Source organism: Bacillus sp. SH5-2 (assembly GCF_008368905.1).
Lineage (GTDB): Bacteria > Bacillota > Bacilli > Bacillales > Bacillaceae_G > Bacillus_A > Bacillus_A luti.
Window position 1 is genome coordinate 1 of the sequence record NZ_QOSD01000033.1, and the last position, 48,382, is coordinate 48,382.

Below are 48,382 nucleotides of genomic sequence, written 5' to 3' on the forward strand. Positions count from 1 at the left end.
TCATTTGACTCGTGTTTTTTTATGTTGTTAAACAATATGTAAAAGAAGTAAAGGTAATACAAACACGTTGCCCAAGAGTAAATCATATTATATAAGAGATTGATGTATATTTTTCTGTAAATTGTTAAGGAATAGTAGTACAAAATATGTTCATTAAAATAGGGGAGGAAAGGATATGAAATTACAAAGCGAAATTTGCATCGTTTGTGAAACAAAAAGAAAAGAAGGTATATATGTTTATAATAATTTGATATGTCATGAATGCGAAAAGGATATGGTGAATACCGAGACCAATGATCCGAAATATATACATTATTTAAAACAACTTCGAAAATTAGAAGTATCATATTTTTAAATAGGCGTATGCCTATTATTTTTTTTGTTCTGTATAATAGATAAAGAATGAATAATAAGGAAGAGGTATATATGAATCAAAATCGTATGCCTTTATATGAGGCTTTAATAGAGTTTAAAGAGAGAGGGCCACTATCTCTTCATGTTCCAGGTCATAAGAATGGTTTAAACTTCCCTCAGGAAGCTATTGGGGAGTTTAAAGATATACTAGCCATTGATGTAACCGAGTTAACAGGATTAGACGATTTACATAGTCCGTTTGAATGTATAGATGAAGCACAACAATTGTTAACTGATGTATATGGTGCAAAAAAAAGTTATTTTTTAATTAATGGTTCAACAGTGGGAAATTTAGCAATGATTTTGTCTTGCTGCGGTGAGAATGACATTGTCCTTGTACAAAGAAACTGTCATAAATCAATCATTAATGGGTTGAAACTAGCGGGTGCGAATCCGATTTTTCTAGACCCATGGATTGATGAGGCGTATAACGTTCCGGTGGGAATTCATGATGAAGTTATTATGGAAGCAATTGAAAGATACCCTAATGCTAAAGCTCTCATTTTAACGCATCCTAATTATTATGGTATGGGAATAGATTTAGAGGCAAGTATTGCTTATGCACATGCACATAAAGTCCCTGTTTTAGTAGACGAAGCTCACGGGGCACACTTTTGCTTAGGAGAACCATTTCCAAAGTCAGCATTAGAATATGGTGCAGATATTGTAGTTCATTCTGCACATAAAACATTACCTGCGATGACAATGGGATCCTATTTACATATAAATAGTCATTTAGTCAATAAAGAAAAAGTTTCTACTTATTTGAGTATGCTACAATCTAGTAGTCCGTCATATCCAATTATGGCTTCTCTTGATATAGCACGCTTTACGCTAGCGAGTATAAAAGAAAAAGGTCACGATGAAATTGTTGAGTTTCTACGGGGATTTAAAAAAGGATTATACTCTATTCCACAAATAGCTGTTTTACAATATCCATTGCAAGATGATTTAAAGGTTACTGTACAAACTCGTTGTCAGTTATCGGGATATGAATTACAGTCTTTGTTTGAAAAGGCCGGAATATATACAGAAATGGCAGATCCATATAATGTCCTATTTATTTTACCTCTGCAAGTAAGTAATGAGTACATGAAGGCTATAGAGATAATTCGAGTAGCATTGGAACATTATGAGGTGAAAGACAAGATTGGATCTATTCGTTATACTTATAAAAGAGAATTGACTCCTTTACCGTATACATATAAGCAACTAGAAGGATATAAAACAAAAGTAGTACCGATAGAAGAAGCGGTTGGGATGATAGCGGCGGAAATGGTAATTCCATATCCACCTGGAATTCCATTGATTATGTATGGTGAAAGAATTACTTCAAAACATAAAGAGCAAATTATGTATTTAGAGAAAACAGGAGCTCGTTTTCAAGGGAGCACGAAAGATATGAAAGTGTATGATATAGAAAGTAGGTTTTAGGATGAAGGGATTATTTGTAACAATTGAGGGGCCAGAAGGTTCGGGTAAAACAACGTTAATTAAAAGTTTATTACCATATTTTGAGCAAAACGAACAAAAGGTAATGGCGACGAGAGAACCAGGTGGTATTGCAATTTCTGAGGATATTAGAACGATTTTACATAAGCAAGAATATACGATGATGGAAGCACGTACAGAGGCACTTCTATATGCCGCTGCACGTAGACAACATTTAGTGGAAAAGGTTATGCCAGCGCTTAATGAAAACTATCTTGTGTTATGTGATCGTTTTATAGATAGCTCTTTAGCTTATCAAGGCTATGCAAGAGGATTAGGTATGGATAAAGTATTTGAAATCAATCGTTTCGCAACAGAAGACTGCATGCCTAGTTTAACAATTTACCTAGACATTGAACCAGAGGTTGGTTTAGCTAGAATTGAAAAAGATGCGGGACGCGAAGTGAATCGATTAGACATGGAAGATATCTCTTTCCATAAACGCGTGCGTGAAGGGTATTTACAAATTGTAGAGCGTTTCTCTGATCGTATTGTATTGGTAAATGCTGATCAACCAATGGAAAAACTTATAGAAGAAGTTGTTCAGATTATAGAAGAGAAATTGTTATAATAGAAGGACAGAATGAAATAAGTGAGGTATGCATTATGACGAAGACGTGGGAGCAGCTTTCTGCTATACAGCCCATCGGTGTAAAAATGTTGATGAATAGCATTGCAAAAGAGCGTATATCCCACGCTTATTTGTTAGAGGGAGGGAAAGGAACAGGGAAGTTTGCGACAGCAATTCAGATGGCAAAGAGTTTTCTCTGTTCTCAAAGGAATGGGGTAGAGCCCTGTCACATATGTACAAATTGCAAGCGAATTGATTCAGGTAACCACCCTAACTTACATATTGTAAAACCAGACGGATTATCTATTAAGAAGCAGCAAATACACGATTTACAAGAAGAGTTTTCAAAAACAGGATTAGAGGCAAATAAAAAAGTATATATTATTGAGCATGCAGATCGTATGACGGCAAACGCAGCAAATACACTTTTGAAATTTTTAGAAGAACCAAGTAGTGATACAACAGCTATTTTACTTACTGAACAAAGTCATCAAATTTTAAATACGATTTTATCTCGCTGTCAAGTTGTTACATTTAGACCGTTACCTACCGAATCTTTAATTAAAAGATTACAGGATGAAGGTATTACAGCATCTTTAGCGGCCCTTGCAGCACAACTTACGAATAGTTTTGAAGAAGCTTTAGCTTTGTGTAATGATGAATGGTTTGCACAAGGACGAGCTTTAGTGATAAAATTATGTGAAGCGCTCGAAAAAGATAAAGCCTCTATTTTTTTTGTACAAGAAAAATGGGGAAAACACTTTGGAGAGAAAGAACAATTACAGCAAGGTTTAGATATGTTACTCCTTATTTATAAGGATTTATTATATGTTCAACTTGGAGAAGAAGATCGTCTTGTTTTTCATGAGCAGAAAGAGATGTTTGAATCTTTCTCCTATGCTCAGAAGCGCATTGTATCAGCTCTCTTTAATATATTAGAGGCAAAAAATAGAATCAACGCTAATGTAAATGCGCAGCTTGTGTTCGAACAGTTAGTGTTGCGGTTGCAGGAGGGATGACCGTTTTGTATGATGTAGTAGGTGTTCGCTTTAAGAAGGCCGGAAAGGTATATTACTTTGATCCGAATCAGTTCGATATCTCTGAAAATGAGTTCGTAATTGTAGAAACGGTAAGAGGTATTGAATACGGAAAAGTAGTTATTACCAAAAAGCAAGTTGATGAAAACGACGTTGTATTACCGCTGAAAAAGGTTATTCGTATTGCAAATGAAAATGATCGTACCATTGTTGAAGAGAACAAACATGCTGCGAAAGAAGCATATCAGGTTTGTCAACACAAGGTAGTAGAGCATAATCTTGATATGAAACTGGTAGATGTAGAGTATACGTTCGATCGTAATAAGATTATTTTCTACTTTACTGCGGATGGTCGGATTGATTTCCGCGAACTAGTGAAGGACTTAGCGGCAATTTTTAGGACAAGAATTGAACTAAGACAAATTGGTGTTCGTGATGAAGCGAAGATGCTTGGTGGTATTGGTCCATGTGGTCGTATGCTTTGTTGTTCTACTTTTTTAGGGGATTTTGAACCTGTATCCATTAAAATGGCTAAGGATCAAAATTTATCATTAAATCCTGCAAAAATCTCTGGTTTATGTGGTCGCTTAATGTGTTGCTTAAAATATGAGAATGATGAATATGAGGCAGCAAAGGAACAACTTCCTGATTTAGATCAACGTATACAAACCCCGCATGGTATTGGCCGTGTTATCGGATTAAATATTTTAGAAAGATTAATTCAAGTGGAACTAGTAGACAAGGAACGGATAGTAGAATATACGTTAGATGAATTAGTGAATAAAGGGGTCGTTTCGAGTCAAACCACAGATTAATGAGGTGGGTGCTTGTGGAGAAAAAGGATATTTTTGCATCGGTTTCTAGTATGGAAGAGCAAATTGGACATTTATACAAACAGTTGGGAGAATTAAAACAACATCTTGCAGAGTTATTGGAAGAAAACCAACATATAAAAATGGAAAATGAAAATTTGCGAAAACGTTTTGAAGAAGTGCAGATTAAAGAAAAACAAAAAACTCAAAAGCGTAAAGAAGTGAAGCCAAAGACAGATATTGGTGAAGGCTACGATAATTTAGCAAGACTGTATCAAGAGGGTTTTCATATTTGTAATCTACATTACGGAAGTGTACGTAAAGAGGGAGATTGTTTATTCTGTCTGTCATTTTTAAATAAAAAGTGAAATTACCTTTCCAATTATAATTGGAAAGGTAATTTTTTATACATGGGAATAGAACAAAATGTGTTTTATATTAGTAGAAGATCCAATAGGGTAGGTTAAGGGTAAGAAAAGGAGTAGTATATGAATTTATATGAAGATGAACGTTTAGATTACTTATTAGCGCAAGAAATGAAAATTATACAAAGTCCATCGGTATTTAATTTTTCTTTAGATGCTGTTTTACTTGCAGACTTTGCTTGGGTGCCAATTCAAAAAGGTAATTTACTTGATCTGTGTACAGGTAACGCAGTTGTACCCCTGCTATTAAGTACAAGAACAAAAGGGAATATTACTGGTGTGGAAATTCAAGAACGCTTATATGATATGGGAATAAGAAGTGTTCAATACAATAAGTTGGAAGAAAGAATTCACTTAATACATGGGGATTTGAAAGATATGCCGGAGAAACTTGGACGTCATCAATACGATGTTGTCACATGTAATCCACCTTATTTCCAAACCCCTGCAACTTCTGAAAAAAATATGAATGAACATTTAGCGATAGCTCGTCATGAAATTATGTGTACATTAGAGGATGTTGTATCTGCAAGCAGTCAGCTAGTAAAACAGGGTGGGAAAGTAGCGTTTGTACATCGTCCAGGTCGTTTACTAGACATTGTTACATTAATGCGTAAATACAAAATTGAACCAAAGCGTGTACGATTTGTTTATCCTAAGGCAGGAAAAGAAGCAAATACATTGTTAATTGAAGGAATTAAGGACGGAAACGCAGATTTAAAAATATTGCCACCTCTTTTTGTATATGAAGAAAATAATGAATATACAAAGGAGATTCGTTCAATTTTATATGGAGAAGAATAAGCATTGTTTTTATGTAGTAGAGTGCTCTGATGGAAGTTATTATGCTGGATATACAAATCATATAGAGAAGCGGATTGAGACCCATAATAGCGGAAAAGGGGCTAGGTATACGCGTGCTAGACTTCCTGTTGTTTTAAAATACGTAGAACTTCATGAAGATAAGCGTACAGCTATGCAAGCAGAGTATTATTTTAAGCAATTAAATAGAAAACAAAAAGAAGAATATATGCAAAAAGGAGAACCATATGTGGCAGCAAAAAAGCTTTCAGCAAAATGAAAAAGGAATGTTATATCTAGTACCAACTCCAATTGGAAATTTAGAAGATATGACATTTCGTGCAATCCGTATTTTAAAAGAGGCAGATGTTATTGCAGCGGAAGACACAAGGCAAACGAAGAAACTTTGTAATTACTTTGAAATTGAAACACCGGTTATGAGTTATCATGAGCATAATAAGGAAGTAAGTGGACGTAAAATTTTAGATAAGTTAGAAGAGGGCAAGACTGTAGCCATCGTAAGCGATGCTGGTATGCCGTGTATTTCCGATCCAGGCTATGATATTGTTGTCGAGGCAGTAGCTGAACAATATCACGTAATTCCGCTTCCTGGGGCAAATGCAGCTCTTACAGCATTAATTGCATCAGGTCTTGAGACAAAACAGTTTTATTTCTATGGGTTTTTACAAAGAAATAAGAAGGAAAGAAAACTGGAATTAGAAAAACTTCGATATGTACAAACTACAATGATGTTTTATGAGGCACCTCACCGTCTGGATGATACTTTAATCTCAATGCATGAAGTATTGGGAAACAGAGAAATTGTATTATGTCGAGAGTTAACGAAGAAATTTGAAGAATTTATTAGAGGGACAGTCGAGGAAGCAATTGAATGGACAAAGCAAAATGAAGTTCGTGGTGAGTTTTGTATTTTAGTAGCTGGTTCAACGGAAGAACCTGCTCCAGAAGAACAATGGTGGGAATCTATTTCAGTATACGATCATATTGAACATTATATAAACGAAAAAGGTATGAATTCAAAAGAGGCGATAAAAACAGTCGCTAAAGATCGAGATTTGTCGAAACGCGATGTATACCAAATCTATCATGTAGATAAAAAATAAGCTTCTCATAATTGAGAAGCTTATTTTGCTGTTTCGATATAATCTTGAAGCTCGTTTAAGATTTGCTCAGCGCCTTCTTTGCTTAAGATAATTTTACCTTCAGCTAAAGAAAGGTTACCATCAGATACTTCACCAGTTACTTGGCAAGTCATGTTTGGTTTATATTTTTTTAAGATGATTTTCTCGTCATCAACGTAGATTTCAAGAGCATCCTTTTCTGCAATACCTAAAGTACGGCGTAATTCGATTGGAATTACCACACGACCTAATTCATCAACTTTACGAACGATACCAGTAGATTTCATAATTCTTTTCCTCCTAAATAAATAGTTTATAAGTTTCGAGTCTATTTTTTTGATTCGTCATTTTTCGACAAAATACCCTATGGACATATGATACCAATCATTTACATTTCCGTCAATTCTTTAATTCTATATTTTTTAAAAAGATTTATAGATTTCTTACTTCTTATATATAATAGAATGAGAGCAATTTCTACAAATATTTCACTTTATTTTCTGAAAAGTTTATACATTATATGTGAAGAGTGTATATTTTTTTGAAATATGAGTAATAGATGATAAATATATTGAGCATTAGCTCGTTGCTATGCCATTATTTTCGAATAGTAAGACTTCCACCTCAAAATTAGGCCGGAGCAAAGAAGTTAAGTGAGTGCTTTGCTGTTAGTAAAAGTCTAATTGGTGAAAGGAAATGATCAGCGGGAGATGAACAAACCCCTTACTGATTAAAGTTTCACTTTATATATGAGTTTTTGATATACTGTTTATAAATACATATGAGGTTATTCGGGAGGTCCAAAACAATGACAGAGGAAAATAAGTCCTTTTATATTACTACCCCAATTTATTATCCAAGTGGAAAATTACACATTGGACATGCTTATACGACAGTAGCAGGAGATGCGATGGCGCGCTATAAGCGTATGCAAGGATACAATGTTCATTATTTAACAGGAACTGATGAACATGGGCAGAAGATCCAAAAGAAAGCAGAAGAATTAAATGTTACACCACAAGCGTATGTGGATAACATTGTTTCAGGAATTAAAGAACTATGGGGGAAAATGGATATATCTTATGATGATTTTATTCGTACAACTGAAGATCGTCATAAAGATGTTGTCGAAAAAATCTTCAAGCAGTTAGTAGATCAAGGTGATATTTATCTGGATGAATATGAAGGTTGGTATTCCGTACAAGATGAAACATTCTATACAGCGCATCAATTAGTAGATCCAATTATGGAAGGTGATAAAGTAGTTGGAGGAAAAAGTCCAGATAGTGGCCACGATGTAGAACTTGTTCGTGAAGAATCATATTTCTTTAGAATGGGTAAATATGTCGACAGACTATTAAAGTTCTATGAAGATAACCCACATTTCATTCAGCCAGAGTCTCGTAAAAATGAAATGATTAATAACTTCATTAAACCAGGATTAGAAGATTTAGCAGTTTCTCGTACATCATTTGACTGGGGAGTTCGTGTTCCAGGTAACCCGAAACACGTTATTTACGTATGGGTTGACGCGTTATCTAACTACATTACAGCACTAGGTTATGGAACGGCAAATGAAGAGAAGTATAAGAAATTCTGGCCAGCAGATGTGCATTTAGTTGGAAAAGAAATTGTTCGTTTCCATACAATTTATTGGCCAATCATTTTAATGGCATTAGATTTACCTCTTCCGAAAAAAGTATTTGCTCATGGTTGGATTTTAATGAAAGACGGAAAAATGAGTAAATCAAAAGGGAACGTAGTAGATCCAGTTACATTAATTGATCGTTACGGATTAGATGCATTACGTTACTACCTACTTCGCGAAGTTCCATTCGGATCTGACGGGGTGTTCACACCAGAAGGATTTGTTGAACGTATCAACTTCGATTTAGCAAATGACTTAGGTAACTTATTAAATCGTACAGTAGCTATGATTGATAAGTACTTTAACGGAGAAATTCCTGCATATAAAGCAAATGTAACGGAGTTTGATGAAACATTAGTAACATTTGCACAAGATACATTGAAAAAAGTAGAAGAAGCAATGGAGAATATGGAATTCTCTGTGGCGCTAAGCTCAATTTGGCAATTGGTTAGCCGTACGAATAAATATATTGATGAAACACAACCGTGGGTACTAGCGAAAGATGAGAGTGATCGTGAGAAATTAGCTTCTGTAATGGCTCATTTAGCGGAAGTACTTCGTCAAACGGGTATTATGCTTATGCCATTCTTAACAGTGGCACCGAGCAAAATGTTTGCTCAACTTGGCCTTACTGATGAAGCACATAAATCTTGGGAAAGTCTATCTGCAATTGGCTGTATTCCAGCTGGAACAAAAGTAGAAAAAGGACAACCAATCTTCCCACGTTTAGAAATGGAAGTAGAAGTAGAGTATATTAAAGAACAAATGAAAGGTTCTGCTCCTAAAGTTGAGGAGAAAAAAGAAGAAGAACCGAAAGCAGAAGAAATTACAATTGATGATTTCTTCAAAGTAGAATTACGAGTAGCAGAAGTAATATCGGCTGAACCTGTGAAAAAAGCAGATAAGTTATTAAAAATTCAGCTTGATTTAGGTACAGAAAAGCGTCAAGTTGTTTCTGGGATTGCAAAATTCTATTCTCCAGAAGAACTAAAAGGTAAAAAGGTTATTTGTGTAACGAACTTAAAGCCTGTAAAATTACGCGGTGAATTATCACAAGGTATGATTTTAGCAGGTGAAGAGAATGGCGTATTGTCATTAGCGTCAATCGACCAAAACCTACCGAACGGTACAAAAATCAAGTAATTAAGACAAGAAAAGAGATGTTTCACGTGTAACATGTGTGAAGCGTCTTTTTTCTTTTTACACTCTCTATTTTTGCATTAAAATTGTAGTATTGTTATCGTTAAGTTATTAAAGAGCTTATTTTTGTAGAATAAACTTGATTTCAATATAAAAGGAGTTATGTATTATGTTGTTTGATACACATTCACATTTGAACGCAGAGCAATTTGAAGAAGATTTACAAGAAGTTATTGCACGAATGAAAGAAGCGGGAGTTACATATACAGTTGTTGTTGGATTTGATGAAGTAACGATAAAAAAAGCGATTGAATTAGCAGAAGCCTATGATTTTATTTACGCTGCGGTTGGATGGCATCCTGTGGATGCAATCGACATGACAGAAGAACATTTAGCTTGGTTAGAAGAACTTGCTTCCCATCCTAAAGTCGTTGCTATTGGAGAAATGGGTTTAGATTATCACTGGGATAAGTCACCAAAGGAAATACAGAAAGAAGTATTCCGTAAACAAATTGCATTAGCCAAAAAGGTGAAATTACCAATTATTATACATAACCGCGATGCAACTCAAGATATTGTTGATATTCTAGAGGAAGAGAATGCAGCTGAAGTAGGAGGCATTATGCATTGCTTTAGCGGTAGTGTTGAAGTAGCGCAGCGATGTGTTGATATGAACTTTTTAATTTCGTTGGGCGGGCCAGTTACATTTAAAAATGCTAAGAAACCAAAAGAAGTTGCTGTGGAGATCCCACTAGAGAAATTGTTAATTGAGACCGATTGTCCATATTTAACACCACATCCATTTCGCGGAAAACGAAATGAACCAAGTTATGTAAAACTTGTAGCAGAAGAAATTGCGAATTTAAAAGGAATTTCTTATGAAGAGGTAGCGGAAGTAACAACTAAGAATGCAAAAGCTTTATTTGGTGTTGAATAAAAAGAATGGGGGGAGCCCATTCTTTTTATTTTTTGAGAAATGGAATAGTAGAAGTGGTAGAGAAAACGAGGGCGAATGAGGAAGTGTTACAATAAGGAGAGAGAACAAAGTTTTTGCCATTCTATTTTTTAAAATGCAAGAATGGGGAAAATAATAATGGAAAAGTCGTCATTTTTTTGTTTTACTAAGTAGAGACGAAACGAGTGTGGAGGCAAGCATGAAAATTAAAGAGATTATCGTTGTAGAAGGTAAAGATGATACAGTTGCAATTAAACGCGCTGTTGATGCGGATACAATTGAAACGAACGGTTCAGCAATCGGTGATCATGTTATTGAACAAGTTAAATTAGCGCTTCAAAAACGAGGCGTTATTATTTTCACAGATCCGGATTATCCTGGAGAGCGTATTCGAAAAATTATTTCTGACAAGGTTCCTGGGTGTAAACATGCTTTTTTACCAAAAGAAGAAGCGCTTGCCAAGAGGAAAAAAGGTGTTGGAATCGAACATGCTTCTAATGAATCAATTCGCCGCGCTTTAGAGAGTATACATGAAGAAATGGAAGCTTACACAAGTGAAATTAGTTGGAGTGATCTTGTCGATGCAGGCTTAGTGGGCGGAGAAATGGCAAAGAGTCGCAGAGAAAGAATGGGTAAGCTATTAAAGATTGGTTATACAAATGCAAAACAGTTACATAAACGTTTACAAATGTTTCAAGTTTCAAAGGAATCATTTGCAGAAGCTTATAAGCAAGTAATACAGGAGGAAAAGAAATGAAGGATATCGCAACGCCAAATCGTACAAAAGACATTGTTGAAAAGTATGGATTTTCATTCAAAAAAAGTTTAGGACAAAACTTTTTAATTGATACAAATGTATTAAATCGTATCGTTGATCACGCAGAAATCGGTTCGGAAAGTGGTGCAATTGAAATTGGACCAGGTATCGGCGCGTTAACTGAGCAATTAGCGAAGCGTGCTAAAAAAGTAGTAGCTTTTGAAATTGATCAGAGACTATTACCGATTTTAGATGAGACGTTAGCTCCATATGACAATGTTACCGTTATAAATAAAGATGTCCTAAAGGCAGATGTACATGAAGTGTTTAGTGAGCAATTTGAAGAGGGACAAGATGTAATGGTAGTAGCTAACTTACCATACTATATTACAACGCCAATTTTATTTAAATTGCTTGAAGAGAAACTACCGGTTCGTGGATTTGTTGTTATGATGCAAAAAGAAGTTGGGGATCGTTTAGCAGCTAAACCTGGAACGAAAGAGTATGGTTCTTTATCAATCGCCATTCAGTATTATACAGAGGTAGAAACAGTTATGACTGTACCACGTACAGTGTTTGTACCGCAACCAAATGTTGATTCTGCAATTATTCGTCTTCTAAAGCGTCCGAAACCAGTTGTAGAGGTGACAGATGAGACGTTCTTCTTTGAAGTAGTACGAGCAAGCTTCGCACAACGTCGTAAAACTTTAATGAATAATTTATCAAATAATTTAAATGGTTTCCCGAAAGATAAAGAGCTGTTGGATCAAATTTTAACAGAAGTAGGAATTGATCCAAAGCGAAGAGGCGAAACGTTATCTATCGAAGAGTTCGCAACATTAAGTAATGCATTAGTTCTTCATAAAGTGAAACTTTAATCGGTGGGGGCATTCCCTACTGCCTGTTAATGCGGGATAAATTATCATAAGAATATGAAAGGGACAGTTCAACCTGAGCTGTCCCTTTTGTCACCTTTTCTCTCCTACATTCATACTTTAAAAACAGGTAAGATGGCCTAACGAGTTTGGAGGTAGGAGAATGGCTTTACATGTTGGAGAATTAGTGGAACGATATTCTCATAATAGGGATATCCTTTTTCGTATTATAGAAATAAAAGGCGAGATAGCCATATTGTTTGGAGAGGAAATTAGACTAGTGGCAGATGCGCCGCTTGAAGATTTAATTAGTATAGATCAACGAGAACATAAAAAAAGAGTGAAGCGTGAAAAAGAGACAATGGAGCGCACGTACCGTTTATTCCAACAAGATTATGTATTGATGAAACAAAGGCATGAACACACTTCAACTGGTGGGTACACAAGTGAAGTGAATTATTTTCAAATGCCAGGGCGTGTATTGCATATAGATGGAGATCCTTTATATTTACGTAAGTGCTTAGACTTATATAATAAAATCGGTGTTCCTGTACAGGGTATTCATTGTAAGGAAACAGAGATGCACGAAAAGGTAGTAGACTTAATCGATCATTTTCGTCCAGATATTTTAGTTATTACAGGGCATGATGCTTATACAAAGTCAAAAGGGGTAAAGGGGGATTTAGCAGCATATAGGCACTCAAGGCATTTTGTACAGGCTGTTAGAGAAGTGCGAAAAAAATATCCCTCATTGGATCAACTCGTTATTTTTGCGGGGGCGTGTCAATCGCATTTCGAGGCGTTAATTCGAGCAGGTGCTAACTTCGCTAGTTCCCCGTCCAGGATTAATATTCATGCGCTAGATCCTGTATATGTGGTTGGTAAAATTAGTTTTACCTCATTTATGGAGAGAGTAAATGTATGGGATGTTGTACGTAATACGATTACTGGTGAAAAGGGGCTAGGTGGGATTGAAACGAGGGGGATTTTACGAACTGGATTACCGTTTCAACATTATGAAGAGTAAGCAAGGTACATGTGTATCTTGCTTTTTTTATGTGAAAGGGAATGAAATGAATTTGGATAAAAAGTGGTAAGAGCGTAAAGACTACATAATGATACTTTTACAATATAGTATTTCTTCTATCTATTCGAACGCATGATGCTTTTATAATGATATTGTCTGTGAATTGCAGTTAATCATTGGGATAGATATATCGTGTTTTAAGTGTTCAATCTAAATTACAGCGAGGTGTAGCAAGGTATATGTCAAAACGTTTAGATGAAATTAAAAGCGAATTAGATCACCATCTTGGACAGAGACTTATGTTAAAGGCTAATAGTGGAAGAAGAAAAACTGTGGAGCAATCGGGTGTACTGGCAGAAACATACCGTTCTGTGTTTGTTGTACAGTTAGATCAGCAAGAAGATGCGCTGCAACGTGTATCTTATAGTTATGCAGATGTTTTAACAGAGACAGTGGAGTTAACATTTTATGATGAACCACATAATGAAGTCATTTTATGATTCGCGTATCGTTACATATATTCCCACAAATGAAAAGCTATATTATTTTGCATACTAACTATACCGTAGCAAAATAAGGAGGGACTCTGCATTGAGTAGACGAAGAGGTGTCATGTCAAATCAATTTAAAGAAGAGCTAGCAAAAGAGCTAGGTTTTTATGATGTTGTTCAGAAAGAAGGATGGGGCGGAATTCGTGCGAAAGATGCTGGTAACATGGTGAAACGTGCTATAGAAATTGCAGAACAGCAATTGATGAAACAAAACCAGTAGTTGTAAGATACTTTCTATGCTACGGTAGCCGAGGAGTGATTCCTCGGCTTTTTGTACTCTAAAAGGTGCCATCATTTTACATAAATAGTTTCATTCTTAATGCTTTTCGTTATAATTAGGGAAGTGTCATCGTCTTACTATAAATTTATGGTAAAATAAACGATAAAAGATTGAGTACATAGAGTGGGTGAATAGATTGAAGCTACTAGTGAAAGCACCAGCAAAGATTAATCTGTCGTTAGATGTACTGGGAAAAAGACAAGACGGATATCATGAAGTGAAAATGATTATGACAACAATTGATTTAGCGGATCGTTTAGAACTAACGGAATTAGCAGAAGACCGTATTGAAATTTTATCCCATAATCGGTATGTCCCAGACGACCAACGAAATTTAGCTTATCAAGCAGCGAAATTATTAAAAGAGAAGTTTAATGTGAAAAAAGGTGTATCTATTACTATTGAAAAAACGATTCCAGTTGCGGCTGGATTAGCAGGTGGAAGTAGTGATGCAGCAGCGACATTACGTGGTCTTAATAAATTATGGAATTTAGGGCTTACAATTGATGAATTAGCAAAGCTTGGATCAGAAATTGGATCAGATGTATCGTTCTGTGTATACGGTGGAACAGCAATTGCCACTGGAAGAGGAGAGCAAATTGAGCATATAAAGACTCCGCCTTCTTGTTGGGTTATTTTGGCGAAACCACATATTGGTGTATCTACTGCTGATGTGTATGGAAACTTAAAATTAAATCGAGTTACACATCCAAATGTAGATAAAATGGTGGATGTTATAAATGCTGGGGATTACAAAGGAATTTGTGATACTGTTGGCAACGTTTTAGAAGATGTAACATTTAAGATGCATCCTGAAGTTGCTCGTATTAAAGCACAGATGAAGCGTTTTGGAGCAGATGCTGTATTAATGAGTGGAAGTGGCCCAACTGTATTCGGCCTTGTACATCATGATTCGCGAATGCATCGAATTTATAACGGATTAAAAGGATTTTGTGAACAAGTATATGCAGTACGATTATTAGGAGAGCGAGAAACGCTTGAATAAAGACGTATAATACGTTATGATTTGTTTAGAATATTCGTGATTTGAGGTGGGAGTATGAAAATTAGACGAAGTACAAGGTTAGTCGATATGACGTATTACCTGTTACAAAATCCTCGTCAGCTAGTTTCTCTCACTTTTTTTGCTGAAAGGTATCAATCAGCTAAGTCTTCCATTAGTGAAGATTTAGTTATTATTAAGCAAACGTTTGAACAACAAGGGGTCGGCACATTGCAAACGATACCAGGAGCAGCAGGAGGAGTGAAATATATACCATATATAAGTGAAGAAGAGGCAGACCTAATTATTGGTGAGCTTTGTAGCTTATTTGAAAATCCAGGTCGTATTTTACCTGGCGGTTACTTATATATGACAGATCTTTTAAGTAATCCTCGCTATATTAATGGCGCAGGTCGTTTGTTTGCTTCTGTTTTTGCTAGGCAATCAATTGACGCAGTTATGACGGTAGCGACAAAAGGGATTCCACTTGCTTATGCGGTGGCAAATTACTTAGATGTACCGGTAGTAATTGCGAGAAAAGATAATAAGGTAACAGAGGGACCTACTGTTAGTATTAACTATGTATCAGGTTCTTCTAAGAGAATTCAAACAATGACGTTAGCAAAGCGTAGCCTTCCAGAGGGATCAAATGTTTTAATTATTGATGACTTCATGAAAGCCGGCGGGACAATTCAAGGTATGATGAGTATGTTAGAAGAGTTTAAGGCTAACGTTGTTGGTATTGGTGTATTAGTAGAGTCCACGGATATTGAAGAAAGACTAATTAATAACTTTGTATCATTAATTCGTCTATCAGAAGTTGATGTGAAAGAAAAATCGATTCAAGTGGAAAAGGGAAATTATTCACTGGCACCATTTGATGAAGGGCTTGTAGAGGCTGAGTAAAAAGATAAAGCAAATAGCTTTATCTTTTTTTTATTCGATTTATAAATTACAAAATAGATGGACAAACTGCTTTTCGTGCACTATTTTTAAAGAGTAAAAATAAATAATAAAAGGGTGAAAAGTATGAAAGTTGTTCAAACAAACAATGCACCACAAGCAATTGGACCATATTCACAAGGGATTATTGTAAATAATATGTTTTACAGTTCAGGACAAATTCCGTTAACTGCAAGTGGAGAGCTTGTAGCAGGAGACGTAACAGTACAAACAGAGCAAGTATTTCAAAATTTACAAGCAGTATTAGAAGAAGCAGGTGCCTCATTTGATACGGTAGTAAAAACAACAGTATTCTTAAAAGATATGGATGATTTTAATGCTGTTAATGAAGTATATGGATCTTATTTCTCTACTCATAAACCAGCACGTTCTTGTGTACAAGTAGCAAAATTACCGAAAGATGTTTCAGTTGAAATCGAAGTAATTGCCCTAGTTAAGTAAGTCTTTGTAAGCGATAACCTCTATTAATCTTTATATTCAACTGTGTTAAAAATTTTTATCTTAAAAATTTTTAAAAAATTAAAGGGAAAATAGAAATTTTGTGGAATTTATACAAATATATCGCTTATTTAGAAAAGGGTGGTGAACACAAGATGGAAGTAACTGACGTAAGATTACGCCGCGTAAACACAGAAGGCCGCATGAGAGCAATTGCCTCTATTACCCTAGACCATGAATTTGTTGTTCATGATATTCGTGTAATTGATGGTAATAATGGATTATTTGTAGCAATGCCAAGTAAACGTACTCCAGATGGAGAATTCCGTGACATTGCACATCCAATTAATTCTAATACACGCTCTAAAATTCAAGATGCGGTTTTAACAGAGTATCACCGTTTAGGCGAGTTAGAAGAGGTTGAGTTTGAAGAAGCGGGCGCTTCGTAAAATTCGAATGAAAAGGGCTTTTGAAAGAAAGCCTTATAATTTTGTAGCAAACCCCTGTAAGCATTTACAGGGGTTTGTTTTTTTGTGATTTTATATATTTTATATTCGGAAGATTCTAATTCCATTCAAGTGAAGAGGAGAAACTTCTAATTTTTTCAAAATCATTTTAAATAGTATAGCTTATTTCTTAAAAAAGATACTAAAGAGTAAAACATCTTATAAGAATTATGGTAAAATTTAATAGTTAAAATGTGTTTCTTGAAATATATGATGATTTAGGATAATATCGTTAATGGATAAATAGGTTGCGATGGAGGGTCTATATGTCAAACAGATTTGCAGTGATTCTAGCTGCAGGTAAAGGCACACGTATGAAGTCTAAGCTATACAAAGTGCTTCATCCTGTATGTGGAAAACCTATGGTACAACATGTTGTCGACCAAGTATCTCAATTGGGATTGCAGAAACTTGTAACAGTCGTAGGACATGGTGCTGAAATGGTACAAGAACAGCTAGGAAACGTAAGTGAGTTTGCATTACAAGCAGAACAACTTGGTACAGCGCATGCTGTAGATCAAGCTGCAAGTGTACTTGCAAATGAAGAAGGAACAACTTTAGTTATTTGTGGTGATACGCCGCTAATAACTGCTGAAACAATGGAAGCGTTGCTTCAGCAACATAAAGAAGCAGGGGCAATGGCAACGGTGCTAACAGCGTACATAGAAGAACCTGCTGGATATGGTCGTATCGTTCGTAATGAGAATGGTCATGTTGAAAAGATTGTTGAGCATAAGGATGCAAATGAAAAAGAATTAGCTATTAAAGAAATCAATACAGGTACGTATTGTTTTGATAATAAAGCTTTATTCGCTTCACTTTCTAAAGTTTCAAATGATAACGTACAAGGTGAATATTACCTTCCAGATGTTATTGAGATTCTAAAAAATGAAGGTCATATCGTATCAGCTTATCAAACAGAGCACTTCGATGAAACGTTAGGTGTTAACGACAGAGTCGCTCTATCGCAAGCGGAAGTTATTATGAAAAACCGTATCAACCGAAAAAATATGGTGAATGGTGTTACAATTATCGATCCAAGTAACACATATATTTCTGCCGACGCAATTATCGGTAGTGATACAGTTCTTCATCCAGGAACAGTTATTGAGGGTAATACTGTAATTGGTTCTGATTGTGAAATTGGACCACATACAGTAATTCGCGATAGTGAAATTGGAGATCGTACGACAATTCGTCAATCTACTGTACATGATAGTAAACTTGGTACAGAAGTAGCGGTTGGTCCATTTGCACATATTCGCCCAGATTCAGTTATTGGAGATGAAGTACGCGTTGGAAACTTCGTGGAAATCAAAAAAACTGTTTTTGGTAATAGAAGTAAAGCTTCACACTTAAGTTATATCGGGGATGCACAAGTTGGAGAAGACGTGAATCTTGGTTGTGGTTCAATTACGGTGAACTATGACGGCAAGAATAAATTCAAAACTGTGATTGGTAACGGGGTATTTATTGGATGTAATTCAAATCTAGTTGCGCCAATAACAGTTGAAGATGGTGCTTATGTAGCGGCAGGCTCTACAATTACAGAGAATGTTCCATCAAAAGCATTATCAGTAGCACGTGCACGTCAAGTTAACAAAGAAGACTATGTTGATCAATTGCTGAATAAGAAAAAATCATAATGTGGAGGGTTAATCTAGATGTCGACTCAATATCTAAATTCTAATTTGAAAGTATTCTCTTTAAACTCTAATAAGGAACTTGCTGAGCAAATCGCAAAGCATATTGGAGTAGGACTAGGAAAATGTTCTGTTGATCGTTTTAGTGATGGAGAAGTTCAAATTAACATTGAAGAAAGTATCCGTGGTTGCGATGTATTCATTATTCAATCTACAAGCTTCCCAGTAAACGAACATATCATGGAATTACTTATTATGATCGATGCATTAAAACGTGCATCTGCAAAAACAATTAATATTGTTATTCCTTACTATGGTTATGCGCGTCAAGACCGTAAAGCGCGTTCTCGTGAACCAATTACATCGAAACTTGTAGCAAACTTGCTTGAAACAGCAGGTGCAACTCGTGTAATCACTCTAGATTTACATGCTCCACAAATTCAAGGGTTCTTTGATATCCCAATCGACCACTTAATGGGTGTACCGATTCTTTCAGATTACTTTGAAACAAAAGGTCTTAAAGATATCGTAATCGTGTCTCCTGACCACGGTGGTGTAACTCGTGCTCGAAAAATGGCAGATCGCCTAAAAGCACCAATTGCTATTATTGATAAGCGACGTCCTCGTCCGAACGTATCCGAGGTAATGAACATTATCGGTAATATTGAAGGTAAAACAGCGATTTTAATTGATGACATCATTGATACAGCTGGTACAATTACATTAGCAGCAAACGCTCTTGTAGAGAACGGTGCTTCTGAAGTATATGCTTGCTGTACGCACCCAGTATTATCTGGTCCAGCAATTGAGCGTATTCAAAATTCAAATATTAAAGAGTTAGTTGTAACAAACTCTATTGTATTACCAGAAGAGAAGAAAATCGACAAAGTACATGAACTTTCAGTTGCTCCATTAATCGGAGAAGCGATCATTCGTGTATACGAAGAAGAATCTGTAAGTGTATTATTCAATTAATTGGATAGAATGAGACGTAACCAAGCTTGGTTACGTCTTTTCGTATCGAAAAAAGAAAGTAGTTGGTACAAGAATGAAATTGATAGTAGGACTTGGGAACCCAGGTAGAGAATATGAATTAACAAGGCATAATATTGGATTTATGGCGATTGATGAACTTGCAAAGCGTTGGAACATTTCTTTAAATGAACAAAAATTTAAAGGGGTATTTGGTGCAGGATTTGTTAATGGAGAAAAAGTAATATTATTAAAGCCGCTTACATATATGAATTTATCTGGGGAAAGCATTCGACCACTCATGGATTACTACAAGATTGACGTTGAGGACTTCGTTGTGTTGTACGATGATTTAGATATCCCTGTAGGTAAATTACGTCTTCGTATGAAAGGGAGTGCTGGTGGACATAATGGTGTAAAATCGACAATTTCACATTTAGGAACACAAGAATTTCAGCGTATCCGTATGGGAATTGATCGTCCGAAAAATGGAATGAAGGTAGTAGATTACGTATTAGGACGCTTTACATCTGAAGAAATCCCGGACGTTAATCATTCTATTGAAAAAGCAGCGGATGCATGTGAAGAATGGTTAAAAAAACCTTTCCTTCAAATTATGAATACTTTCAATAGTTAAGGGCATGATTGGGAATATTTTATTTTATTTTCACCCATACTAGTAGTAATTGGATATTTAGGAGGCTAGTATGGAAGGGTATTATTATTGCAGACATTGTGGGAGTAATGTAGGCTCCGTTACCGCAGAAAAAGTATATAGCGACGTTTTATTTCAACTAACAGAGCAAGAAGTAGTAGAGATGATTCGTTTTCATGAGAATGGAAATATATATATAAAAACAATCTGTGAATCGTGTCAAGAAACGCTTGCATCTTATCCCGAGTATTATGAATATGAAAAATTTCTACAATAAAATGTTGTCGCTTTGGCATGTCCAAAGCATTTTTCTGTTTTCTTTTTCCGAAATATTTGCATAAAATATAGTGGCTTGCTCTTTATGTTGAGAGGAGTTTTGAAAATGATAGGTTTATTAGAGCAGTTTTATAAAAATGAAGAGATACAATCGGTTATTAATGGGTTAGAAGATGGTTTAAAAGAGCAACTTGTATCAGGTATGGCAACATCTTCTCGTTCATTATTAATGGCAGCTTTATATAAAAAAACAAAAAAATCACAACTGATTGTGACACATAATCTATACCAAGCGCAAAAAGTACATGAAGATTTAGTGGCATTACTTGGTGAAAAAGATGTGTGGCTATATCCAGTAAATGAATTAATAGCATCAGAAGTTGGGGTTGCAAGTCCAGAATTGAAGGCGCAGCGCATTGAGGTGCTAAATCGCTTGGCGGCGGGAGAGAATGGGATTATTGTAGCGCCAGTTGCAGGTCTGCGTAGGTTTTTACCGATAAAAGAATTATGGAGGCAAAGGCAAATTGAAATCAATCTAGGGCAAGAGATTGATTTAGATGCACTCTTGCATACTTTACATCATATCGGCTATGAGCGTAAGTCAATGGTAGAAGCTCCAGGGGAGTTCAGTTTACGTGGGGGCATATTAGATATTTACCCATTAACTGAAGAATTACCATTTCGTATTGAATTTTTCGACACAGAAATCGATTCTATTCGATTATTTGATGTGAATGAACAGCGTTCTCAAGATAAAAAGGAAAGTATTAGATTCGGTCCAGCAACAGAGTTTTTATTTTCACAGGAAGAATTGAAATCGGGAATTAAGCATCTTGAAGAAGGTTTAACTAAGACGATGCAAAAACTTTCCGATGATAAATTAAAGACTACAGTGCTTGAGACGGTAAGTCATGAAATCGAAATGTTGAAAAATGGGCAGAGTATAGAGCAAATGTTTAAATATTTATCTATTTTCTATAAAGAACCTGCTAGTCTGATAGATTATTTACCAGAAGACGGTGTTGTCATTTTAGATGAGATTTCCCGCATTCAAGAAACAGCATCACATCTTGAAACAGAAGAGGCGGAATGGTATATATCACTTCTTGGCGAAGGAACAATTATTCAAGATTTATCTTTCTCTCACTCATTTGAGGGGTTTCTTCATCATAAAAAAAGAAGTTTTGTATATTTAACGTTATTCTTACGCCATATAGCACACACACATCCGCAAAATATTGTGAATGTGACATGTAAAACAATGCAAGATTTCCATGGGCAGATGCAGTTGTTAAAAACTGAAATTGATAGATGGAATGAAGGACACTTTACGACCGTTGTGCTTGGAACAGATGATGAACGTGTAAAAAAACTACAACATATTTTAAGTGATTATGATATTGAAGCAGATATTGTAGAGGGCACAGATATCTTATTGCCTGGAAGGTTACAAATTGCGGTAGGTGATTTACATGCAGGATTTGAAATGCCGATGCAAAAGTTCGTTGTCATTACTGAAAAGGAACTTTTTCATAAGAAAGTTAAGAAATCACAACGTAAGCAAAAGTTATCTAATGCTGAACGTATTAAAAGTTATTCGGAATTAAAAGTTGGGGACTATGTAGTTCATGTAAATCATGGTATAGGTAAATTTTTAGGTATTGAGACATTAGAGATTAATGGTGTTCATAAAGATTATTTGAATATCAAATATCAAGGTAATGATAAGTTATACGTTCCAATTGAACAAATTGACCAAGTGCAAAAATATGTAGGATCTGAAGGTAAGGATCCAAAAGTTTATAAATTAGGCGGAAATGATTGGAAGAAAGTCAAAACGAAAGTTGAAAAGTCCGTACAAGACATAGCAGATGACCTAATTAAATTATATGCTGAGCGCGAGGCTTCAAAAGGTTATGCATATACACCAGATACGGCGGAACAACAAGAATTTGAATCTTCTTTCCCGTATCAAGAGACAGAGGATCAGTTACGCTCTATTGAAGAAATTAAGAAAGATATGGAACGTGGACGTCCGATGGATAGGCTTCTTTGTGGTGATGTAGGATATGGGAAGACGGAAGTAGCTATTCGTGCTGCATTTAAAGCAATTATGGATGAAAAGCAAGTTGCGATTTTAGTGCCGACAACGATTCTGGCACAACAACACTATGAAACAATTCGAGAGCGTTTTCAAGATTATCCAATTAATATAGGATTATTAAGTAGGTTCCGTACGAGAAAACAGCAAAACGAAACGATTAAAGGCTTAAAAGATGGTACGGTAGATATTGTAATCGGAACGCATCGTATTTTATCTAAAGATGTTACTTATAAAGATTTAGGTCTTCTTATTATTGATGAAGAACAAAGATTTGGCGTAACGCATAAAGAAAAAATTAAACAATTAAAAGCAAATGTTGACGTATTAACATTAACGGCAACTCCGATTCCGCGTACGCTTCATATGTCTATGCTTGGTGTGCGTGATTTATCTGTTATTGAGACGCCGCCGGAAAATCGTTTCCCAGTTCAAACATATGTAGTAGAGTATAATCCAGCGTTAATGCGAGAAGCGATAGAACGCGAGCTTGCAAGAGGTGGTCAAATTTACTTCCTGTATAACCGTGTGGAGGATATCGAAAGAAAAGCAGATGAAATTTCGATGTTAGTTCCAGATGCTCGTGTAACATACGCGCATGGAAAAATGAATGAAAGTGAATTAGAGTCTGTTATGCTATCGTTTTTAGAGGGGCAGCATGATGTTCTTGTAAGTACAACAATTATTGAGACAGGCGTAGATATTCCAAATGTAAATACATTAATTGTATTTGATGCAGATCGTATGGGCTTATCGCAGTTGTATCAGCTTCGTGGGCGTGTTGGACGCTCTAATCGTGTCGCATATGCATACTTTGCATACAAACGAGATAAAGTGTTATCAGAAGTTGCAGAGAAGCGTCTGCAAGCAATTAAAGAGTTTACAGAACTGGGATCTGGTTTCAAAATCGCGATGAGGGACTTATCTATTCGTGGTGCTGGTAACTTATTAGGGGCAGAACAACATGGATTTATTGATTCTGTCGGATTTGACCTGTATTCTCAAATGTTAAAAGATGCAATTGAACAGCGCAGAGGGACAGATGGGGTTGAAAATACAGTTAATGTTGAAATTGACTTGGAAGTAGATGCATATTTACCAGATGCTTATATTTCAGATAGTAAGCAAAAAATTATGATGTATAAACAATTTAGAGGTGTTTCTACAATCGAGGATATTGAAGAATTACAGGAAGAAATGATCGATAGATTTGGTGATTACCCACAAGAAGTTGGTTATTTATTACAAATAGCAAATATTAAAGTATTGGCAATGAAAGAACAAATTGAGTTGATTAAACAAAATAAATTTGAAGTAACAATCCTATTCTCTGAACAAGCAAGCCAAAATATTGATGGTGGAAAATTATTCATGCTTGGAAATAGTTTTGGCCGTATGATTGGTCTTGGAATGGAAGGATCACAATTGAAAATCGTTATGAAAACGAATGGATTAGAGACATCGAAGTGGTTAACAATTGCTGAAAATTTATTAAAAGGCTTACCAGATGTAAAAAAAGAAGTAATAAATGCCTAATGTAAGATAAAAAAATACAATTCGACGTGCATAGAAGAACTAATGTGTAAAATACTATGTCTAACAGTTGGTGATTTTTACATGAACAGGTAAATTCACCACTTTGATCATCAGTAGAAAGTGAGGCAGCATTAGAATGAAAGCAACTGGAATCGTACGTCGAATTGATGATTTAGGCAGGGTAGTAATCCCGAAGGAAATTCGTAGAACTTTACGTATTCGAGAAGGAGACCCACTAGAAATATTTGTTGATCGCGATGGAGAAGTAATTTTGAAGAAATATTCTCCAATTAGTGAATTAGGTGACTTTGCAAAAGAATATGCAGATGCTTTATATGATAGTTTAGGACATAATGTGCTTGTGTGCGATCGAGATTCTATTATCGCAGTATCAGGTGTATCCAAAAAAGAATACTTAAATAAAAGTGTTGGGGATCTAATTGAAAAAACGATGGAAGAACGAAAGTCTGTTATTATGACGGACGAAAGTGATATTTCCATTATCGATGGTGTAACAGAAAAGGTTCATTCTTATACAGTTGGACCGATCGTTGCAAATGGAGACCCAATTGGAGCTGTCATTATTTTTTCAAAAGAAGCTATTATAAGCGAAATAGAGCATAAGGCGGTCAATACTGCAGCCAGTTTCTTAGCGAAACAAATGGAACAGTAAGTATTTATAATTTTAGAAGTAGCAATCTTTCCTAATTATGATATTTCTTTTAGAGAAATCAATTATTTGGAGATACATGTATATTGAATGAAGGTAGCGCTTTGCTACCTTTTTTCGTTGAACATTTTCTAGTGTTGCACGAACTTATTATCACTCGCGGAGGTAAGGGAGTTTGTCCTTTTCTTTGTGATATAATACGAGGGGTGAGAATAGAAAAAGGAGTTTTCTTGTATGGAAGCGAAGAAGTATCAAGCCTTTTGGCGTGGGGCTATTATATTAACAATCGCAAGTTTTATTACGAAAGTATTAAGCGCTTTTTACCGTATTCCATATCAAAATATAGCGGGTGATATTGGATTTTATATTTACCAACAAATTTATCCATTTTATGGATTTTGTTTAATTTTAGCTACTTATGGGTTCCCTATTATAATTTCAAAAATGGTCGCGGAACGATTAGAGCGAGGAAAGCAAAAAGAAGCAGAAGAAATTATTTGTGTATCTTTTTGGTTTTTATTAGGAATTGGTTTCGTAGGATTTTTTACATTGTTCTTTGGCGCTGAAACAATTGCAATAGCTATGGGCGATATACACTTAGATAAATTATTACGTGTTATTTCGTTTTCATTCATATTGATGCCATTTTTATCTGTAGCAAGAGGATATTTTCAAGGGTTTAATAATATGATGCCAACGGCTGTTTCGCAAGTGATAGAACAAACCATTCGGGTTTCTATTATTGTGTTTTTATCCCTATTTCTAATTGCTCACGGATTTGATTTATATACAGTTGGTGCAGGTGCTATGTTAGGTTCAATCGCAGGTGGACTGATTGGGATTATCGTATTGGTACTTTATATGCGTCGTGATTTTCGTTCTATATTCTTCAAAAGTTTGAAAAATATTAGGGGAAAAGGAAGGATAATTAAAATCCTTTTTTGGCAGGGGTTAGCGATTTGTGTTAGTAACTTAGTGCTTATTTTTATACAAATGGCTGATTCTGTCTCTTTCTATTCCTTACTTATTGGGGCGGGAGAACAAGCTGAAAGTGCAAAGGTATTAAAAGGTGTTTATGACAGAAGTATCCCGCTTATGCAATTAGGTACTGTTGTGACAACCTCTTTCTCGTTGTCACTTATTCCAATTATTACAGCAGCTAAAGAAAGAGGAGATCTTGCCTATATTCAAGAAAAGGTAAGGTTAGCAATGAAAATAACGTTCGTAATTGGATTTGCAGCTGCGATTGGATTAACTTGTATTATTCAACCTACGAATATTATGTTGTTTGAAAATAGTGATGGATCAGATGTTTTATCCATTTTATCTTTATCTATTTTATTTAGTTCATTGTCAATTACAACCGCTTCTATTTTACAAGGTTTAGGACAAATGTTAAAACCAGCAATATTTGTTGTATTTGGAGGTTGTTTAAAGTTAGCTTTAAACTATATACTAATGCCGTATTTTGGTGTAAAGGGAGCTGCAATTGCAACCTTAGTTGCGCTAATTGTAATTTCAATGCTAAATAGTGTGTTACTTATGCGAGCTGTATCGGAATCGCTTATCGATAAGCGGAATATGTTAGGTGTAGTTATTAGTGGTATTAGTATGGGAGTTGTATTAATAATGTTTATACGTGTGTTGCATATGTCTGGATTAGTAATTGATACGGGGCATAGAGGAATTGCAACACTTGAAGCGTTGTTAGGTGTAGCCATCGGCGGATTAACATATGTGTTTTTCATTTTAAAATTACGTGTATTTACAAAAAAAGAGCTAGGAACCGTTATGAAACAAGAGAAAAAAGAAGGTTCATTGAAGAAGAGTGGATAGAGGTGGCAGGTTGTGAGTGGAATCATTACGATTTTAGGATTAGGTGCTGGTGAATTAGATCAGCTAACGATGGGTGTATATCGAAAGATAAAAGAAGCAGACCATATGTTTGTTAGAACGAAGGAACATCCAGTTATAGAAGAGTTGGAGAAAGAAGGTATACAATATACGGCTTTTGACAATATATATGAAGCGCATGATACATTTGAAATTGTATATGAAACAATTGCGAATACATTACTAGAACAAGCTGAAGGTGCAGAAATCATCTACGCTGTCCCAGGGCATCCACTTGTAGCGGAAAGAACAGTTCAGCTACTGTTGGAAAAGGGAGAAATAGCAAATGTTGAAGTGCGAATTGAAGGTGGACAAAGTTTCCTTGATCCAATGTTCGCAAGTCTAAAAATCGATCCGATTGAAGGATTCCAATTAATTGACGCTACATCATTTGAAAGAGGGCAATTAGAATTACGTCAACATTTAATCTTTTGTCAAGTGTATGATGCGTTCGTTGCTTCAGATGTGAAGTTAACATTAATGGAAATGTTACCGGATGATTATGAGGTGTATATCGTAACAGCTGCGGGAACTTCGTTCGAACAAGTCAAAAAAGTACCATTGTACATGCTAGATCATGAAACAGAATTGAATAATTTAACGAGTGTGTATGTACCACCAGTTCAGGAACGTGCGTCCTTGTATCAACAGTTTGAAGTACTTAGAGAAATTATTGCAGACCTTCGTGGACCAAATGGTTGTCCGTGGGATAAAAAGCAAACACATCAATCTTTAAAGAAGTACTTAATTGAGGAAGCGTATGAAGTGTTGGAAGCAATTGATGAAGAGGACGATGATCATTTAGTTGAAGAACTAGGTGATGTATTATTACAAGTTATGCTGCATGCTCAAATCGGAGAAGATGAAGGTTGGTTCTCTATAGATGATATCATTCGAACTCTATCTGAGAAAATGGTTCGTCGCCATCCACATGTATTTGGAAATGCGGATGTAGATGATGCTGATGAAGTAATTGCCAATTGGGAAGAAATTAAAAAACAAGAAAAAGGATTTGTAAAAGAATCTGTTTTAAATGGAGTTCCAAAAAGTTTGCCGCAGTTACTACGCGCTTATGAAATCCAGAAAAAAGCTGGCAAGGTTGGTTTCGATTGGGTTGATGTACAGCCGATGATAGAGAAGGCCTTAGAAGAATGGCAAGAGTTCCAACAAGAAGTTACAAACATGGATGAGGCGAAGATGTTAAGTGAATTTGGCGATTTACTATTTGCATTTGTTAATATAGCTCGTCATTATAAAATAGATCCAGAAGAAGCATTACGTTCAACGAATGAGAAATTCGTCGGTCGTTTTTTATACATGGAAGCAAAAGTAGCTGAAATGAATAAAGAAATGCAAGATTTATCATTAGAACAGTTAGATGTTTTATGGGAAGAGGCAAAACAAACAGAGCGTTAATAGGGGGATTTGATATGCGTCTAGATAAGTTTTTGAAAGTATCACGTTTAATTAAAAGAAGAACATTAGCGAAAGAAGTAGCTGACCAAGGGAGAATATCAATTAATGGTCAAGTGGCAAAAGCAAGTTCAGATGTGAAAGTGGCTGACGAATTAACAATTCGTTTTGGTCAAAAAATAGTAACTGTAAAAATAAATGAATTGAAAGAAACAACTAAAAAAGAAGATGCAGCAAATATGTATAGTTTAGTTCGCGAAGAAAAAGTAAAGGCCGAAGAAGGCTTGTTCTAAAATCGATTATCCCTTCATACATTACTATTAGCTAGTATAAATCTATGGGGGGATTTACGTGAATAATGGTTACTCACCTATGTCTTCTAATCAGCAAAACGTTTCTGTAGAGCATGATATTGTTATGCGTGGCAGGCGTGTAATCGATATTACGGGTGTAAAGCAGGTAGAGAGTTTTGATAGCGAAGAGTTTTTACTCGAGACCGTAATGGGTTTTTTAACAATTCGTGGTCAAAATTTACAAATGAAAAATTTAGATGTAGAAAAAGGTGTTGTATCGATTAAAGGGAAAGTTCATGAGATGCTGTATATTGATGAGAATCAAGGGGAGAAAACTAAAGGTTTCTTTAGTAAGTTGTTTAAATGAGTCTAACAATTCAGCTGTATACAATGCTTTCAATGATTGGAATGGGTGCTTGGATTGGGGCATCTTTAGATACATATCAACGGTTTTTAAAGCGTCCAGAACGTAAACGTTGGCTTGTATTTATACATGATATACTATTTTGGATTGTCCAAGCATTATTTGTTTTTTATGTATTGCTTCTTGTAAATGAGGCTGAACTACGTATATATGTGTTTTTGGCATTATTATGTGGTTTTGCGGCATATCAAAGCATGTTGAAAGCACTATACATGAAGCTGTTAAATTTTCTCATCTATATTTTTGTGCAAACAACACACTTTTTTGTTCAAATTATAAAGCTACTCATGATAAAACCTGTTATTATTATAGCGCAGCTATTTATTGCAGTTATATTATTCTTATTTCGTATACTGCTTTCAATTGGACATGTGTTATGGAAAATGGTGATTTGGATATTACTTTTCATATGGAAAGTTTTTTTCTGGCCTGTTCGATTTATTACTTCGCTCATATGGAAACTTCTCCCTAATCGTGTTAAACTTTTTATAATGAAACATGTAGGGTTCCTGCAATATATAGCAAAATTGAAGGGCCATATCTTCCAATTGTGGGAGCGTATAAAAAAGAAGTTAGGGGGACCTCGGAAATGAGGGAACTGAGACAAAGAACAATCGAAAAACAGAGTCCAAATCCTGTTAAAGAGCATATAATACAAACGGATGAGAACAGGAAGCGACTTTATCGCCGTTTAGCGGTTTTTCTTGTCTTTGCTTTTACAATTATTGCGAGTATTAGTGTAACGTTTTATCAACAAAACAGTTCCATTAAAGCAAAAGAAGCAAAAGTTAAGGACATGAAAAAAGAACTGGATTCATTAACGAATAAAGAAAAGAGTCTAAAAGACGAAGTTCAAAAGTTAAATGATGAAGAGTACGTATTAAAGATTGCTAGAAGGGATTATTTCTTCTCTGGAAAAGGGGAGATAATTTTTCCTGTTTCTAAGTAGAGTATGTCTTATTGACACTATATTTTAGGATTATATATAATAAAGTAAAATTTGACTTTTTAACCACTAAGGAGGAGCATTTTTTTTATGTCAATCGAGGTAGGCAGCAAGTTACAGGGTAAAGTAACAGGTATTACAAATTTTGGGGCTTTTGTGGAGCTGCCAGAAGGCTTAACGGGTCTTGTTCATATTAGTGAAGTTGCTGATAATTATGTGAAAGATATTAACGATCACTTAAAAGTGGGCGACCAAGTAGAAGTAAAAGTTATTAATGTTGAAAAAGATGGCAAGATTGGTCTATCTATTAAAAAAGCGAAAGAGCGTGAAAAAACAGAAGGAGATCGTCCACGTGGTGAATACCAACGCGGTGGTGATCAACAACGTTCTGGACGTCCACAACGTAATAATCGTTCTTTCAATAGAGATAACCGCGGTGGCGGTAACGACCGAGCTCCAAAAGAAACATTTGAGCAAAAGATGGCACGCTTTTTAAAGGATAGTGAAGATCGTTTAACTTCTTTAAAGCGTAACACAGAATCTAAACGTGGTGGCCGTGGCGCACGTCGCGGATAATAAGACCGTTTAATTCTTAATATATAGAGAGGTACCCAGAGCGATTGCTCGGGTGCTTTTTTATATGAGAAAATATATTTTTAAAAAAGTTTTCAAGATGTGTTGACTTTAAATTATATCTGATGTAAGATACTAATTGTCCGTTAAATAAGACGACATGGCGGTGTAGCTCAGCTGGCTAGAGCGTACGGTTCATACCCGTGAGGTCGGGGGTTCGATCCCCTCCGCCGCTATATTTATTTTAACGGCCCGTTGGTCAAGTGGTTAAGACACCGCCCTTTCACGGCGGTAACACGGGTTCGAATCCCGTACGGGTCATCTAAAAAGATCATGCAAATGTGCATGATCTTTTTTTGTTAAATAAATTAAGATATACAATACTTCTACAAAATCACCCTATATTTTCTGAAAGTTCTGTTAAAATGCCGGAGATAAGTTACATACTATGTATATATGTAGAATTATTTCAAATAAAAAGTCGAACGATTATAAAAGTGAAAACTGTTGTTTTGACAAAAATCCCAATAATCATCTTTTATAATGACAGTAATTAAACTATGCAGGTGGTGTTAAAAATATGCCTAAAGCAGGAAGGAATACTATGAATACAAGTGCATTGGCGATGAATGAGAGTCAGCTTGGAACAATAAAGTGGATGAGTAAGTTGCGAATGAAGTTTGAACAAATTTTCTTTAGATGGGGATTTATTATTGTTGTTATCGGTTTTCTTTTGGGACGAGCATATATATTAACAAACATTTTACCGTTTGCATTGCCATTTTTTGCTGCTGTTTATGTTATGAAGCGAGATAAAATGCCGCTCGCATTCTTGGCTCTCATGGGTGGAGCACTTTCAGTTTCGATAGATAATTTATTTTTTACCTTTGCATCTATTTTTACTTTCTTCATTTATAATATCTTCTTTAGTCGGTTTACACGCAAAACTGTTGGACTTGTTCCATTCCAAGTATTTATCTCCGCATTAACTGCACACTTAGTTGTTGTCTATTTCGCGCAACAGACTGTCACCATGTACGATTTACTTGTTAGTACGATTGAAGCGGGGCTTAGCTTCGTGTTAACTATGATATTTTTACAAAGTGTTCCGCTTTTGGTAGAAAGGAAAGGAAAACAACAAGCATTAGAGACGGAAGAAATCGTTTGTTTAATTATATTACTAGCATCTGTATTAACGGGTACAACAGATTGGTTTGTATATGATGCGTCGATTCAACATATTTTTACTAGGTATTTAGTGCTAGTATTTGCATTTATTGCGGGTGCTGCTACAGGGTCTACAGTGGGAGTTGTTACTGGATTAATATTAAGTTTAGCGAATGTGTCCAGTTTGTCTCAGCTTAGTCTGCTTGCTTTTTCTGGATTGCTTGGTGGGTTGTTAAAAGAAGGGAAGCGTCTAGGTGTTAGTTTAGGTTTATTAATTGGGACAAGCTTGATTACGTTATATGTAGACAAGCAAACGAATATTGTAACAACTTTAATTGAATCCGGTGTGGCGATTGTGTTCTTCTTATTAACACCAAAACTTGTTATGGATCGTATTGCTAAATTTATGCCAGGTACACAGGAACATTCGCAGGATCAACAACAATATTTAAGAAGGATGCGTGATGTTACAGCGAATAAAATTAATCAATTTGCAAATGTGTTTGCTGCTTTATCTAATAGCTTTTCTGTATATGGGTATGTGGAGGAGGAAGATAAAGAGACAGAGGCAGATTTGTTCTTAAGTACAATTACCGCAAAAACATGTCAAACGTGTTTTAAAAAGGATCAATGCTGGGTAGTTAATTTCGATAAAACATATGATTATATGAAACAAATCATGAGTGAAACGGAAGAAGGGACGTTGCAACATAATCGAAAGTTAGTTCGTGAATGGGACAAGCATTGTGTCAGAGGAAAAAAAGTGACGGATTTAGTAGCAGGTGAATTAGACCACTTCTATGAAGGACAGAAATTACGAAAGCAAATGAAAGAAAATCGTAGAATAGTAGCGGAACAATTATTAGGTGTATCAAAAGTTATGGAGGATTTTGCTAAGGAAATACAAAAAGAGCGAGAAAATCATCAAGTACAGGAAGAACAGATTTTGCAGGCGTTTCGTGATTTCGGTGTTGAAGTGGAGCATGTTGATATTTATTGTTTGGATAGAGGAAGTATTGACATTGAAATGTTGATTCCAGCTGCATCTAATGAACACGGAGAGTGTGAAAAATTAGTTGCACCGATGCTTTCTGATATTCTAAAAGAAAATATTGTTGTTAAGCATGAAGAAAAATCTTCTTATCCAAATGGGCACAGCTTAATATCGTTTGGTTCGGCAAAGACGTATTCCCTTGATACAGGGTTGGCTACAGCTGCAAAAGGTGGTGGGTTCGTTTCGGGTGATTCTTATGCGATGATGGATTTAAGTGTTGGTAAGTATGCACTTGCGATTAGTGATGGTATGGGAAATGGGCAAAGAGCTCATATGGAGAGTAAGGAAACGGTAAAATTATTACAAAAAATACTTCAATCAGGTATTGATGAGGAAATAGCAATTAAGTCTATTAATTCAATTCTTTCTTTAAGAACGACAGAAGAAATGTTCACGACGTTGGACTTAGCTATGGTAGATTTACGGGATGCGAGTGCAAAGTTTTTAAAGATTGGGTCGACGCCGAGTTTTGTTAAGCGCGCGAATAATATTTTGAAAATTGAGGCAAGTAACTTACCGATGGGAATTATTGAAGATGTTGAAGTTGACGTGGTAGGTGAGCAATTAAAAACAGGCGATATCCTTATTATGATGAGTGATGGGATTTTTGAGGGAGCGCAACATGTGGAAAACCATGAACTATGGATGAAGCGAAAAATTAAAGAATTGCAAACCGAAGACCCACAAGAAATTGCTGATATCATTATGGAAGAAGTAATTCGATCTTGTGATGGTTATATAAATGACGATATGACTATTGTTGTGGCGAAAGTGAAGAAAAATATGCCGAAGTGGGCTACGATTCCAATTGTAGGAATGCAGGCGCAATAAAGTGTTACTTTATTTGGTGGGTTGTTTGGTCACTACCGATTAATATAGTGTATTTATAAAAAACCTAGGTGAATGCCTAGGTTTTTTGTTTTAAAAGGTAATGGTATTATTTTTGTGAATATGTACGAAGGATGTAAGATAAAAATGCAATTTTTGTATATCTTTTTTTTGCACAATGTTTGTAAAAGTTGTACCATTATAGACAAGGCAACTAACGTTGCTGTTCTTGTTTAATGAAAGGTGATTACGAAGTTGAAAGATACATTTGTTGAAAAGGTAGATGACTTTGTAAAGCAGCACGACGTATTAAAGGAACGTTCAACAATTGTTGTAGGAGTTTCTGGTGGTCCTGACTCTTTGGCTCTTTTATATTATTTGTTAGAAAAAAAAGAGGCAAAACGGTTGGAAATTGTAGTAGCGCATGTAGACCATATGTTTAGAGGCGATGAATCTCATGAGGACCTACAGTTTGTGCAGAATCTTTGTAAAGAGCTGGGGGTTATTTGTGAAACAATAAGGATTAATGTATCGCAATATCAACAGCAATACGGGATGAATGCGCAGGTTGCTGCTAGAGAATGCAGATATGCATTTTTGGAAAGAATAATGAAGAAATATGATGCGAGATATGTAGCTCTTGGGCATCATGGAGATGATCAAGTAGAGACAATTTTAATGCGCCTTGTACGAGGGAGTACTCCAAAAGGGTATGCAGGAATTGCAGTGAAGCGTCCTTTTCATAATGGATATTTAATTAGGCCGTTACTTGGAGTAACGAAGGAAGAAATTATTAATTACTGTAATAAGCTAAATGTAATTCCCCGTATAGATCCGAGTAATAAAAAGGAAGTATATACAAGGAATCGATTACGTAAATATGTCCTTCCTCATTTGAAAGAAGAAAATCCACAAGTGCATGAGAAATTTCAAAAATTTAGCGTGCAGATGCAAGAGGATGAGGCTTATTTGCAGGAATTAGCTTTTGAGAAAATGAATAAAGTAATTACAAAAAAAAGTGATAAACAAATTAGCTTATCAATTCCTGCCTTCGAATCCATGTCTTTGCCTTTACAAAGGAGAGGGATTCAACTAATATTAAACTATCTTTATGAATATAAGATTCCGTCTTCTCTTTCTTCTATACATATTGACAAAGTGATTGAGTTTTTTAAGCGGACACAACCTTCGGGTTCACTTGATTTCCCAGGTGATTTAAAAATTGTCCGAACATACGAGGAGTGTAGCTTTAGATTTAAACAAGAAATTGTTTCTCCTTTTTCGCAAGGTTTATCAGTACCAGGGATAGTTACATTATCGAACGGTGATAAACTGGTAACAGAGGTGAGCGAAGATATACCAAGTAACATGAATGAAACAGTATTTGTTGCTAAGTATAATGATATATCTTATCCACTTCGTATTCGCTCTAGAGAAAATGGAGATCGCATGTCAATACAAGGTATGAATGGCACCAAAAAGATAAAAGCTATTTTTATCGAAGCGAAAGTACCAAAAGAAAAAAGGGAAGAATGGCCGGTCGTTTGTGATGCAAGTGGAAATATTATTTGGGTACCCTTGTTGAAGCGATCTGCATTTGCTGTTTCGAAAGAAATGGCAAAGAAGGATAAATATATGATTATTCACTACAAAAGCAAGGAGTCTTCCGGGAGGATAATGAAATGATGAATCAAGATATCGAAAAAGTATTAATTTCTGAAGAACAAATACAAGAAAAGGTGCGCGAATTAGGTGCGATTATTGCAGAGGATTACAAAAACACAGTACCTCTTGCGATTGGTGTATTAAAGGGCGCAATGCCATTTATGGCAGATTTATTAAAGAGAACAGATACATATCTTGAAATGGATTTTATGGCTGTATCTAGCTACGGTCACTCTACAGTTTCAACAGGTGAAGTGAAAATTTTAAAAGACCTTGATACTTCTGTAGAAGGTCGCGATATTTTAATCGTTGAAGATATTATTGATAGCGGTCTTACGCTAAGTTATTTAGTAGACCTATTCAAATATCGTAAAGCGAAATCTGTAAAAATTGTTACGCTATTAGATAAGCCAACAGGCCGCAAGGTTGATCTGAAAGCAGATTATGTTGGGTTTACTGTTCCACATGAATTCGTTGTAGGATATGGATTAGATTATAAAGAGCAGTACCGTAATCTTCCTTATGTGGGAGTATTAAAACCAAGTGTTTACTCAAATTAATTAAATACAGGCGTTACAATTGTATAGGAAAGTTTTTCTATGTTACGATTTACTATAGTGTTTATGCCGTGAGAGGAGGTTAGGAATGAATCGTATCTTCCGTAATACCATCTTTTATTTACTGATATTCCTAGTAGTAATTGGAATCGTGAGTTATTTTAATGGTTCGACGCAAAAAACGACACCAGTTAGCTACGATAAATTCATTACTAAACTAGAAAAAGGTGAAGTGCGCAACGTGCAACTTCAACCGAAAAATGGTGTGTTTGAAGTAAAAGGACAATTTAATACTTCTAGTCAAGGAGAACAATTTGTTACTTATGCACCAAATACTGAGGAATTACAAAAGAAAATTAATGATAAAGCGCAGGGTGCTGAAGTTAAGTATCAACCAGCAGAAGAAACAAGTGCTTGGGTAACATTCTTTACTTCTATCATTCCGTTTGTCATCATCTTCATTTTATTCTTCTTCTTATTAAACCAAGCTCAAGGCGGCGGTAGCCGTGTTATGAACTTCGGAAAAAGTAAGGCGAAGTTATATAATGACGAAAAGAAAAAAGTTCGTTTCAGAGATGTTGCTGGAGCGGATGAAGAGAAACAAGAGCTTGTTGAGGTAGTTGAATTCTTGAAAGATCCTCGTAAGTTCGCTGAAGTTGGTGCCCGTATTCCGAAGGGTGTTCTATTAGTGGGACCTCCAGGTACAGGTAAAACTTTACTAGCACGTGCCGTTGCAGGTGAAGCTGGCGTTCCGTTCTTCTCTATTAGTGGTTCTGACTTCGTAGAGATGTTTGTCGGTGTCGGTGCATCTCGTGTACGTGATTTATTCGAAAATGCAAAGAAAAATGCTCCTTGTATCATCTTCATTGACGAAATTGATGCAGTAGGACGTCAACGTGGTGCCGGTCTTGGTGGTGGCCATGATGAACGTGAACAAACATTGAACCAATTACTTGTTGAAATGGATGGATTCGGTGCAAACGAGGGTATTATTATCATCGCTGCGACAAACCGTCCTGATATCCTTGATCCAGCGTTATTACGTCCAGGTCGTTTTGACCGTCAAATTACAGTAGATCGTCCAGATGTAAATGGCCGTGAAGCTGTACTGAAAGTACATGCTCGTAATAAACCGCTTGATGAGAATATCAACTTAAGAGCAATTGCAACTCGTACGCCAGGATTCTCTGGTGCCGATCTTGAAAACTTATTAAACGAAGCTGCTTTAGTAGCTGCGCGTCAAGATAAGAAGAAAATTGATATGAGTGACATCGATGAAGCAACGGATCGTGTTATTGCAGGTCCGGCTAAGAAGAGTCGTGTTATCTCTGAAAAAGAACGTAATATCGTTGCTTTCCATGAAGCGGGTCACACTGTAATTGGTGTTGTTCTTGATGAAGCCGATGTCGTTCATAAAGTAACAATTGTCCCTCGTGGTCAAGCTGGTGGATATGCAGTAATGCTTCCGAAAGAAGATCGTTACTTCATGACAAAACCGGAGTTACTTGATAAAATCACTGGTTTACTTGGTGGTCGAGTAGCTGAAGAGATTGTATTTGGTGAAGTAAGTACAGGTGCTCACAACGACTTCCAACGTGCGACTGGTATTGCAAGACGTATGGTTACAGAATTTGGTATGAGTGACAAACTTGGACCAATGCAATTCGGTAGCTCACAAGGTGGTCAAGTGTTCTTAGGAAGAGACTTCCATTCAGAACAAAACTATAGTGATGCGATTGCACATGAAATCGATATGGAAATGCAAACGATCATGAAAGAATGTTATGCTCGTGCAAAACAAATTCTTACTGACAATCGTGATAAGCTAGATCTTATTGCGAAAACGTTACTTGAAGTAGAAACGTTAGATGCAGAGCAAATCAATCATTTATGTGATTACGGCAGATTGCCAGAACGTCCAACATCTTCAACTGATGTGAAAGTAAACATCAACATGAAGAAAGACGATGAAGAATCAGAAGATAAGTAAGAAATGAAGGAGTGACGATAGTCACTCCTTTTTTGTTTGTTGAAATTTTTTCTAATTATCGTTGAGAGTTTATGGGATAAAGTAATTTCAGTAAAACTAGTATTAAAAATTGAAATAGAGAGCAATCTTTTTGTAAAATGATGAGTATAGAAAAAATGATTATATAAGTATGTGTGATATGATGTTTTTATAAGTTTTATACATATTGCACAAATATAGATTAAATAAGATAAGTGGTGAGAATATGATTTTTGTATTGGATGTAGGGAACACAAATGCGGTGTTAGGTGTGTTTGAAGATGGGGAACTTCGTCAGCATTGGCGCATGGAAACAGATCGTCATAAAACAGAAGATGAGTATGGGATGCTTGTAAAGCAGTTGCTTGAGCATGAAGGTCTTTCGTTTGAAGATGTGAAAGGTATTATTGTGTCTTCAGTCGTACCACCAATTATGTTCGCTTTAGAGCGCATGTGTGAAAAATATTTTAAAATTAAACCGCTTGTAGTAGGGCCTGGAATAAAAACGGGACTAAATATTAAATATGAAAACCCACGTGAAGTAGGCGCAGACCGAATTGTAAATGCAGTAGCAGGAATCCATTTGTATGGAAGTCCACTTATTATTGTTGATTTTGGTACGGCTACTACATATTGTTATATTAACGAAGAAAAGCATTATATGGGTGGAGTAATTACGCCAGGAATTATGATTTCAGCAGAGGCTTTATATAGTAGGGCTGCAAAACTTCCTCGTATTGAAATTACAAAACCAAGTAGTGTTGTTGGAAAGAACACGGTAAGTGCGATGCAATCTGGTATCCTTTATGGATATGTTGGACAAGTGGAAGGTATTGTTAAGCGTATGAAAGAGGAAGCTAAACAAGAACCGAAAGTTATTGCAACAGGTGGATTGGCGAAATTAATTTCAGAAGAATCGAATGTAATTGATGTTGTAGATCCATTCTTAACGTTAAAAGGTTTATATATGTTATATGAGCGTAATGCAAATTTACAGCATGAGAAAGGTGAATAAATACGTATGAAAGATTATTTAGTAAAAGCGTTAGCGTTTGATGGGGAAGTGCGTGCGTATAGTGTACGTACAACAAACACGGTAAGTGAGGCGCAAAGACGTCATGATACATGGAGAACAGCTTCAGCGGCGCTTGGTCGTTCTTTGACTGCGGGTACAATGATGGGTGCGATGTTAAAAGGTGAACAAAAGTTGACGATTAAGGTAGAAGGTAATGGCCCAATCGGCCCTATCTTAGTGGATGCTCATGCAAATGGGGATGTACGTGGTTATGTAACAAATCCGCATGTTGATTTTGAAGGAACAGAGCAGGGGAAATTACGTGTCTATCAAGCGGTAGGTACAGAAGGTTTTGTAACAGTAATTAAAGATATTGGTATGCGTGAGCCATTTATCGGTCAATCTCCAATCGTTTCCGGAGAATTAGGAGAAGACTTCACGTATTATTTCGCGGTTTCTGAACAGACGCCTTCTTCTGTAGGTGTTGGCGTTCTTGTAAATGGAGATGACAGTATATTAGCTGCAGGTGGATTTATTCTTCAAATTATGCCAGGTGCGCAGGAAGAAACAATTTCATTTATTGAAGATCGCTTGCAAAAAATCCCTCCTGTATCAACGTTAATCGAACAAGGTCTTTCTCCAGAAGAGTTACTATATGCAGTGCTGGGTGAAGATAAAGTAAAAGTATTAGAAACGATGGATGTTCAATTTAATTGCACGTGCTCGCGTGAACGTATTGAGAGCGTGTTAATTAGTTTAGGTAAAACAGAGTTAGAACAAGTTCGTGAAGAAGAGGAAGAGACGGAAGTTCATTGTCATTTCTGTAATGAGAGATACAAGTTCTCTAAAGAAGATATTACAAATTTAATTGAGAATCTGTAATAAGGAATTAAGGGGAGTGATCCTCCAAATAGATTGACAAACAGGGAATTTTCTGACAAAATCTAAATATAGATAAAACCAATAAAAATACTCGGTGTTAGGAGTGACAGGAATGCGAGTGGCACAATCAGTTTCAGAATTAATCGGGAAAACGCCGATCGTTAAGTTGAACCGCATCGTAGAATCAGACAGCGCAGATATATACTTGAAATTAGAATTTATGAATCCGGGGAGCAGCGTTAAAGATCGTATTGCATTAGCTATGATTGAAGATGCTGAAAAAAAGGGATTATTAAAAGAAGGCGATACAATCATTGAGCCAACAAGTGGTAACACAGGAATTGGTTTAGCGATGGTAGCGGCAGCTAAAGGATATAAGGCGATTTTAGTTATGCCAGAAACAATGAGTGTTGAGCGTCGTAATTTATTACGTGCTTATGGTGCTGAATTAGTATTGACTCCAGGGCCTGAAGGGATGGGCGGAGCAATTCGTCAAGCGACTGAATTAGCAAAAGAACATGGCTACTTTATACCGCAACAGTTCAAAAACCAATCGAATCCAGAAATTCATCGTCTAACAACAGGGCCAGAAATTGTTGAACAGATGGGTGACCAATTAGATGCGTTTATTGCAGGTATTGGTACAGGTGGAACGATTACTGGTGCTGGTGAAGTACTGAAGGAAGCGTATAAAGATATTAAAATTTATGCAGTAGAACCTGCTGATTCACCAGTATTATCTGGTGGAAAACCGGGTCCACATAAAATCCAAGGAATTGGGGCGGGATTCATCCCAGAGACGTTGGATGTAGAAGTATATGATGAGATCATTCAAGTGAAGGCAGAACAAGCGTTTGAATATGCGAGAAGAGTGGCTAAAGAGGAAGGTATTTTAGTGGGTATCTCTTCAGGAGCAGTTATTTATGCAGCGACAGAAGTTGCCAAAAAGTTAGGTAAAGGGAAAAAGGTACTTGTTATTATCCCAAGTAATGGTGAACGTTACTTAAGTACACCGCTTTATCAATTTGAATCCTAATTAAATGTGGTTGAAAAAGCATCCTTGAAAAAGGATGCTTTTTCTTTTTGGATTGGAAATAGGAAAAGAGTGAATGACTAGAAAACTTCATGTAAAATAAGAGGTAGTATAATTAAATTATTTTCACTAGCTCTCGAGTATAATCATTCTCCATATACATAACATATGTAGTTTGAAATGATTAATCTAAGAGGGTGGGATAAAAGAAGACGGGGTGTTGATATGCAACGAAGAAAATCTTTAGCGCTTTCTATTCCATATCAGTTAGATTTTTTTAAGCAATATAAATTTCTTTCTCAGGATAAGTCGCAGCATATTTTGTTAGAAAGTGGACGTGGCGGCCGTTATAACATTGTGGGGTTGAACCCGGTAGCGGTAATCCAAGGGAAGGATGAAACGTTACATATAAGCGAAAGTGGTAAGGAAACAATAAAGCGAGGGAACCCATTAAATTTAATGCAAGAATATATGGAGAAATGGAAAACAGACCATAATCCAGAGTACCCGCCTTTCCAAGGGGGGGCAATTGGTTACTTTAGTTATGATTGTATCCGTTACATTGAAAAACTCCCTTCTCTTGCGGAGGATGACATTAATATACCTGATATATTCTTTTTATTATTTGATGATGTGTTTGTATATGATCAAGAAGAAAAAGTATTATGGATTATTACACATTATGTAGATAAGCATGAAGAGGCAAAAGAGCGATTAAATGAATGGAAGATTCTGTGGACGACAGAAGTTCCGGAAGTGACTATACCGTTTGCGCGCCCTGAAAAGAAAAGTGAGGCAGTTGCTTTTACTGAAGAAAGCTTTATGAAGGCGGTTGAATGTATTCAAGAATATATTGGTGCTGGTGATGTGTTCCAAGTAAACTTGTCAACAAGACAAGAAAGAACGTTACAAACACACCCGCTAGAAATTTATACAAGTCTTCGTGAAATTAATCCATCTCCATATATGGGATACTTGGAGCTTGGGGATTTTCAAATTGTTAGTGGATCGCCAGAGTTGCTAATTAAGAAACAAGGAACCGAAGTAAGTACAAGACCAATTGCTGGAACGAGATCTAGAGGGGCGAACGAGCAAGAGGATGAAGAATTGGCAAGAGAATTAATTGAGAACGAAAAAGAAAGAGCAGAGCACGTCATGCTTGTGGATTTAGAACGAAATGATTTAGGGCGTGTTTGTAAATATGGCACTGTAGAAGTAGATGAATTTATGGTAATTGAGAAATACTCACATGTTATGCATATTGTTTCTAATGTGCGTGGTGAGGTGGAAGAAGATAAAGATGCTTTTGATTTAGTGAAGGCTGTATTCCCAGGTGGGACAATTACTGGTGCCCCGAAAATACGTACGATGGAAATTATTGAAGAATTAGAACCTGTTCGCCGAGGGATTTATACAGGTTCAATCGGGTGGATCGGTTATTCTGGAGATACAGAATTGAATATTGTAATTAGGACACTTCTTGCTAAAGATGGAAAAGCGCATGTACAAGCAGGAGCGGGAATTGTAATTGATTCAAATCCAGAAAATGAATATAAAGAGTCGTTAAAAAAGGCGATTGCTTTATGGCGTGCAAAAGAACGTAGCGAAGAAACGGTTAGGTGAGAGAAATGATATTAATGATTGATAATTATGATTCTTTTACATTTAATTTAGTGCAGTTTCTTGGAGAACTTGGACAAGAGCTTGTTGTTAAACGCAACGATGAAGTGACTATTTCAGATATTGAGAATATGAAACCAGACTTTTTAATGATTTCGCCAGGTCCATGTAGTCCGAATGAAGCAGGAATTAGTATGGAGGTTATTCGATACTTTGCCGGAAAGATTCCGATTTTTGGGGTTTGTCTTGGGCATCAATCCATTGCACAAGTGTTTGGCGGAGAGGTTGTCCGCGCAGAGCGATTAATGCATGGGAAAACATCGCTTATGCATCATGATGAAAAGACGATTTTTTCGGATATTCCTAATCCATTTACTGCGACGCGTTACCATTCCTTAATTGTTAAGAAAGAGACGTTACCAGATTGTTTAGAGGTAACATCTTGGACGGCGGAAGGGGAAATTATGGCGCTTCGTCATACAACATTGCCGATTGAAGGTGTGCAGTTCCACCCAGAATCTATTATGACTTCTCATGGGAAAGAGTTGCTACAGAATTTTATTCGTAAATATAGTCCTAGTGTGGCATCATGTTAATTTACGTAAATGGTGAGTATGTAGAAGCGAGTGAAGCGAAAATCTCTCCTTATGACCATGGTTATTTATATGGACTTGGAGTTTTTGAGACGTTTCGTATTTATAATGGTCATCCTTTTTTGTTGGATGACCATTATAACCGTTTAATAGATGCGCTGGATACATTACAAATCAGATGGACAATGACAAAAGATGATGTAATGTTTATTTTGAAAAATTTGCTCGTTAAGAATAGATTGGAGCACGCGTACGTACGCTTTAATGTTTCGGCGGGTATAGATGAAATAGGATTGCAAACAGAAATGTATGAAGAACCGTCTGTTATTGTCTTTATAAAACCTTTAGCAGCCCCAGGAGATATAGTGGAAAAAGAAGGGGTTATTTTAAAACAGGTGCGCAATACGCCGGAAGGGGCGTTGCGCTTGAAATCTCATCATTATTTAAATAACATTTTAGGGAAGCGTGAAATTGGAAGTGTTGTGAATAAGGAAGGTATTTTCCTTACTGAAGCAGGTTATGTTGCAGAGGGAATTGTTTCGAATCTCTTTTTTGTGAAAGGTGAAGTTTTATATACACCTTCGCTCGAAACAGGGATTTTAAATGGTATCACTCGTGCGTTTATTATAAAGTTTGCTGAAGAGCTGGGTATAGAAGTAAAGGAAGGTTTCTTTACAAAAGATGAATTACTTTCAGCTGATGAAGTCTTCGTAACAAACTCGATTCAAGAAATTGTTCCGCTTACTCGTATAGAGGGACGAGATTTCCCGGGTAAAGTAGGTATGGTTACAAAAAGATTTATGAATCTTTATGAAATGCAGAGAGAGAAATTGTGGAGCAGAAATGAATTGCGAAGAGGAGATGTGTAGTTTGAAGTGGGATTATGATTTGCGCTGCGGCGAATATGCATTGAACTTAAATGAAAAAACGTTAATTATGGGGATTTTAAATGTAACACCAGATTCGTTTTCTGATGGTGGGAGTTACAACGAGGTAGATGCTGCAGTGCGCCATGCGAAAGAAATGCGAGATGAAGGTGCTCATATTATTGATATTGGTGGCGAATCTACTCGTCCGGGCTTCGCTAAAGTATCAGTGGAAGAAGAAATAAAACGAGTTGTTCCAATGATTCAGGCTGTTTCAAAAGAGGTGAAATTGCCTATTTCTATCGACACGTATAAAGCTGAAGTTGCAAAACAAGCAATTGAAGCTGGTGCTCATATTATTAATGATGTTTGGGGAGCGAAGGCGGAACCAAAAATCGCTGAAGTTGCAGCTCATTATGATGTACCTATTATCTTAATGCATAATCGCGATAACATGAATTATCGTAATTTAATGGCGGATATGATTGCTGACTTATATGACAGTATTAAAATTGCTAAAGATGCTGGTGTGCGAGATGAGAATATTATTTTAGACCCGGGCATCGGTTTTGCTAAAACACCTGAACAAAATTTAGAGGCGATGCGCAATTTAGAACAGTTAAATGTACTAGGTTATCCAGTTCTCTTAGGTACTTCAAGAAAGTCTTTTATTGGGCATGTGCTAGATCTACCGGTAGAGGAACGTCTTGAGGGAACGGGAGCTACCGTTTGTCTCGGCATTGAAAAGGGTTGTGAGTTTGTTCGTGTTCATGATGTGAAGGAAATGGCGCGTATGGCTAAGATGATGGATGCGATGATTGGTAAGGGGGTAAAGTAATTGGATAAAATTTATATTCATGATATGGAGTTTTACGGTTATCATGGTGTATTCCCGGAGGAAAATAAATTAGGTCAGAGATTTAAAGTGGACTTAACAGTGGAATTGGATTTGAAACAAGCAGGAGAAAGTGATGAATTAGAGCATTCGGTCAATTATGGAGAACTTTTCGAACTATGTAGAAAAGTTGTTGAAGATAGAACGTATAAGCTTGTAGAGAGTATTGCTGAAAATATCGCTACAGATATATTGAAACAATATGAGAGTATTTCGCGTTGTACAATTAAAGTAATTAAACCGGACCCGCCGATACCTGGGCATTATCGTGCTGTAGCAGTGGAAATTACGAGAGAACGTCCATGAATAATATAGCGTACATTGCATTAGGTTCAAATATTGGAGAGCGTTATACGTATTTAACTGAAGCGATTCAGTTTCTAGATAAAAATCCTTATATCCAAGTTGAGGATGTTTCGTCTGTATATGAAACGGAACCAGTTGGCTATACTGACCAAAGTTGCTTTTTAAATTTAGTTATAAAAATTTCTACCAATTTATCACCGCAAGAATTATTGAAAGTAACGCAAAAAGTAGAAAATGACCTAGGAAGAAAAAGGGAAATTAGGTGGGGCCCGAGGACTATCGACCTTGACATTTTACTATATAATCAAGAAAATATTGAAGCAGAGAATCTTATTGTTCCGCATCCGCGGATGTTCGAAAGAGCTTTTGTTATCGTTCCGTTGTTAGAGATTAATCAAGATATAAAACAAAACATTTCACGTTCACAAGTAGAAGAAATGAAAAGGCGAGAGGAAGTAACGGTATGGAAGCAGAAAAATGGGGAAGACGCATTCGTGCTTTTCGAAAACTAAAAGGTTATACACAAGAAGGTTTTGCAAAAGAATTAGGGGTATCTGTATCTGTTTTAGGTGAAGTTGAGAGAGGGAATCGATCGCCTTCCCAAGATTTTGTAGTGGAAGTTGCTAAAGCATTAAAGGTCTCGATAGATGAGCTAATGCCAAAGTGACCATGAAGGAAGGAGTAAATCGAGTGTTAAAAATCGCAAATATTGAGATGAAAAATCCGGTTGTATTAGCACCGATGGCGGGAGTGTGTAACTCTGCATTCCGTTTGACAGTAAAAGAATTCGGTGCAGGCCTAGTTTGTGCCGAAATGGTAAGTGATAAGGCAATACTACTGAACAATAAAAGAACATTAGATATGTTATATATCGATGAGAGAGAAAAACCATTAAGTTTACAAATTTTTGGTGGAGAGAAAGAAACTCTTGTAGATGCTGCGAAATATGTAGATCAATATACGACAGCAGACATCATTGATATTAATATGGGATGCCCAGTACCGAAAATCGTTAAGTGTGATGCGGGAGCAAAGTGGCTTTTAGACCCAAATAAAATATATGAAATGGTAGCGGCAGTTGTAGATGCTGTTAAAAAACCAGTTACAGTTAAAATGCGTATCGGTTGGGATGAGGATCATATTTTCGCAATCGAGAATGCAAAAGCTGTTGAGCGTGCTGGTGGACAAGCGGTAGCAGTTCATGGGCGTACACGCGTACAAATGTATGAAGGAAAAGCGGATTGGGATATTATTAAACAAGTAAAGCAAGCTGTAAATATCCCGGTTATCGGAAATGGTGATGTCGCAACGCCACAAGATGCAAAGCGTATGATTGATGAAATTGGCGTAGATGGTGTTATGATTGGTCGCGCTGCTCTTGGAGATCCGTGGATGATTTATCGTACGGTAAAGTATTTAGAGACGGGTGAATTAATGCCGGAACCGACAGTGCGTGAGAAAATTGACGTATGTATGTTGCATCTAGATCGTCTTATCGATTTAAAGAACGAAAATGTCGCTGTAAGAGAGATGAGAAAGCATGCAGCTTGGTATTTAAAAGGTATTCGTGGTAATGCAACTGTACGTAATGGTATCAATGCTTGTAATACGCGTGAAGACCTTGCAAATGTATTAGGTGCGTTTGTAGAAGAAGTAGAAGTGAAACAACAAACAATTCACGTTGGTTAATAATAGATAGGGAAGATTGACATTCTTCTATACACTTCCTATAATTACGTGAAAGAAAGAAGAACTGCCAGTTAGTTGCTGGCAGTTTTTCTAGTTGAGTAGAAAATGCTATACTGTATATATTGTAAAAATTAATAGAGCTGGAGTGATATCAATACCATGGATAACATGAACCACGAAGAATTAAACGACCAATTGCTTGTTCGTCGTGAAAAGCTACATAACTTACGTGAGCAAGGAATCGATCCGTTCGGTAAACGATTTGAACGTACAAATGCAACAAATGACTTATTAAGCTTATATGGAGAGTTCTCTAAAGAAGAATTAGAAGAGAAAGAAATCTCTGTTTCTATCGCTGGTCGTATTATGACAAAACGCGGTAAAGGAAAAGCTGGATTTGCACATATTCAAGATTTACATGGACAAGTTCAAATTTATGTTCGTAAAGATGCTGTTGGAGATGAAGAGTACGAATTATTTAAAACAGCAGATTTAGGTGACTTAGTAGGTATTGAAGGTAAAGTGTTCAAAACGAACGTTGGAGAACTTTCAGTAAAAGCAACGGGCTTTACACTATTAACGAAATCTCTTCGTCCGCTACCGGATAAATACCACGGATTAAAAGATGTTGAACAACGCTACCGTCAACGTTATTTAGACTTAATTACAAGTATGGAAAGCCGTGAAACATTCGTTACTCGCAGTAAGATTATTCGTGAAATGAGAAGATACTTAGATGACAATGGTTATCTTGAAGTGGAAACACCTATGATGCATGCAATTGCAGGTGGAGCTTCTGCTCGTCCTTTCATTACGCACCATAATGCGTTAGATATGGAATTATATATGCGTATCGCAATTGAACTTCATTTAAAACGCCTTATCGTGGGTGGATTAGAAAAAGTTTATGAAATCGGTCGTGTATTCCGTAATGAGGGTGTATCAACTCGTCATAATCCTGAGTTTACGATGATTGAATTGTATGAAGCGTATGCTGATTATAAAGATATTATGAAACTAACAGAAAATATGGTTGCTCATATTGCGAAACAAGTACTAGGTACAACAACAATCCAATATGGTGATTATGAAATTAATCTAGAACCAGAATGGACACGTCTTCATATGGTAGATGCAATTAAAGAACATTCTGGAGCAGATTTCTGGAATCCAATGAGTGTGGAAGAAGCGCGTGAACTTGCAAAAGAACATAATGTAGATATTAAGGATACAATGGAAGTTGGTCATATTATAAATGAATTCTTCGAACAAAAAGTAGAAGATAAATTAATCCAACCAACATTTATTTACGGTCATCCGGTAGAAATTTCGCCACTTGCGAAAAAGAATGATGAAGATCCACGATTCACGGATCGTTTCGAATTATTTATCGTTGCACGTGAACATGCAAATGCATTCACTGAGTTAAATGATCCAATCGATCAAAAAGAACGTTTTGAAGCGCAATTAAAAGAACGCGAACAAGGTAATGACGAAGCTCACATGATGGATGATGATTATATCGAAGCTCTTGAGTATGGTATGCCTCCTACAGGTGGACTAGGAATTGGTATCGATCGTCTTGTTATGTTATTAACGAATGCACCATCTATTCGTGATGTACTATTATTCCCTGCTATGCGTCATAAACAAGATTAAGCTTTGGAGATTTCTCCAAAGCTTTTTTATTTGAGTATGAGTTGCCTGGAGATAGTAAATCTTGATAGTGTGAGAAATTATATTTATATAGAAGAAATGTGCTGTTTTTATACTTTTTTACTAAGTTAAAAATTTTATTAGAAAAACTATTGCATTTTAATAATCAAACTGGTATATTTATATTCGTTGCCACGAAAGGTAACAAGCAAAACAAACGAAAAACAACTTATTAAAAAAAGTTGTTGACGAAAATATAACGAAATGTTATATTAATAAAGTCGCTTCTGGGCGACGAAGTAGTTCTTTGAAAACTG

50 protein-coding genes and 2 tRNA genes are annotated in these 48,382 nt (G+C 36.1%); 51 read left to right on the forward strand and 1 reads right to left on the reverse strand.

The features are described from left to right. Positions 1-175: 175 nt before the first annotated feature. The 9 genes from DN410_RS24940 to rsmI all read left to right on the forward strand — a co-directional run bounded on the left by DN410_RS24940 (position 176) and on the right by rsmI (position 6,675). Entirely contained in the window at positions 176-355 is a 180-nt protein-coding gene (locus DN410_RS24940; protein WP_071710678.1) for a sigma factor G inhibitor Gin, read from the forward strand. A gap of 71 nt (positions 356-426) precedes the next feature. Further along, a complete protein-coding gene (locus DN410_RS24945) occupies positions 427-1,848 on the forward strand; it encodes an aminotransferase class I/II-fold pyridoxal phosphate-dependent enzyme (protein ID WP_149178451.1) in 1,422 nt (473 codons plus the stop codon). Position 1,849: 1 nt separating this feature from the next. Continuing rightward, entirely contained in the window at positions 1,850-2,476 is a 627-nt protein-coding gene (gene tmk, locus DN410_RS24950) for a dTMP kinase (protein ID WP_149178452.1), read from the forward strand. Between the two features lie 35 nt (positions 2,477-2,511). Next, positions 2,512-3,495, forward strand: a complete 984-nt coding sequence (gene holB / locus DN410_RS24955) for a DNA polymerase III subunit delta' (protein WP_149178453.1) — start codon at positions 2,512-2,514, stop codon at positions 3,493-3,495. Between the two features lie 5 nt (positions 3,496-3,500). After that, complete coding sequence (locus DN410_RS24960) at positions 3,501-4,328, forward strand: PSP1 domain-containing protein (RefSeq protein WP_149178454.1); 828 nt, start codon at positions 3,501-3,503, stop codon at positions 4,326-4,328. 14 nt (positions 4,329-4,342) lie between these two features. Next, positions 4,343-4,693 (forward strand): DNA replication initiation control protein YabA, encoded by a 351-nt coding sequence (yabA, locus tag DN410_RS24965; RefSeq protein WP_149178455.1) that lies wholly within the window; start codon positions 4,343-4,345, stop codon positions 4,691-4,693. A gap of 120 nt (positions 4,694-4,813) precedes the next feature. Further along, complete coding sequence (locus DN410_RS24970; protein WP_071710674.1) at positions 4,814-5,554, forward strand: tRNA1(Val) (adenine(37)-N6)-methyltransferase; 741 nt, start codon at positions 4,814-4,816, stop codon at positions 5,552-5,554. Beyond that, the gene (locus DN410_RS24975; RefSeq protein ID WP_149178456.1) at positions 5,541-5,831 is read left to right on the forward strand and encodes a GIY-YIG nuclease family protein; all 291 of its coding nucleotides are present in this window, start codon (positions 5,541-5,543) and stop codon (positions 5,829-5,831) included. Before DN410_RS24970 ends, DN410_RS24975 begins: the two co-directional genes overlap by 14 nt. Further along, on the forward strand, positions 5,800-6,675 hold the full coding sequence (rsmI, locus tag DN410_RS24980) for a 16S rRNA (cytidine(1402)-2'-O)-methyltransferase (RefSeq protein ID WP_149178457.1): 876 nt from the start codon (positions 5,800-5,802) through the stop codon (positions 6,673-6,675). The genes DN410_RS24975 and rsmI overlap by 32 nt, the downstream gene beginning before the upstream one ends. Before the next feature lie 20 nt (positions 6,676-6,695). Here rsmI and DN410_RS24985 read toward each other — a convergent pair whose 3' ends face one another. Next, positions 6,696-6,980: an AbrB/MazE/SpoVT family DNA-binding domain-containing protein gene (locus DN410_RS24985; RefSeq protein WP_000843036.1), complete on the reverse strand. Its 285-nt coding sequence runs from the start codon at positions 6,978-6,980 to the stop codon at positions 6,696-6,698. Between the two features lie 494 nt (positions 6,981-7,474). Here DN410_RS24985 and metG point away from each other — a divergent pair, with 494 nt between their 5' ends. The 42 genes from metG (at position 7,475) to lysS (ending at position 48,068) form a co-directional block, all read left to right on the forward strand. Beyond that, complete coding sequence (metG, locus tag DN410_RS24990; RefSeq protein ID WP_149178458.1) at positions 7,475-9,484, forward strand: methionine--tRNA ligase; 2,010 nt, start codon at positions 7,475-7,477, stop codon at positions 9,482-9,484. A 166-nt stretch (positions 9,485-9,650) separates the two neighbouring features. After that, positions 9,651-10,418 carry a TatD family hydrolase gene (locus DN410_RS24995; protein WP_149178459.1) on the forward strand — a complete coding sequence of 256 codons (768 nt, stop codon included), beginning with the start codon at positions 9,651-9,653 and terminating at the stop codon, positions 10,416-10,418. Between the two features lie 217 nt (positions 10,419-10,635). Next, positions 10,636-11,193 carry a ribonuclease M5 gene (gene rnmV, locus DN410_RS25000; RefSeq protein WP_149178460.1) on the forward strand — a complete coding sequence of 186 codons (558 nt, stop codon included), beginning with the start codon at positions 10,636-10,638 and terminating at the stop codon, positions 11,191-11,193. Continuing rightward, positions 11,190-12,071, forward strand: a complete 882-nt coding sequence (gene rsmA, locus DN410_RS25005) for a 16S rRNA (adenine(1518)-N(6)/adenine(1519)-N(6))-dimethyltransferase RsmA (RefSeq protein WP_149178461.1) — start codon at positions 11,190-11,192, stop codon at positions 12,069-12,071. The genes rnmV and rsmA overlap by 4 nt, the downstream gene beginning before the upstream one ends. A gap of 160 nt (positions 12,072-12,231) precedes the next feature. Then, positions 12,232-13,095 carry a sporulation peptidase YabG gene (gene yabG, locus DN410_RS25010; protein ID WP_001173739.1) on the forward strand — a complete coding sequence of 288 codons (864 nt, stop codon included), beginning with the start codon at positions 12,232-12,234 and terminating at the stop codon, positions 13,093-13,095. Positions 13,096-13,334: 239 nt separating this feature from the next. Continuing rightward, positions 13,335-13,595, forward strand: coding sequence for a biofilm formation stimulator Veg (gene veg, locus DN410_RS25015; protein WP_000044345.1), 261 nt, complete (start codon positions 13,335-13,337; stop codon positions 13,593-13,595). A gap of 91 nt (positions 13,596-13,686) precedes the next feature. Next, positions 13,687-13,866: an acid-soluble spore protein SspF gene (gene sspF / locus DN410_RS25020; protein ID WP_001985066.1), complete on the forward strand. Its 180-nt coding sequence runs from the start codon at positions 13,687-13,689 to the stop codon at positions 13,864-13,866. Between the two features lie 196 nt (positions 13,867-14,062). Next, on the forward strand, positions 14,063-14,932 hold the full coding sequence (ispE, locus tag DN410_RS25025; protein ID WP_149178462.1) for a 4-(cytidine 5'-diphospho)-2-C-methyl-D-erythritol kinase: 870 nt from the start codon (positions 14,063-14,065) through the stop codon (positions 14,930-14,932). Between the two features lie 54 nt (positions 14,933-14,986). Then, complete coding sequence (purR, locus tag DN410_RS25030; protein ID WP_149178463.1) at positions 14,987-15,835, forward strand: pur operon repressor; 849 nt, start codon at positions 14,987-14,989, stop codon at positions 15,833-15,835. Between the two features lie 123 nt (positions 15,836-15,958). After that, on the forward strand, positions 15,959-16,333 hold the full coding sequence (locus tag DN410_RS25035; RefSeq protein WP_060629179.1) for a RidA family protein: 375 nt from the start codon (positions 15,959-15,961) through the stop codon (positions 16,331-16,333). Between the two features lie 152 nt (positions 16,334-16,485). Continuing rightward, on the forward strand, positions 16,486-16,779 hold the full coding sequence (spoVG, locus tag DN410_RS25040; RefSeq protein WP_000454042.1) for a septation regulator SpoVG: 294 nt from the start codon (positions 16,486-16,488) through the stop codon (positions 16,777-16,779). 323 nt (positions 16,780-17,102) lie between these two features. Continuing rightward, complete coding sequence (glmU, locus tag DN410_RS25045) at positions 17,103-18,482, forward strand: bifunctional UDP-N-acetylglucosamine diphosphorylase/glucosamine-1-phosphate N-acetyltransferase GlmU (protein WP_149178464.1); 1,380 nt, start codon at positions 17,103-17,105, stop codon at positions 18,480-18,482. 18 nt (positions 18,483-18,500) lie between these two features. Further along, positions 18,501-19,454 carry a ribose-phosphate diphosphokinase gene (locus DN410_RS25050; RefSeq protein WP_000107420.1) on the forward strand — a complete coding sequence of 318 codons (954 nt, stop codon included), beginning with the start codon at positions 18,501-18,503 and terminating at the stop codon, positions 19,452-19,454. Between the two features lie 73 nt (positions 19,455-19,527). After that, positions 19,528-20,088 (forward strand): aminoacyl-tRNA hydrolase, encoded by a 561-nt coding sequence (gene pth / locus DN410_RS25055; RefSeq protein WP_088233030.1) that lies wholly within the window; start codon positions 19,528-19,530, stop codon positions 20,086-20,088. A 70-nt stretch (positions 20,089-20,158) separates the two neighbouring features. Further along, complete coding sequence (locus tag DN410_RS25060; protein WP_000399443.1) at positions 20,159-20,383, forward strand: anti-sigma-F factor Fin family protein; 225 nt, start codon at positions 20,159-20,161, stop codon at positions 20,381-20,383. 105 nt (positions 20,384-20,488) lie between these two features. Then, positions 20,489-24,019 (forward strand): transcription-repair coupling factor, encoded by a 3,531-nt coding sequence (gene mfd / locus DN410_RS25065; protein WP_149178465.1) that lies wholly within the window; start codon positions 20,489-20,491, stop codon positions 24,017-24,019. A 136-nt stretch (positions 24,020-24,155) separates the two neighbouring features. Further along, positions 24,156-24,692, forward strand: coding sequence for a stage V sporulation protein T (spoVT, locus tag DN410_RS25070; protein WP_000648302.1), 537 nt, complete (start codon positions 24,156-24,158; stop codon positions 24,690-24,692). Between the two features lie 231 nt (positions 24,693-24,923). Continuing rightward, entirely contained in the window at positions 24,924-26,525 is a 1,602-nt protein-coding gene (locus tag DN410_RS25075; RefSeq protein WP_149178466.1) for a putative polysaccharide biosynthesis protein, read from the forward strand. A gap of 12 nt (positions 26,526-26,537) precedes the next feature. After that, a complete protein-coding gene (gene yabN, locus DN410_RS25080) occupies positions 26,538-27,998 on the forward strand; it encodes a bifunctional methyltransferase/pyrophosphohydrolase YabN (protein ID WP_149178467.1) in 1,461 nt (486 codons plus the stop codon). A 14-nt stretch (positions 27,999-28,012) separates the two neighbouring features. Then, positions 28,013-28,288 carry an RNA-binding S4 domain-containing protein gene (locus tag DN410_RS25085; RefSeq protein WP_001234876.1) on the forward strand — a complete coding sequence of 92 codons (276 nt, stop codon included), beginning with the start codon at positions 28,013-28,015 and terminating at the stop codon, positions 28,286-28,288. Between the two features lie 58 nt (positions 28,289-28,346). Then, entirely contained in the window at positions 28,347-28,655 is a 309-nt protein-coding gene (gene yabP / locus DN410_RS25090; RefSeq protein WP_001059102.1) for a sporulation protein YabP, read from the forward strand. Further along, on the forward strand, positions 28,652-29,305 hold the full coding sequence (gene yabQ, locus DN410_RS25095; protein WP_149178468.1) for a spore cortex biosynthesis protein YabQ: 654 nt from the start codon (positions 28,652-28,654) through the stop codon (positions 29,303-29,305). The genes yabP and yabQ overlap by 4 nt, the downstream gene beginning before the upstream one ends. Further along, positions 29,302-29,661: a cell division protein DivIC gene (gene divIC / locus DN410_RS25100; RefSeq protein WP_001208736.1), complete on the forward strand. Its 360-nt coding sequence runs from the start codon at positions 29,302-29,304 to the stop codon at positions 29,659-29,661. The genes yabQ and divIC overlap by 4 nt, the downstream gene beginning before the upstream one ends. A gap of 87 nt (positions 29,662-29,748) precedes the next feature. Beyond that, entirely contained in the window at positions 29,749-30,234 is a 486-nt protein-coding gene (locus DN410_RS25105) for a S1 domain-containing RNA-binding protein (protein WP_000021451.1), read from the forward strand. 159 nt (positions 30,235-30,393) lie between these two features. Further along, positions 30,394-30,467 (forward strand) — tRNA-Met (locus DN410_RS25110). Positions 30,468-30,480: 13 nt separating this feature from the next. Beyond that, positions 30,481-30,552: transfer RNA gene (locus DN410_RS25115), tRNA-Glu, on the forward strand. 259 nt (positions 30,553-30,811) lie between these two features. Further along, the gene (spoIIE, locus tag DN410_RS25120; protein WP_149178469.1) at positions 30,812-33,283 is read left to right on the forward strand and encodes a stage II sporulation protein E; all 2,472 of its coding nucleotides are present in this window, start codon (positions 30,812-30,814) and stop codon (positions 33,281-33,283) included. 252 nt (positions 33,284-33,535) lie between these two features. Continuing rightward, complete coding sequence (tilS, locus tag DN410_RS25125; protein WP_149178470.1) at positions 33,536-34,966, forward strand: tRNA lysidine(34) synthetase TilS; 1,431 nt, start codon at positions 33,536-33,538, stop codon at positions 34,964-34,966. Next, a complete protein-coding gene (gene hpt / locus DN410_RS25130; protein WP_000981842.1) occupies positions 34,963-35,505 on the forward strand; it encodes a hypoxanthine phosphoribosyltransferase in 543 nt (180 codons plus the stop codon). The genes tilS and hpt overlap by 4 nt, the downstream gene beginning before the upstream one ends. An 85-nt stretch (positions 35,506-35,590) precedes the next feature. Beyond that, positions 35,591-37,492, forward strand: coding sequence for an ATP-dependent zinc metalloprotease FtsH (ftsH, locus tag DN410_RS25135; RefSeq protein ID WP_149178471.1), 1,902 nt, complete (start codon positions 35,591-35,593; stop codon positions 37,490-37,492). Positions 37,493-37,736: 244 nt separating this feature from the next. Next, on the forward strand, positions 37,737-38,525 hold the full coding sequence (locus tag DN410_RS25140; RefSeq protein ID WP_149178472.1) for a type III pantothenate kinase: 789 nt from the start codon (positions 37,737-37,739) through the stop codon (positions 38,523-38,525). 6 nt (positions 38,526-38,531) lie between these two features. Then, positions 38,532-39,407 (forward strand): redox-regulated molecular chaperone HslO, encoded by an 876-nt coding sequence (gene hslO, locus DN410_RS25145; RefSeq protein WP_149178473.1) that lies wholly within the window; start codon positions 38,532-38,534, stop codon positions 39,405-39,407. A 112-nt stretch (positions 39,408-39,519) separates the two neighbouring features. After that, the gene (gene cysK / locus DN410_RS25150; RefSeq protein ID WP_149178474.1) at positions 39,520-40,443 is read left to right on the forward strand and encodes a cysteine synthase A; all 924 of its coding nucleotides are present in this window, start codon (positions 39,520-39,522) and stop codon (positions 40,441-40,443) included. 222 nt (positions 40,444-40,665) lie between these two features. After that, complete coding sequence (gene pabB / locus DN410_RS25155; protein WP_149178475.1) at positions 40,666-42,063, forward strand: aminodeoxychorismate synthase component I; 1,398 nt, start codon at positions 40,666-40,668, stop codon at positions 42,061-42,063. A 5-nt stretch (positions 42,064-42,068) separates the two neighbouring features. Beyond that, positions 42,069-42,656 (forward strand): aminodeoxychorismate/anthranilate synthase component II, encoded by a 588-nt coding sequence (pabA, locus tag DN410_RS25160; protein WP_149178476.1) that lies wholly within the window; start codon positions 42,069-42,071, stop codon positions 42,654-42,656. Next, positions 42,650-43,522 (forward strand): aminodeoxychorismate lyase, encoded by an 873-nt coding sequence (gene pabC / locus DN410_RS25165; protein WP_149178477.1) that lies wholly within the window; start codon positions 42,650-42,652, stop codon positions 43,520-43,522. Before pabA ends, pabC begins: the two co-directional genes overlap by 7 nt. Next, a complete protein-coding gene (gene folP, locus DN410_RS25170) occupies positions 43,497-44,357 on the forward strand; it encodes a dihydropteroate synthase (protein WP_149178478.1) in 861 nt (286 codons plus the stop codon). The genes pabC and folP overlap by 26 nt, the downstream gene beginning before the upstream one ends. After that, entirely contained in the window at positions 44,358-44,720 is a 363-nt protein-coding gene (gene folB, locus DN410_RS25175) for a dihydroneopterin aldolase (protein WP_149178479.1), read from the forward strand. Then, a complete protein-coding gene (gene folK, locus DN410_RS25180; protein ID WP_149178480.1) occupies positions 44,717-45,232 on the forward strand; it encodes a 2-amino-4-hydroxy-6-hydroxymethyldihydropteridine diphosphokinase in 516 nt (171 codons plus the stop codon). Before folB ends, folK begins: the two co-directional genes overlap by 4 nt. Continuing rightward, positions 45,184-45,387 carry a helix-turn-helix domain-containing protein gene (locus DN410_RS25185; RefSeq protein WP_000387027.1) on the forward strand — a complete coding sequence of 68 codons (204 nt, stop codon included), beginning with the start codon at positions 45,184-45,186 and terminating at the stop codon, positions 45,385-45,387. Before folK ends, DN410_RS25185 begins: the two co-directional genes overlap by 49 nt. 23 nt (positions 45,388-45,410) lie before the next feature. Next, positions 45,411-46,409: a tRNA dihydrouridine synthase DusB gene (gene dusB, locus DN410_RS25190; protein ID WP_149178481.1), complete on the forward strand. Its 999-nt coding sequence runs from the start codon at positions 45,411-45,413 to the stop codon at positions 46,407-46,409. A gap of 159 nt (positions 46,410-46,568) precedes the next feature. Continuing rightward, positions 46,569-48,068 carry a lysine--tRNA ligase gene (gene lysS, locus DN410_RS25195; RefSeq protein WP_048526409.1) on the forward strand — a complete coding sequence of 500 codons (1,500 nt, stop codon included), beginning with the start codon at positions 46,569-46,571 and terminating at the stop codon, positions 48,066-48,068. Positions 48,069-48,382: the final 314 nt, after the last annotated feature.

What these genes read in the sequence shown, in the direction of transcription:
- DN410_RS24940 (WP_071710678.1), top strand. Translation starts at nt 176, where the DNA reads ATGAAATTACAAAGCGAAATTTGCATCGTTTGTGAAACAAAAAGAAAA.
- DN410_RS24945 (WP_149178451.1), top strand. Translation starts at nt 427, where the DNA reads ATGAATCAAAATCGTATGCCTTTATATGAGGCTTTAATAGAGTTTAAA.
- tmk (WP_149178452.1), top strand. Translation starts at nt 1,850, where the DNA reads ATGAAGGGATTATTTGTAACAATTGAGGGGCCAGAAGGTTCGGGTAAA.
- holB (WP_149178453.1), top strand. Translation starts at nt 2,512, where the DNA reads ATGACGAAGACGTGGGAGCAGCTTTCTGCTATACAGCCCATCGGTGTA.
- DN410_RS24970 (WP_071710674.1), top strand. Translation starts at nt 4,814, where the DNA reads ATGAATTTATATGAAGATGAACGTTTAGATTACTTATTAGCGCAAGAA.
- DN410_RS24975 (WP_149178456.1), top strand. Translation starts at nt 5,541, where the DNA reads ATGGAGAAGAATAAGCATTGTTTTTATGTAGTAGAGTGCTCTGATGGA.
- rsmI (WP_149178457.1), top strand. Translation starts at nt 5,800, where the DNA reads ATGTGGCAGCAAAAAAGCTTTCAGCAAAATGAAAAAGGAATGTTATAT.
- DN410_RS24985 (WP_000843036.1), bottom strand. Translation starts at nt 6,980, where the DNA reads ATGAAATCTACTGGTATCGTTCGTAAAGTTGATGAATTAGGTCGTGTG.
- metG (WP_149178458.1), top strand. Translation starts at nt 7,475, where the DNA reads ATGAGGTTATTCGGGAGGTCCAAAACAATGACAGAGGAAAATAAGTCC.
- DN410_RS24995 (WP_149178459.1), top strand. Translation starts at nt 9,651, where the DNA reads ATGTTGTTTGATACACATTCACATTTGAACGCAGAGCAATTTGAAGAA.
- rnmV (WP_149178460.1), top strand. Translation starts at nt 10,636, where the DNA reads ATGAAAATTAAAGAGATTATCGTTGTAGAAGGTAAAGATGATACAGTT.
- rsmA (WP_149178461.1), top strand. Translation starts at nt 11,190, where the DNA reads ATGAAGGATATCGCAACGCCAAATCGTACAAAAGACATTGTTGAAAAG.
- yabG (WP_001173739.1), top strand. Translation starts at nt 12,232, where the DNA reads ATGGCTTTACATGTTGGAGAATTAGTGGAACGATATTCTCATAATAGG.
- veg (WP_000044345.1), top strand. Translation starts at nt 13,335, where the DNA reads ATGTCAAAACGTTTAGATGAAATTAAAAGCGAATTAGATCACCATCTT.
- purR (WP_149178463.1), top strand. Translation starts at nt 14,987, where the DNA reads ATGAAAATTAGACGAAGTACAAGGTTAGTCGATATGACGTATTACCTG.
- DN410_RS25035 (WP_060629179.1), top strand. Translation starts at nt 15,959, where the DNA reads ATGAAAGTTGTTCAAACAAACAATGCACCACAAGCAATTGGACCATAT.
- spoVG (WP_000454042.1), top strand. Translation starts at nt 16,486, where the DNA reads ATGGAAGTAACTGACGTAAGATTACGCCGCGTAAACACAGAAGGCCGC.
- glmU (WP_149178464.1), top strand. Translation starts at nt 17,103, where the DNA reads ATGTCAAACAGATTTGCAGTGATTCTAGCTGCAGGTAAAGGCACACGT.
- DN410_RS25050 (WP_000107420.1), top strand. Translation starts at nt 18,501, where the DNA reads ATGTCGACTCAATATCTAAATTCTAATTTGAAAGTATTCTCTTTAAAC.
- pth (WP_088233030.1), top strand. Translation starts at nt 19,528, where the DNA reads ATGAAATTGATAGTAGGACTTGGGAACCCAGGTAGAGAATATGAATTA.
- DN410_RS25060 (WP_000399443.1), top strand. Translation starts at nt 20,159, where the DNA reads ATGGAAGGGTATTATTATTGCAGACATTGTGGGAGTAATGTAGGCTCC.
- mfd (WP_149178465.1), top strand. Translation starts at nt 20,489, where the DNA reads ATGATAGGTTTATTAGAGCAGTTTTATAAAAATGAAGAGATACAATCG.
- spoVT (WP_000648302.1), top strand. Translation starts at nt 24,156, where the DNA reads ATGAAAGCAACTGGAATCGTACGTCGAATTGATGATTTAGGCAGGGTA.
- DN410_RS25075 (WP_149178466.1), top strand. Translation starts at nt 24,924, where the DNA reads ATGGAAGCGAAGAAGTATCAAGCCTTTTGGCGTGGGGCTATTATATTA.
- DN410_RS25085 (WP_001234876.1), top strand. Translation starts at nt 28,013, where the DNA reads ATGCGTCTAGATAAGTTTTTGAAAGTATCACGTTTAATTAAAAGAAGA.
- yabQ (WP_149178468.1), top strand. Translation starts at nt 28,652, where the DNA reads ATGAGTCTAACAATTCAGCTGTATACAATGCTTTCAATGATTGGAATG.
- divIC (WP_001208736.1), top strand. Translation starts at nt 29,302, where the DNA reads ATGAGGGAACTGAGACAAAGAACAATCGAAAAACAGAGTCCAAATCCT.
- DN410_RS25105 (WP_000021451.1), top strand. Translation starts at nt 29,749, where the DNA reads ATGTCAATCGAGGTAGGCAGCAAGTTACAGGGTAAAGTAACAGGTATT.
- spoIIE (WP_149178469.1), top strand. Translation starts at nt 30,812, where the DNA reads ATGCCTAAAGCAGGAAGGAATACTATGAATACAAGTGCATTGGCGATG.
- hpt (WP_000981842.1), top strand. Translation starts at nt 34,963, where the DNA reads ATGATGAATCAAGATATCGAAAAAGTATTAATTTCTGAAGAACAAATA.
- ftsH (WP_149178471.1), top strand. Translation starts at nt 35,591, where the DNA reads ATGAATCGTATCTTCCGTAATACCATCTTTTATTTACTGATATTCCTA.
- DN410_RS25140 (WP_149178472.1), top strand. Translation starts at nt 37,737, where the DNA reads ATGATTTTTGTATTGGATGTAGGGAACACAAATGCGGTGTTAGGTGTG.
- hslO (WP_149178473.1), top strand. Translation starts at nt 38,532, where the DNA reads ATGAAAGATTATTTAGTAAAAGCGTTAGCGTTTGATGGGGAAGTGCGT.
- cysK (WP_149178474.1), top strand. Translation starts at nt 39,520, where the DNA reads ATGCGAGTGGCACAATCAGTTTCAGAATTAATCGGGAAAACGCCGATC.
- pabB (WP_149178475.1), top strand. Translation starts at nt 40,666, where the DNA reads ATGCAACGAAGAAAATCTTTAGCGCTTTCTATTCCATATCAGTTAGAT.
- pabA (WP_149178476.1), top strand. Translation starts at nt 42,069, where the DNA reads ATGATATTAATGATTGATAATTATGATTCTTTTACATTTAATTTAGTG.
- pabC (WP_149178477.1), top strand. Translation starts at nt 42,650, where the DNA reads ATGTTAATTTACGTAAATGGTGAGTATGTAGAAGCGAGTGAAGCGAAA.
- folP (WP_149178478.1), top strand. Translation starts at nt 43,497, where the DNA reads ATGAATTGCGAAGAGGAGATGTGTAGTTTGAAGTGGGATTATGATTTG.
- folK (WP_149178480.1), top strand. Translation starts at nt 44,717, where the DNA reads ATGAATAATATAGCGTACATTGCATTAGGTTCAAATATTGGAGAGCGT.
- DN410_RS25185 (WP_000387027.1), top strand. Translation starts at nt 45,184, where the DNA reads ATGGAAGCAGAAAAATGGGGAAGACGCATTCGTGCTTTTCGAAAACTA.
- lysS (WP_048526409.1), top strand. Translation starts at nt 46,569, where the DNA reads ATGGATAACATGAACCACGAAGAATTAAACGACCAATTGCTTGTTCGT.